We start from the raw sequence: 44,443 nt of genomic DNA, 5'->3' as shown, positions 1-44,443 counted from the left end.
TCGAGAAACATCCGCACAGCGCGTTCGCGGACTTCAGGTGAAAACTTGTTCGTCGTTTTGTTCATAGTAGCTCCATCTTCTCAGAAGTTGGAGCCTCCGGCAAAGCCGGGGCGGTTCACAACACAGCGCTATGCCCACCTCGACGATCAGTGCGTTCACGACGCGGCGGAAACCGTTGGGGCGACTGTGGTCGAGCTTCTGGGGTTTTCAGATGCAGCCTGATTCAACCTCGAAAGCATCGCGCGCCGTCACATGGTCGAAAATGCAGCCGGGTTTTGGCCTGCGGGAATATACCAGCGGTCGTCGCGTCTATATCGTGGAATGCCCGACGCCGACCGGACGCCGCACCATCACAATTGGCAATGCCAGCATCATCAGTGAAAGGGACGCCTTGGATATCGCAAGGCGTTGCATCTACTACTCGGACCCAGATGGCAATTTGGCCGACAGTCGCCTGCACGCGCGTCGCACCCCGCTGTTTCAGGACTACCTCCAAGATTATTGGCTGGTGGCGCGGCCACTATGGAAGCCGTCAACGCAGGTGACAGAAGACAGATACCGTCGCTTGTACCTGAACGACGCCTTTATAGGGATGGGCGTCGAGGAAATCACCCGTCAAGACGTTGTGCGTTGGCTGGGGGCCGCGACACGCAAGGGATCACCGGGAGCTGCCAATCGTGTCTTTCAACGTTTAAAGGCAGCGCTGTCCAAAGCCGAGGACTGGGGGCTGCGTCCACACGGAAGCAACCCTTGTCGAGGCGTCAAGATGAACCCCCGCCGTAAGGTGGGGCGTTACCTATCAAAGGCCGAGTTCAAACGTCTGGGCCAGGCGATGGAAAAGCACAGGGAGGAATACCCCATTCAGACTAAGGCGCTTCAAGTCCTCATGCTCACCGGTTGCCGACGAGAAGAGATCGTAGGGCTGACTTGGGGAGAGGTTCGCGGAGCGCGAATTCTCTTGGATGACAGCAAAACTGGTCCGCGTACAGTGCAGCTATGTTCTCAGGCCTCGGCTATTTTACGAAGTCTGAAGAGGGGGATAGCACTGACACCGGTCTTCAATCGGGGCGATGGTCGGCCAGTTCCAATGGAAACCTACTGGGACCTTGTGCGTCGCGATGCCGCGTTGGGCCGGTTTAGGCTCCATGATTTGCGACACACCTATGCCAGTCTTGCAGCAAGACACACGCTGCCACTTCCCACCATACAGTGCTTACTAGGCCACTCGAAGATGGCCAGTACTGCCCGCTACACACACTTCGACGATTTGAAACTCACCTCCATTGCGCAACAAATAAGTGACCTAATCGGCTAGCAACATGGCGTTAGTCCTCAACAATTCGCTTTATCAATTTGTCTATGGTTTCTAGTTCCGACTTTAAGAACTTTCTCACTTTCACCCTTGCTTGGCCAAGATCACGTGTGCCGAGGTGCGTCGGCAGCTGGTTCTCGGTGAAAAACAGACTGGCCTTTTTGGCCACTGCTTTTCCTTGCAGAGCTAGCGACATGTGGTCTGGGTCGGAACGTTTGAAGGCTGGGAATGGAACCTCGAGTATCTTTTTATGAACGTCACGCGCTCCAAATAATCCGCGAGTTTGAAATGCCTTTATTAATCTGTTGGGTTCAGTGGCGTTGAGAAAAGAGCATATATAGTTTGCTTCGTCTTCGTCATTGGTTCCGTAACCATAGGTCTTATGTTCAACTATGAATTCTAAGTCGAAATCATCCCTGCTAACGACGCACGCATTTGCGTCTTTCGCGGAAGAAGTATACAAAACTACATACTTGCAGCTCATGTCTTGTTGAGTTAGTTTTCCATGATAGTCCACCCACTCGGACGCAGTGATAGATTTATTTTTTTCCGTCTTGAGCTTGTTCCAAGCATCCTCAGTGCTTCGAAACCACTTTGCGGTGTCAATCTCGCCAGAAGAAAAAATGTCATCGGAGGACAACATCTCTAACTTGCGACCTTCTCCAATACGCGCAGGAAGCAATACCAGTTCGGGATTGTGGAGGTAATACGGCAGTACATTTCGCGATATTGCAGTTCGGAATAAGAAGTTAGTATCGATCCTGCCCTCAAACGGAGGTAAGTTTTTCCAAGGTGCTTTCGCATCCTTCTCCATGCTCTTCGAACTTTTTACAGTAAGTATCCTGTTTCCAATCGGTCCGGAAAAATCCTGTGTGACATCCACGAAGTAAAAATTTCTAGGTACAACTGTGGCGCCTTGTTTAAATTGCTTCTTATAATGATTTTGCTTGGCGTCCGGTTTGAGCTTGAATTCTGTGAACGCCGAAACTTGGCCTAATTTAGAATAGTGGTAAGTCCGTGGAGTAAAGCTAATTTTATCCTTCGTTTGCTCCCAGTTCAAGTTGTGAGCTTTCAGGCGTCCTTTGAATTCTTTGCCCTTGCGTCCGCTTTTCGGTAAATTGCGATCCGAGTTTGGTCGAGGTCGTTCGGTAAACAGAACGCAAGAAGGGACATTGAAAAGGGGTGAAACTCCATCCAAATCCCATAGGTCTATGATCTTCATATTGAGGGCTTTGCCGGACCGGATATTGTCATGATGATCCGCAGAGAAAAAGCTGCGAGGCAACACGAATGCCAGCTTTCCCCCGTCGAGCAGGAAATAGTTGGTACAGTGTGCCAGAAAAATAGCAGCGATCTCAAGGTGGGGCAGGTTTGCAACTTTTGAAGTGAGATTATGGTCTGCAGCGAGTTCCCGGAGTCTGTTCTGGTACTGTGAATTTCCAATGGAACTATAAGTAAACCAAGGCGGGTTTCCTACAATAAAGTCAAATTGTCTATAATAAAAACAAGGCTTGTACAAATTTTGTATTATAAATTTCCAAATGCTATCTCTGTTCTCTTCTTTGGCTGTCTTGAGTCCAATGTAGATATTGTAGAAGCTGTTGATAAGATGGCTTGGAATGTTCGGAACTTTTTTCCCAAGTGCAGACGCGAAAGCCTTCTGATCCAAAGAGGGGCTATTTTTGGTAAAGTCCGCGAGGCCCTCGGCGATATTTACGGCGGCGTCAAACGCGCCCGGATTGTTGAAAACGCTCGTATTGATGGAGTACTGAGAGCGGTCAATCCAAAGTTTAAATTCGTCCCCGAACAGGTCAAGGTTTACTGAGCCTGTCGGGGTTAAGAGCGTGTCGGCCAAAAATACATTCAATACGATGGGTCGTGTCGCGGCCTGAATTTTATCTCCCAGAGCGAGCAATACAGTAGTTTTTGCGACTAGAACCGACAGCGGGTGTATGTCGATTCCGCAAACCTGATCGGCCAGCTGGTCGGCAGAAATATCTGGATACTCTCTTTTTAACCTACCGATAGTCGCACGAAGAAACGATCCGCTGCCGCAGGATGGGTCCATTATCTTGCTTGATTTTTTCAGGTCTAGGTTTTCGACAACGCGCTCACATAGCCAGTCTGGAGTGTAGTACTCCCCAAGATGGTGACGAGTATCGCGATCAATCAATTCTTGATATACTCCTTTAAGGATGTCCTCATCGACATCCTTAAAGTCGTAGCCGTCAATTTTTGCTACAAGGGCTCTATACGCTCTCTTGAGCGGCACAAACGCGGCATCAGAGCCTATCCAGTGGAAAAAATCGTTATCTGTAAAGTTTACAACATTTTTTGTTGTAAATATCGATCCTCTAATAATCCCCTTTAGCTCAGCATCGTCGATGTGATCATCTTGGGTAATAATCTCATATGCCAGTATTTTTGCAAAAATGCTCAAATACGAATGTATGATGAATATCTGTTCTGACGCATCGAAAGAGCCATAGGCAATGCTTAAAAAGCGCTGCCATTGCTCAAACGCTACTTGTACTTCGCCAGTGTCTTTGACAGTCTGAAAATATGCGTACATTGCTCCGTACGCTTCGATAAAGGTATCAGAAGTCTGGCCGAAATCCCGCCTAATATTTTCAAGGCTAGCCTTTTGTTTTTCAGACTTAAATAAATAAGCGTCTAGAAAATAGTAAAATTCTTCCGAATTTGAGACATTCAGCTCAAATCTCTCTTTCTCTTCAAGTATTATATCGCTTGCAAATATTACTCCCTCCGATTTTAGTTTCTCGGCCGTCGATAAGTCCGGGGAGTATACAATCCAAGTGGAACAATCTGATGAGATAAGGGTATAATTGTAGACCTCGCCGCTATTCCAAATACCGGATAGGTAGTCGGCAAGCTGGTCCTTCGCATGCCTCTCCGTCAGTTTCAGATCTTTTTCAAACTCAATGATTATCCGCTGGTACTGAGTATCGGCGCGCCCCCGTTGTGACAGTTTTCCCGCCCTATGAACATTTAAAATCGCCTTTTCAGTCCCTAACGAGAACTGCCTAATGATCTCGCCGGCGTCGTCGCCGTCGAATAGCCGCGTCAGTAGGCTTGTGAGGAGTGATATTTTGGCAGATTCGTTGTTTGCCCGGCTGACGTCGTTACGAAAGCGCTGAATCTCGTGGACTAACTCAGACTTCATTAATTGTCTCGAACTGTGTTTGTGTTAGAGCCTACCATCACTATGGTATGAGGATAAGGCCGCAGGTGTGTTTTTTCAGCTTTGTCCGCAGTTATCGAATGCTAGGTAGGCCTGCACTGGCTGCGCATCGCAGTTGCGTGTTCGGCATCTGCGGCTAACACGAGAGCGAGAAGTGCGGCATTGGCGTCCCGTGTTTCCTCCACTGTCATCGCCGAGTGGGTTATCAGGTCGTCAAGGCTGTCAGAATGCGACTCGACCTGTGTCAGGCGTTCAAGCGCAATGATCCGAGCTTTGTCGAATTCGCCGAGCCTTTTCGCTAGAGCATCCAGTTTTTGTGAGATCGGGTGGCTACCCGGAACCTTAAACGCTAGAAAAATTTCGAGAACACGGCGTATTGCGTTTGGCATCATGAACCAATACTCAGAGTGGCCTTCGCCGACCGCCTCGAATTCAAGCATCTTGGAATAAAGAAAATGGTACTCGGAGTCATAGCCGCGTAATTGACTTGGCATTTCAATTATAGACGCAGTGCGGAGGCCGGATGTAGCGGGCATCCGCACGTCCATAAACAGCAGCTTAGCCTTCGCAGGTTTATCGTTCTCGGCTTTAGACCAATTGCGCCAAGCCTTTTTAAATTCGTTCATGCAGTGCGGATTGTGGGTGAGTATAAAAAGTTGTCGGACGTCCGATAGACGGTTTCGGATCAGCGCACAGGCATAATTCATCGCCTTCGTATCTAGGCTAGATATTGGGTCGTCAATTACAACGATTAGCTCTTTGAGAGACCTGCCATCCGCCTCAAGCGTAGAGAGGAAATAGCACAGTGCTATGGCGGTTTTTTCGCCTTCACTTGGTTGCCCTCGCACAAGTTTCCCATGGCGATGCAATTCGTATCCATCGGCCACGGCTACGATGGCTAATTCACCGTGCCCTAGGTAAGTTCGCATCAAGCTCGTAATTTGCTCGGCAGCCAATCCATGCGACTTCACTTTTGCGCTTAGTTCTCGAATTTTCCTTTGAGTTTCAGAATTGCTTTCGTCGATCTGGTCCAACGTCCGCTCCGCATCGCTGTGCGCAGATACCAACGCTACGTAATCAGCTTTACCTTCCGCGAGGAAATGCTTTCGGATATTCTCTCGTGCTTCCTCCTGACGCTTTGCGAAATTAGCTGTGGCTGTATTATGCTCGTCGATAAGGTTGTTCACCGCTGTTAAGGACGCGGCTAATTCTTCGAACAGTGCGGTCAACTCGGATTCGTCTGGTAGCGTGAATTCGACTGGCGACGTGGGCTGCGCTAAACGGACCTGTATGATCCGCTCAGCCTCGCGTAGATGCGTGACGGTGTTTTGGAAGTTCACCGTTAGGTCATTCAACGCTTGCACGTAACTAGCCTGCAGTGAGGGGTCTAGCTCAACGAGGGTTGGCCACTCTTTCGGGTGCGAAATTGCACCCTCAAGTATGGTTCGGACCGCTAGGTGGGCGTCGTTCAGTTGTCCCATCAGGGAAGAAATTTTCTCATCCAACGCAGCCGCCAGCGTTTCTTTGCGTGCGACGCTGAACGAGTTTCCACACAGAAGGCAGTTATCTAGCGCGTTTGAAACGTGGTAGTCATACCCCTCCTTAATCCATCGCACCATTGCCGGATGGCTTTCGAGTTCATCAAGCACCACCTGTCCAATACTGAGTTTCCCAAAAGCGCGTGCCCGTTCGATTTGGAATAGCACCTGCAATGGATCGAAAGCGAGGTTCGGTAAGGTAGGCGCTGGTGCCGTCAATCGCGCTATTTCTATCAATGCTTCAAGTTCGTCACTCCCAAGCACTGATTCAGGCCCGGTCGGTAGTTTTTCGTAGTCACTTTGCAACTGGCCAGCTTCGTAGCGCCTGTTTCCCAGATGCAGTGAGCTCGAAACGAGCTTCGCCCGCTCTGTACGATAGCTTTTAACCGCCTTTTCAGTGGTGCTGACTACCTTGGACTGGGCCTCTTTTGCAGCAGCGCCAGCGGGCACGGAGTCTATAGCGGCCTGCAACTCGCCAGCGAGATCAGCTTGTTGTTTGCTGATATAGAAAATGGAGTTGGCCCGACCTACACCCCATTGCAAGTTCCGATCTACAAAATCCACGTTGAACACGCAAATCCGGTTCTCAAGACCTCCGAGCTTCTTTGGAGAGCTGTAGGTTTGCGAGTTATCCATCTCAATCTCGAACGCGCATTGGTCTGGCAACGCCTCATTGTGCTCGCCAGCCTCTAGGCACGCAAATACCCGCGATAACGTGCTCTTTCCCGATCCATTGAAGCCGTAAACAAGATTGTAGCGTAGAAACTCCGCACCCAAATCTTTTGCTGTTTTGTCGGCTAGGATACCAACGCCCTTCAGAGTTTTAATTCGACTAATGATGGCCATGCTCACGTTTCTCTTGTCCGTGAGTTACGACGCCAATTCGCAAACCCACCCCTCGAGGTTTACGGTAACGCGCTTGGCGTGTGCGATCAACTACGTAGGGTTGCCATACGGGGTAGGCTGCTGAATGAGCGCCTAATGGAGCTGGTCCGCCGCAATTAAAAGCCTACGGCTTCGAATAAAGCCGGGCTCTAACATCTAGGTTCGCCAAGCGTTTCGCACTCAAAATGCGGCCATACTGTCGCCAGCGGGGAACAAACGGGGAATATTGACACGCTCCATCTCGTGATGCTTTTGTATTCCAGCTGGAGTGAAACTCTTGCAAATCCCTATTTCTCAAGCGTTAGAGCGGAAAAAATGACTCTGAACCGTGCCCCCAAAACAGGCTCCAAATACTCGAAAAAAGTATGTACACCTGACGCACGGTTGTGGATAAGTATTTTGCGCGAAATCAATGGCTTATGAGGGGGGTGGCGTACGACAAAGTGTCGTATCCGAATTTTCTTGCCATTTTTGGACGGATTCTATAGCCTATTCAGTACCTTAGACCGTGGCCGTTTGCTGACAATCTGTCAGCTGTCTCAAGGACGGCCCCGTCATGCCCCGGGAAAATATCAAGGAACTTCGCGTCTATATCCGCGAGGAAACCTACGCCAAGCTCGTCGCCCAGTCCGAGCAATCCGGCGTCCCTATCCGCTACCTCATCCAGAATGCCCTCGAGAAGCACACCGTCGAGGCGCGCGACTATCTTCTGCATCAGTCGGCCCGCTACGCCTATATCGGCGCATCCATGGCCCTGCAGATCGCGACCAAGCTCCTGCCCCCGGATGACCTGCGCGGCCGGCTTGATCGGATAACCGGCACCTTCACCTCGACCTTCGGATCGACGCCTGCCGTTCCCGACGAGGTGCGCGCCCGCATCGAGACGGCCCAGGACGGCTTCGTGCTCGAATTCGCCCGGCTCCTCGAAGCCTATGTCGACGCCGACGAAGCGGCTTGAGCAGGGAGGGAAGCCATTATGTCCGAACAGAAGCCCCGTCCCGAACGAACGACCGGTGCCGCCTGGTTGCGCGGCGGTCAGACCGTATCCCACACCGTCGAAATGGTCTGGGAGATTGCCAAGAAATTCCTGATCATGCTCGCCCTGTGGGGCGTGTTCTGCATCTACAGCGTCAACAAGCACGCCACGGACGACGAACAGCTGTACGGAGGACTTGCGATTGTTGCGCAGCTTTGCCGGTTCTTTGGCAGTCCATTGCCGCAACAGGTCACGGTCAAACAGCCCGACGGCACGTCGCTGGTCGTGTCCGTTTCCGATTATGAAAGCCTGCCCTATGTGGCGGGCGTTCTGGATCGGTACGGCGAGCTGATCTTCTATGCGACCCTCCTCTTCTTCGCCGGCGCGGCAGCCCTTCTGGCGCTCGCAACCATCCTCTTCATCCGTCAGGGGCAGCAGAAGCTGGAGGACAAGGAACTGCGCGGCCAGACCATCGCATCGGTCGCTTCCCTGCGTCAGCAAATCCAGAAGTTCAACGCCGATGAAATCCGTAAGCTCAATCGAAAGGCCATTGAAGCCATCGTTGGAAACCCGGCGCCGCCGATCGAAAAGCATCTGGAGACCGGGTTCAAAGCGGGCTGGCGCGACGCCCTGTATGTCCTAAAAAGCATCATCGAAAGGCCCTCGGATACGTTCGCCATCCTGCGCCGTCGTCTTCAACCGTCACGGCCATTGCTGGCACTGCCGGCGCCATCGACCGGCACCGCCCTCATCCCCTATGCCGGTGGCGCAAGTGGGGCGCTGTACGGTCAGGCGTTGCGATATTACCGGGCCATCGACCTGCCGAACTGGGTGTCTGGCACGCTGGCCAAGTCCGATGCGGATATTGTCCGCGATCTCACGGTACGTGCGCGCGCCGCCGGTCTCGCCGACATATATGAGCGGTTTAGCGACTATGAGCATCACCGTATCGTCGGTGTCGAGTTGCCGATAAACTCGCTGTATCAGCACTCCCTCGTCGTCGGTTCGCCTGGCTCTGGCAAGTCGCAGGCCATCCACGGCCTTATCGAATCCATCAACCGGCGGCGTGAATGCGCCATCATTTACGATCCGGAACTGGAATATATTCGCGCCCACTACAAGGAAGGGCGTGACGTTATCCTCAATCCGTTCGACAGCCGCACCAGCAGTTGGTCGCCCTTCAACGATCTCGCCGACTATGCCTCGTGGGAGCAGGCCGCCGCCGACCTTTTCCCGCTGTCGAAAGGCAGCCAGGACCCCTATTGGACGCTGGCGTCGCGCCAGATCTACTGCAACGCCGGCTATAAACTCGGTGTCATCAAACGCCAGCATTTCAATGAGAAGCCGACCATCGAGGAGCTGATATGGCTCATCATCGGCGACTTCGAAACCCTGCATTACTTCCTGAAGAACACCCCGGCCGAGCGTACCCTTGGGGAAAAAGAAGGCCTGCGCTCGGAGTCGCTACGCTCGGTTATCGTCAACGGCATCACCCGGATGATGCACCTGCTGAACGGCCGCGAAGACTTCTCGATTTCCGAATGGATCAACAGTCCGCAGACCCATGGCTTGCTGTTCCTGTCCCGGCCCCAGCATCTGGAAGCCTCGCTCAGCCCGCTGATTGCGCACTGGTCGTCGATTGCCATCACAACCCTGTTCACCCGCACCCCGGCGCAGTCGAAGAAGATCACCCACATCATTCTCGACGAGTTCCATTCGTTGGGTAAGGTCGAGATCCTCGCCGATGCCCCGGCGCGCCTGCGCAAGTACGGTGGATCGATGATCATGGGCATGCAGCAGGTCTCGCAGCTCGATGACATCTACGGCGACAAAAAGGCCCAGACCATCATCGGCCAGCTTGCGACCAAGCTGATCCTGCGCTGTCAGGACCCGGACACGGCGCGCTTTATGGCTGAGCAGATAGGCCAGCGGGAAGTGAGCCGGACGCAGGAAAATACCTCCTATGGTGCCCACCAGCTACGCGACGGGGTCTCGCTGAATACCAAGGAGCAGACCGAGTTCGTCTTCATGCCCGAAGAGATCATGAACTTTCCCATGTTCCAGGGTGTGCTTCGGGTCTCGAATGTTCGCGAAGGCCGACCGTTCCCGGTCGCGCCGGTCAAGTTTCGCTACCGCGACCGATCAACCGACACGGAAGGTTTCGTACCTCGCGTCGGGCCCGATCCGATCGACGAATTCATGAAGAAGGACCGGTCCAGTTCCAAGCTCTATGCGCTCCTCGACCGGATAAAGGCGGAAGGGCAGGGCGCGGACAATCGGGAGATCAGCGCGCAGGACCTGTCATCCGCCCAAAGCATATCGAACCCGGCCGCGCAATCCGTCAGTAGCGGTACGGCACATACGGACGAAGGTTTCGACGCGCAAAACCCCGAAAAACGGGCGAGCATAGCCGAAGGTCTGCTGGCGCCGGATGCCACCGAGGCCAAGCGGGAAGTGCCAGATCCGGAACTCGATACCAGACCTGCGGTCGAGGAAGGCGCACGATCGGAAGGTTCCCCTTCAGACGCCGCGGCGGCCCAGCAGAAGTCGAAGTCGGATGAGGAGGATCGCCAACGGTCCCTGTTCGATCACGACGGATATATCGGGTTGCCCTGATGTTGAAGATCACCCGTTTGAAAAGCGCTTCTCGCTCCGGCGACTATTACGGCAAGGACGATTACTACGTCACCGGTGAGGCCAACACCCCGAACCTGCGCTGGGGCGGGGAGGGGGCAACCCTCCTTGGCCTGGTCGGCGAAGCCAATAGTCTGGACTTTAAAAAGGTCCTGAAGGGCATCAACCCCGACCCCAATGGGCCGGCCCTGTCGAAGGCGGACGAAGCCTTGCGTGAACAGGCGGGCTCCTCAGGCGAGTCTGAGGCCGGAAAAACCATCCCGAAACACGCCCCCGGCTGGGACATGACGTTTTCGGCCACCAAGTCGGCCTCGATCATGGCCCTGGTTGCCGGCGATGAACGCATACAGGCGGCGTTCAATCGGTCGGTTCAGACCACAATGGACTATGCCGAAAAGCATTTTTCCATCACCCGCCAGCGAACGGAGGGTGGTGCTCCGAAGCAGATGCTCACGGGGAACTTCACCTATGCGACGACGAGCCATTCGATGTCGCGGGCGGGCGATCCGGAAATGCACAATCACGTCGTCCTGGCCAACGCGACCCGGATGGCGGACGGGACATGGCGGGCCCTTGAAACCGACCCCCTCTATAAGCACCAACAGTTCCTCGGCAATGTCCAGAAAGCCGAGTTCGCCCACGAGCTTCAGAAGCTCGGCTATAATCTGGTCCAGGGTAAGACACAGGGGACCTGGGAGATTGCGGAGTTCTCCGCGGCCCATCGCGCTGAAAATGGCAAGACGGGGATCGGTCCCGCCGACCTCCTGATCGAGACCTTCTCGAAGCGTCACGTAGAGATAATGGGGAAGATCAAGGCCGCAGAGGCCGACAAGGGCCGCGAACTGAGCAAGGGCGAGCGCCAGACCCTGATCCTGAAAGATCGGCCGCAGAAGCTTCTGACCGACCGGGAGGTGCAGCAAGCATTATGGAAGGAGGTCGCTAAGGACGCCGGCGTCGATCTCGACCAGATCGCCAGTGCGGCCAAAACGCGGGAGGTCGGGCAAGACCTGACGCCTCAGCGCAAGGGCGATATCGGTCTGGCCGGTAAGGTCATGGCCTATATCGACGAGAAGGTGTTAGGCCGAACCCGTGATCTCTCCGCCGAGGCGTCATTGGCGCTCGGTCTGCGCAGTCAGGAACGCCAGTCCACGATATTCACGCCCTATGCCGTCATCTTCGACGCCATGCTGGCCAACGGGAACCGGCACCGGATTCAGGACTATCAGGCCACAGGCTTCCTGCAGCGTCCGGAGATCGTCAAGGCGGATAAGGAAAAGCTGGCGCACATCACGACCAGACGCGCTATCGCCATGGAAGACGCCATCGTCGAGCGGGTTATCCGTTCGGAGGCCCGTTCCAAAAACTTTACGCCGGAGGCAACCGATCGCGCCATGTACGGCATCGTCGCCGAAGGCAAGGCGCTGGCCCCGAACACGCAGCAAGCCGCCGTCGTTCAGCACGTCCTGACGGATGGCGCGCGCTACTCGGTCATTCATGGGTCCGCCGGCACCGGCAAGACCACCACCTTCGATCTGGTGCGCCAGACGCTCGACAGGTTGTCCGGCGGTCAGGTCGAGATTGTCGCGCTGGCCCCCACCCACAAGGCCAAGGGCGAACTGGCAGACCGGGCCGGGATCGCGACAGATACGGTCCAGATGTTTCTGCTTCAGCAGCAGAAAGGCTCCGGTCAGATCGTGCCGTCCGGTCAAATGGCCAACCTGAAGGGTAAATGGCTTCTGGTCGACGAAGGCTCGATGCTCTCCAACGTCCAGATGGACAGGATTATCGATGTCGCGGAGCGCGCCGGCGTCGACAAGGTCATCTTTTCCTTTGACGAACGCCAGCTCGCGGCCATGGAGGCAGGCGCGCCCGCGCGCCTAGCCATGCACGCCGGGGCCTCAACCGTCTATCTCAAGGATAATATTCGTCAGGCCGATATGCCGGTCCTGCGCGCCGGCATTATGAAAATGGCCGACGGCAAGCCTTGGGAGGCGCTGCCATCGATCCGTCCCTATGTGTTGGAGACGCAGTCGAACGATGATCAGATCCTCGCGCGCGCGGCGGTGGCCAAATGGCAGGAAATGGGTCCGGACACCAAGGTCGTCGTTGGCACCAATAAGATGCGCGGGATCGCCAATGCCATGATCCGCGCCGAGCTGCAGGACATGGGCCTTGTCGGTCGCGAGGACGTGGCGCACAAAACCTACGTGTCCGAAAACCGCACTCCCGAACAGCTTGGGATGATCACCGGGTACGCTTTGGGACAGCGCATTATCTTCCATAAGGCGGATGAGGCCAACCGTATCGGGCGACACACGGTGCATAGCGTCGTCGGCATCGATATGCGAACCAACCGGCTTACGCTGGAGAGCGCAGCCTACGGCAAACGATCATACAGTCTGGCCGGTCTGACCTCAGGCCGCGACGAGCCGAACTTCGGGGTCTACCGCGAGCAAACGATCAAGCTGTCCGTGGGGGATCAGCTGGCGTGGAATATCACCGACAAGAAGGCCGGCGTCACCAACAACGACGCCTTCACCGTCGTCGCGATTAACGGCAGAAAACTCACCACCCAGAGAGAGGCCGAGATCGAGGGCGTCAAGTCGGTAAAGACCCAGGTCTTCGATCTGGAGAACGACCCGGTCGCGCGGTTCATGTCCCATGGTTATAGCCTGACGGCCAACCGGGCGCAGGGCGCATCCTTCGACAAGGTCGTGGCCGTCCTCGGCTCATACATGGGCGAGTTTGCCAACCAGGCCCGCGGCTACGTCATGGCGTCTCGACCCAAGCAGGAATTTCAGTGGGTGACGGACGATCTGAAAAGCCTGTTCCGAAGGCTGGCGGAGAATGACGGCATCAATCCCAGCGCGCTCAACCACATCGACCGCGCCATGGATCTCGCTGACCGAGCCGAGCGCGCGAAACCCCCGCCTTTGCCGGAAAAGGCCCCTGAAGTCCCGAAGCCGGAGCCTGAAAAGGCAAAGGCAGCCGAACAGGACAAGTCGGAGGTCCTAAAGCCCGGCGGACAGCACACAGCCGAAGATCAGAAATCATTGAACAAGGAGAAAGACATTGGCGAAAAGCAGATCACTCAGCACGACATCCCATTCTCGCTTTGAGCAGATTGATATGAAAACCTCTTATATATTAAGTCTTTGGAAGGGTTTTGCTTACCGAATTTTACCAGGTGGTGAGTTAGGCTGGCGCTCTATCTGGAGTGTCTCTTATGGACCTGTTTTACGCGCAGATCGGATTTGCCGAAACCTGGCTGCTGTTCTCGGCGACCATCGCCCTGATCGCGGCGGCGCATTACCGGTCGTTCAAGCAGGCTCTGGCGCTCGGCGGCTACAACTGGCGGGCCACGCCCGTTCGGAGCGCATTGACCTTCGTGGTAAAGCACGAGTTCTATTACCTCAAAAAGGTGCCGCAGCTCATTGGCAGCATTCTTCTCCTCGTCGCATTGACCGTGCTGTAGGCGAATTGGGCTGCGCTCACCGGGTGGACGCCCGATGACTGCGCAGTATCTCCTCTGTGGTGGCCGCCATCCGGATACGGATGACGAGGCGTTTCAGTCCCTGCTTGCCGATCACTACCACAATCGAAAAACCGAACAGCCGCGCTGTCTGTGTCAGGACCCCGGCGTTCCGCTCTACATCGCAAAAGTCGGAGATCGCTATCTCCTGAAGCGCTGGCCCAACAGCGGCGCCGAGCATCGCTACGTTTGCGAAAAATATGAGCCACCCCTGGAGGCCAGCGGCATCGGCTCGCTGATGGGCGGCGCGATCAAGGAGGAACCCCTGACCGGCATGACCTCGCTGGCGGTCGATTTTTCGCTCAAGAAGATCAAACGCGCCGAGACCGCAGCCAGCGCGCCTGAGCCTGTCGATGCCGGCGCTGACGACGACAAGACGTCGCCCGGTTCTGAGTCCCGGAAGCTTACCCTGAAATCCATCCTGCACTATCTCTGGGACAAGTCTGAGTTCTGCCGGTGGACGCCGAATATGCAGGATCGGCGGAACTGGGCGGTGATTTCGGCGCACCTGTCGCAGACCGCACAGACCTTACAAGTCAAACAGCTCGCGCTGCCACAGCTTCTTTACATTCCCCCGGTGTGGAACCAGATCGATGGTGAACGGCAGAGTGCCCGCCGGCAGTCGTTCTTTGCCGGGTTCCAGACCCGGAGTGGGCCAAAGCGGCTCGCAATGGTCCTTGGCGAGGTCAAGTCCATTGAGCCGAGCCAATACGGGCACCGCCTTGTACTCAAAAGCATGGGCGATACCCGAATTTATCTGAGCGGCTCGAAGCACGCCGAACTGCAGAAACGCTTCGGCTTCGAAGTGTCGTCGTGGCGCCAGCATGGTGATCCGACCGACAACGGGAAACCGCATCACCTCATGGTCCTGTTCACGGCTTCGGTGACAGAAACGGGGGCGCTTCAGGTCGAGGATCTGACTATGATGATCGTCAACCCACACTGGCTCCCGTATTTTTCGCTGCATGACGGGCTGGTCATTTCAACTTCGGTCGCGATGAAGCGTCGGTTCCTGAAGCCTATGACTTATAATCTGGGGAAGGGGCGGACGTTGCCATCGGTCATCCTCGTGGATACGCGGCCGCTTCAGGTCAATCTGTTCATCAAGACGCCTGTCGATACCGAAATCCTGTGTCGGTGCCGGGAGGAACTGATCGCGGCGTCCAGGGGCCACTCCCTGGTCTGGGCGACTGATGGAGGTGAAAACGTGTACGATGTGATTGATAAGCTGGGGAGGGCTTAGGGTCGCGTCCGATCCCGAAATCTTGACTTTTTGAGCGATCTGTGAAATAAAGTCTTGGTCGGCAAGGTTCGGGGAATCTGCGACGCCCTCCTTACAATCCTATACACGAGAACGAATTCTAATGGATCGTGACCTGTTGCGCTTGCTTGCGCCCAACCCAAACGCCCGCGTCTGCACATTGGCCTACGCTATCATGCACATCATTTCCCCGAGCGAGGCGATCGGCCGTCTGGCTCGGGGTGAACGTGTCGAATATTTCGGCGTGATCATCCGCTGATCAGGCCGGAATTTTCTGAAGATCACCAGAAAATTCCCTGATGATTTTCGGGAGGTTGCCGTAGGCTTTTTACGTCACCGCCTAACGTGGAAATAGGGCATGACGGACCTTTCTCGACCGCCGCCGGGGCCCGGTCGGGAAAGGTCTACCTCCCCCTGTAGTCACTGCCGTTTCACGGTGCTACGCTTCGCCAAGAGGTAAGGAGGGAAAGCTCATGTGCGGACGTTACAAAGGCCCTGACACATGGGCTGAGCTTCATCAGGTGTTGGGCAGCTTCACGCATCAGCCCGATATTTTCGACGCCGCGCCCTACGAGATCAGACCTACGAACAAAGTGCCCATCTGCATCCGGAACCATCAGGGTCAGTTTGAGTGGGTTAAGGCCCGCTGGAGCCTCATCCCGCACTGGCACCATGGCGCAATCAAGGACTGGAAGGCGACTTCGTTCAATGCGAAAGTCGAGGAGGCCCCAACTAAGCCGAGTTGGCGCGACCCGTGGAAGAAGCGGCATTGCATCATTCCGGCATCCTGCTTTTGGGAATGGTCAGGCTGTTAATTTGCACTGAGAAGTGACCCATTTGGCAGGATAATTTTCACTGAGATTTGACCCATGTTGAACTTCCCCTCGTTGTTGAACAGCGAGGGCTCAAGGAGTGATAGACATGGAGTTATTGAGCGTCATTCGACGCTGGGCTTTCCGGGATCTGTTGCCGGTCCGGGAGATATGCCGTCGGACAGGGTTGTCGCGAAACACAATCCGTAAATACCTTCGATCAGGGGATGTCGAGCCTAAATTCAAGGTTCCAGAGCGCCCCAGTAAGCTCGACGCGTTTGCTGACAAGCTGGCGCATTGGCTTCGCATAGAGGCGGGTAAATCACGTAAGCAGAAGCGCACAACCAAGCAGCTTTATGGTGACCTGACAGCCCTTGGCTATGACGGTTCCTATGACCGCGTTTCCGCCTTCGTTCGTGACTGGAAAGCGAACCGCCTTCGCGAACAGCAGACAAGTGGCCGGGGAACGTTTGTGCCGTTGGTCTTTGCAGCCGGTGAGGCCTTTCAGTTCGACTGGAGCGAGGACTGGGCGGTTCTTGGCGGTGAGAAGACCAAGCTTCAGGTGGCGCATATTAAACTATCGCATAGTCGGGCCTTCATTGTTCGAGCTTATCTACTGCAAACGCATGAGATGCTGTTCGACGCGCACCTCCACGCCTTTCGTGTTCTGGGCGGCGTGCCGCAGCGAGGCATCTATGATAACATGAAAACGGCCGTTGATAAGGTCGGCAAGGGTAAGGCGCGCGACGTCAATATGCGTTTCCAGGCCATGGTCAGCCATTATCTTTTTGACGCTGAGTTCTGCAATCCGGCGTCAGGTTGGGAAAAGGGACAGGTCGAGAAGAACGTACAGGACGCGCGCCATCGCCTGTGGGTTCCGATGCCAGCCTTCGCCGACCTGGCCGCATTGAACCTGTGGCTGGAAGAGCGTTGCCTGGCTTACTGGCGGGAGGTTCCCCACGGGGATCTTCCCGGTACGATCGCCGACGTGTGGGCCGAAGAGCTGGCTTACCTCATGGTGCCTGCACGTCCCTTCGACGGCTTTATCGAGCATACAAAGCGCGTATCACCCACCTGCCTGATCCACCTGGAGCGCAATCGTTACAGCGTGCCGGCCTCCTTCGCCAACCGGCCTGTCAGTGTGCGGGTTTACCCGGAACGTATCGTGGTGGCAGCCGAAGGCCAGATACTATGTGAGCATGAGCGCATTATCGAACGTTCGCACAGCGCTCCGGGCAAGACGGTCTACGATTGGCGCCATTACCTTGCCGTCATCCAGCGCAAACCGGGGGCTCTACGCAATGGCGCACCGTTCGTTGATCTCCCGGAGGCCTTCCGGCGCCTGCAGGCAAACCTTCTAAGGCATCCTGGCGGCGACCGGGAAATGGTCGAAATACTCGCGCTGGTCCTTCAACACGACGAAGAGGTCGTGCTCCAGGCCGTCGACCTCGCACTGGAGGCGGGCGTGCCAACCAAAACGCATGTCCTGAACCTCTTGCATCGCCTGATCGACGGCACCACGCCGCCCGACACCATTGATGCGCCGCAAGCTCTGAGGCTGATGCAGGAGCCGCTGGCCAATGTCGAACGGTACGATGCCCTGCGCAGGGAGGCCCGTCATGCGTCATGATCCGGCCAGTGCGGCCATCGTCATTATGCTCAGATCGCTGAAAATGTATGGGATGGCCCAGGCGGTCAGCGACCTTATGGAGCAAGGCTCGCCCGCATTCGAAGCGGCAATGCCAGTGCTGTCGCAACTTCTGAAGGCCGAGACCGCCGAACGCGAGGTCCGATCTATCTCCTACCAGATCAAATCCGCGCGCTTCCCAGCTTACAAGGACTTATCCGCCTTCACGTTCGACTCTAGCGAGGTTAATGAGGCCCTGGTGAGACAGTTGCATCTGTGCGAGTTCCTCGCCAGCGCTCAAAACGTAGTCCTCATTGGTGGCCCAGGCACCGGCAAGACCCATGTGGCGACAGCTCTGGGTGTGCAGGCCGTAGAACATCACCGCAAAAAGGTTCGCTTCTTCTCGACCATTGAACTGGTCAACCTGCTCGAACAGGAAAAGGCACAGGGTAAGGTGGGCCAAATGGCGGATCGCTTGCTCAAGCTCGACATGGTCATACTCGACGAGCTTGGCTACCTGCCGTTCAGTTCGTTCGGCGGAGCCTTGCTGTTCCACCTGCTCAGCAAGCTTTACGAACGGACTTCTGTTGTCATCACGACAAACCTCAGCTTCAGCGAATGGGCGGGTGTCTTCGGTGATGCCAAGATGACCACGGCCTTGCTCGATCGGCTCACCCATCACTGCCATATCTTAGAAACCGGCAACGACAGCTTCCGCTTCAAAGCCAGCTCCGCCACGGCAAAACTGAAGAAGGAGAAGCCTGTGACTTGACCACACCACAAACCGCATCATTATACCAACTAGGCGGGTCACTTCTCGGTGCAAATACCGGGTCACTTCTCAGTGCAAATTAACAGCCGGAAGGTCACTTGGCAAACCGCATCGATGCAAGTGTGGCAGCGCCTACACCTCACAATTCACAAACCTGGATTCCGATTGCCATAAGACCCTCACAGTTCAAGATGCCGTCGTCTTTCAATGGCTGCTGTTTCTATCCGGCGCAAAACATCCTTTAGTAATGCCGTTTCAGTCTCGGTCAGTCCTTCGAGAACCTGACGCTCGAACTCCCCAGCGGAAGGTGCCACATCGTTAAACAGCCGTTGCCCTTCCGGCGTGAGAATTAGATGGTGAGAGCGACCATCGTGTTCATGCGGTGATCGGGTGACCAGCCTTCGTTTGGCGAGACTGTGCGCTGCGCGTGAGACCGTCACCTTGTCCATTCCCGTACGTTGAACCATTTCACGTTGCGTTGAGGGGCCATCCTCATTCAGAACCCAGATGAGACGCCATTCGGGGATCGCCAATGCGTAAAGGCTGTCATATGCAGATGAAATCAGCGTCGATACCGCGTTGGAAGCGACGGAGAGACGAAACGGAAGATAATTATCCAGCGACAGGCTATTGTTAGGCATCTTCAACTGTGTCTTCGCTATTTGTAAATTTGACAGAGAGTATCGACGACCTTTTTGGCGGCCGGGTCGCCGATCGAATAATAGATAGTCTGTCCGTCCCGACGCGTCTCGACCAACTCTTCCGCCCGCATCTTCGCTAGATGTTGCGACGTTGACGACACAGTCTGGCCAAGCGTTTCGGCGAGGTCAGTGACATTGGCTTCGCCCTCGAACAGCCGGCACAGGATCATCAGCCTATGTTCGCTGGCGAGCAATTTGAGCATTCGCGTTGCACGCCGCACATTGGGTTTGAGCGCCTGTATATCCTGTGTGGTGACCATTTTACTTAACTCGTTTTACGGCGTCGTCTTTAAAAACGACATAGATCGCGGGAATTACTAACACAGTCAGTAACGTAGAGGACAGCAGGCCAAACAGCAAGGAAATGGCCAGCCCCTGAAAGATCGGATCGAACAGGATGACGCTGGCCCCGATCATGGCCGCAAGGGCCGTCAAAAGGATCGGTTTGAAGCGCGTCGCGCCAGCCTCCAGAAGCACTTCGCGCAAGGGGCGAGGTTGACCATCCGCACCGAACTCGGCATGGCGGATAAAATCGACCAGCAGGATCGAATTGCGGACGATGATTCCGGCCAGTGCGATAAAGCCGATCATCGATGTGGCTGAGAACGGCGCGCCGAACAGCATGTGCCCGATGACGATGCCGATCAGGGTCAGCGGCACTGGCGTCAGTATGACCAGCGGCAGTCGGAAGTTTTTGAACTGCGCCACCACCAGAATATAGATGCCCAGAAGCGCCACCCCAAAGGCTGCCCCCATGTCGCGGAAGGTGACCCAGGTGATCTCCCATTCGCCGTCCCACAAGAGCGTCGGGCGGGTTTCGTCTTCGGGCTGACCGTTCAGGCGGATCACCGGCTTAGGCAGGTTACCCCAATCGGCGGCATTAATCGCATCATCGACCGCGCCGAGACCATAGATGGGCGCTTCATACCGTCCGGCCAGTTCAGCCATGATCATGTCGGCATCGCGCCCGTCACGGCGGAAGTAGGCGGTCGAGCCCTGTCCGCGTTCAAAGGCTGCGATCTCGTTCAGTGCGACCAGTCGTCCGCCAGAGGTGGCGACGGGCATGGACGCAAGAGTTTCGCTAATATAGCGTGCGTTCTGAGGCAGGCGCAGGGCTATTTCGAGCGGTTCGCGGCCTTCGCCGCTGCGCCCGGCCTGCTGCGCATAGCCGAGAACCTGCCCGTTCATCAGCGTGTTGACCGAGGCATAGAGTTCGCCTTCCGACACGCTGAGGCTTTCCATACGTGTGCGATCAGGCACGACGTTCAGCGTCGGGCGCGGCAGACCATAGGAATCGTCCACATCGACGATAAATTCGATGTCCTTAAAGATGGCCTTGACCTTCTCGGCAACGGCGCGGCGCGTGGCGGCATCCGGTCCATAGATTTCAGCCAAAAGGGTGGCCATGACCGGCGGTCCCGGCGGCGCTTCGACCACCTTCAATACACCCCCTGCGGGCAGGGCCACCGTTTTCAGTCTCTGGCGCAGGTCCAGCGCAATGGCATGGCTGGCGCGCGAGCGCTCGCCCTTGGGGGCCAGCAGCACATTGAGGTCGCCCTGTTCGGGACGGCTGCGCAGATAGTAGTGACGCACCAGCCCGTTGAAGTTGAACGGTGTGGCGGTCCCGGCATAGGCGTCTATGGCCTCGACCTCTTTCAAGCCGGCGGTAACCCGCGCGGCCTCGGCCAGCACGCGCTGTGTCATCTCCAGCGACGTGCCTTCGGGCAGGTCGGCGATCACCTGAAGCTCCGATTTATTGTCGAACGGCAGCAGCTTGACCGTCACCACCTTGAAGGCGAACAGGCTCATGGAGACGAGCGTGGCCGCGCCGATGACCAGCAGAAATGCCCAGGCCGTCTTTTTCGTGGCGATAACCTTCGACGCCACACGGCGATAGAGGAGGCCGATAAAGCCTTCGTGGTCGTGTGATTGGCCGTCGCTCAGCGATTTGCGCGCAAAGCGGATCATCAGCCACGGCGCGAGGATCACGGCAACAAAAAACGAAAAGACCATGGCCGCCGAGGCATTGACCGGGATAGGGGCCATATAGGGCCCCATAAGACCGGAGACGAACAGCATGGGCAGCAACGCCGCCACCACGGTCAGGGTGGCGACAATGGTGGGGTTACCGACTTCGGCCACAGCTTCTATGGTGGCCTGCGCGCGGCTTCGGCCATCTTTCATACCCCAGTGCCGCGCGATGTTTTCGATCATCACGATGGCATCATCGACCAGAATGCCAATGGAGAAGATCAGGGCGAACAGGCTGACGCGGTTGATGGTGAAGCCCATCAGGTTCGAGGCGAACAGCGTCAAAAGGATGGTGGTCGGGATGACCACGGCGGTGACCGCGGCTTCGCGCCAGCCGATGGCAAAGCCGATCAGCACCACGATAGAAGCGGTGGCCAGCCCCAGATGGAACAGCAACTCATTGGCCTTTTCATTGGCCGTTTCGCCGTAGTCGCGCGTAATCGACACCTCAACCCCAGACGGGATCAACGAGCCTTTGAGCCCCTCAAGCCGTTTGTGAATGGCCTCAGAGACGATAACCGCATTCGCCCCCTGACGCTTGGCGATGGCCAATGAGACGGCGGGCGCGGACTCAATCCCCTGAGCCGTCTGGCGATAGCGGGTCACGCGCGCCTGATCTTCCCGTGGGGCCTGCACGATAGTGGTGACGTCGCGAACCAAAACCGGCTGACCGCTGACCGAGGTCACGGTGATCTGCCCCACATCGAAGACGGTGTTGAGCGAGCGCCCGGCCTTAAGGTCAAGCGTCTGGCCTCCGTCGCGCACCACACCGGCGGGCAGGGTTTGGTTGGCCGCCGAAATCGCCTGGGTTAGCGCCGTCAGGGACACGCCGTGCAGGCTCATGCGCGCCGGGTCCGGCTCGATGCGTATTTCTTCCGGGCGGCCGCCGGTGATGAAGGTCAGGCCGACATTGTCCACCTTGGCCATCTCGCTGCGCAGTTTGAGCGCCAGTCCGTACAGCGCCACGTCGTCGATGCGCGCTCCGGCACCGGCCGTGGGCGACAGGGTGATGATCATTGACGGCACGTCATTGATGCCGCGCGTCGAAATGAGCGGTTCGGGGATGCCCTTTGGCATCTTGTCGGCATTGGCCCGCAGCTTTTCATGGATGCGCACGGCGGCGGAATCGGGGTCGGTCCCCACCTTGAAGCGCGCCGTCACCATCACGGCATCGTCTTCGATAAAGCTATAGACGTGATCGACGCCGTTGATGCTTTTGACAATGGTTTCAAGCGGCCTTGCGATCAGTTCCTTGGCGTCATTGACTTTAAGCCCGGCTGCCGCGACCTGAATATCGACCATGGGAACCGAAATCTGCGGCTCCTCCTCACGCGGGATGGACATAACCGCCATCAGGCCGACAAACACGGCCACCAGCAGGGCCAGAGGCGTGAGGGGTGAGTTCAGCGTGGCCTTAGTCAGGCGGCCCGACAGTCCTAATTTGGCGTCGTTCATTTCACCGCTCCATAGGGAGCCAGTCTGTCTCCATCCTTGAGCCCGCTGAGGATTTCGACCTGTCCCCCCGAAAGAGGCGCGGTCTGCACTGGAATTTCGCTGAAGGTGCGGTCAGGTGCGATCAGACGCACATAGTCGAGGCCGTAGCGCGTGGCCACATAGGCGGTCGGCACCTGAATCCCCTGACGTTTACCGAGGCTGAGCGAGGTGATGACGCGCTCACCCACCAGAACCTGCTCCAGTCCGGAGGGCGTGACATCGGCGACCACCTGACCGTTTTCCACAGACGGATAGATCTGGCTGATTGTCCCTGTAGCGGTAACGCCATTGGCATCCAGGTCTACTAACTGTCCGACCCGAAGCGCGCGCGCCTGCTGTTCCGGTAACTGAAGGCGGACGACGCGCGGGCCGGCCGTGACGGTTGCCACGGACTGCCCGGCCATGACGACGGCACCGGCCGGAACGTCGGCCTTTACGACGACGCCTGAAGCCGGCGCACGAATGACGCCTTGTCCGGCCAGTTCGCCCGCAGCCGCCCTTTGGGCCTGCGCCGCCTTCCAGACGGACTCCGCTTGCTCCAGCCGCGCCTTCGTATAGATACCCTTGTCATAGAGCGTCTTGATACGTTTGTAGTCGGCCTCAGCCTGTGTAGCTGTGGCGGCGTAGGCGCTGGCTTCAAAATTTAGCCGCTGATCTTTCACTACGCCGATAATCTGCCCCTTTGAAACCGTGTCACCTTCGCGGACATTCAGCGTAACCAGTACGCCGGGGATGCGGGCCACAGCCTCGCCCATGTCGCGGGTGGTTACGATACCGGACATGCGTTTGATATCATCGATCTCCGCCGTGCTAACGTTAATGAGATCACCGATTACCTTTTGGGCGGTGGCGGTCTTATCTGGCAGCGATGTGTGCTCATCGGAACAGGCCGAGAGTCCTGAGACGGCGATCACCGTCAAGGCGGATGCGATAAACAGACGTACAGTTGCGCGAGGCATAACTATTACCTTTCTCAGCGAACCGTCGGCAGGCCTGCGGCCTTCCAGGCATTGAGGCCACCCTGCAAGTGGTGATCAACCTCCAGACCAAATCCACGACAGCTACTAACGCCTTGAGCCGAGCGTCCACCGGCCAGACATTGCAAAACCAGTGTGCGGCCATTCGCCTCAGGCAAAGCCTCCGGGGCGAGACGCGACAGCGGGATATTGATCGCGCCCTTGATATGTTCGGCCGCAAATTCAGACGGTTCGCGCACATCTACGAGGGTGATTGTCCCCTTTTTAAGGCCGTCAGACACCGCCTGCGGGGTAAAATTCACAATCGGGTTGTTGGCTTTGAAAAGTCCGAACATCGTGGCCTCCAAATGAGGGGTTGAATTTCTATAATTTCGTATTTAAGATATTATGCAATTAAAGGCAAGATCATGGCGCGCTAAAAATCAATACCTCGCAGGGAGGGGCGGCGCCTTGGTCGGGAGACGTTGAGATGACTAAACCACACATCGTGATTTTAGGGGCCGGTCTTGGTGGGACTATCGCTGCATTCGAGATCAAGGACGCTGTAGGCGACAAGGCCGATGTGAGCGTTGTTAATAGAGGCGATCGGTTTCATTTCGTGCCCTCCAATCCGTGGGTCGCCGTGAAATGGCGGACCCGCGACGCTATCGAAGTCGATTTGAAGCCGGTGTTCAAACGTAAGGGCGTTGCCTTCTATCCGATGGGTGCCAAGTCGATCGCGCCCCATGAGAATAAAGTTACCCTGACCAGTGGATTGGACCTGGCTTACGATTATCTGGTTATAGCCACCGGTCCAGAGTTGGCCTTCGACGAGATCGAGGGCTTCGGTCCGGAGCATTTCACACAGTCGGTTTGTCACGTCGATCATGCCTTGGCGGCATCAGATGTGTTTGAGGCTTTTGCCAAGGACTCGAAGCCCATAGTGGTCGGAGCGGTGCAGGGGGCCTCGTGTTTTGGTCCCGCCTATGAGTTTGCCCTCATCCTCGATACAGAACTGCGCAAACGCAAGTTGCGCGACAAGGTACCAATGACATTTGTGACCTCCGAGCCCTATGTCGGGCATCTGGGGCTGGATGGTGTGGGTGACACCAAGGGCTTGCTGGAAAGTGAACTGCGCCAGCGTCACATCAAATGGATCACCAATGCCAAGGTCGAAAAGGTCGAGGCCGGGTTGATGCACGTCGACGAGGTCAATGAAGACGGTTCGACAAAGGCGCATTACGAGTTGCCCTTTGGCTTTTCGATGATGCTTCCGGCCTTCCGGGGCGTTGAAGCCGTACGCGGGCATGAGGGTCTGACCAATCCGCGCGGGTTTATCCTCGTGGACAAGCATCAGCGCAATCCGACCTATCCCAATATCTTCGCACTCGGCGTCTGCGTCGCCATTGCGCCCACGGGTAAGACCCCGGTGCCTGTCGGCGTACCCAAGACCGGTTTTATGATCGAGTCCATGGTCACGGCCATCGCGCACAACTTCAAGTTGATACTGGCAGGTAAGGCCCCGACGCACGAAGCGACCTGGAACGCCATCTGTCTGGCGGACTTCGGCGATGGTGGCGTTGCCTTTTTTGCGCAGCCGCAGATTCCACCGCGCAACATCAACTGGTCGGCGTCGGGCAAGTGGGTCCATCTGGCCAAGGTCGGTTTCGAGAAATACTTCATTGGCAAGGTGAAGTCCGGAAAGTCCGAACCGTTTTACGAAAAGCTCGCGCTCGACCTTATCGGTGCGCACAAGATCAAATAAACCAAGGAGATATCCCTATGTCAGTAGATCGTATGGTCATGGCCTTCGCAGGCGTCGTCGTGCTTATCAGTGTTGCTCTTAGCCATTTTGTAAATCCAGCCTGGATATGGTTGACTGTGTTTGTCGGTGCGAACCTCATTCAGGCCAGCATCACGGGGTTTTGTCCGGCAGCGATGATTTTCAAGGCATTGGGCGCAAAGTCAGGAGCGGCTTTTAAATGAGCAAGTCCTACCCTGAAATTACAGCGCGCCTTTCGGCCAATCTGAAGACACTGCGCAAAGACATACCGGAGACGATGGCGGGTTTTTCTGCGCTAGCCAAATCGGCAACGGCCGATGGGGCGCTAGACAAAAAAACAAAGGAACTGATTGCTCTGGCCATTGGTGTTGCCACCCGTTGCGATGGCTGCATCGGGTTTCACACCGAAGCATTGGCCCGACTGGGCGCCACCAAGGCGGAAGTCGAGGAAACCCTCGGCATGGCCATCTACATGGGCGGCGGTCCGTCACTCATGTACGCCGCCGACGCGGTTATGGCGTTTGAACAGTTTTCGGATACAAAGTAATGCATAGGTGTTTGCATCCGGTAAGATCTCTGCTGATGGCCGGTCTATCGTTCACGGCACTGATAGGGATGGCCCTGCCGGCCGTTGCGGAATCGCTGGCTGAGGCTGTTACCATGGCCTATGCCAACAATCCGACGCTGCAACGCGCCCGCGCTCAACAGCGTAGCACGGATGAAACCTATGTGCAGGCGCGTGCCGACCTTGGCCCGACACTCGATGCCGGGGCCAGTGTCGACTATACCGATGTTTCCGCCTTTGGTTCACCCAAGTCAAATACGGCGCTGAACCTGTCCGCCAGTCAGACCCTGTTCGCGTCGGGCGGCCTGTCGTCAGGCGTGAAGGCCGCCGAGGCTGACGTGCTGGCCGGTCGAGAGGACCTGCGTGCTGTTGAGACTCAGGTCCTCGGTGACGTTATCAGCATCTATACCGCTGTGCGCCGCGACCAGGAGGCCCTGCGCATCGGCGAAGAAAACTATACCGTCCTCAAGCGTCAGCTTGACGAAACCAAGGCGCGCTTCGACGTCGGCGAACTGACCCGCACCGACGTGGCGCAGTCCGAAGCGCGTCTGGCGGCCTCTTCAGCGTCTCTGGCGCAGGCGCAGGCGCAGCTTGACGTCAGCCGCGCGCAGTACGTGGCCGTCGTCGGTCAGACGCCCACCGCGCTCGACCCGGTTCCGGGCCTGCCCAACCTGCCCGAGACGTTTGATGCCGCGCTGGACCGCGCCGAGGCGAATAACCCACAACTGAACGCTGCCAAATGGGCAGAGGCCGCCGCACGGGCGCGCGTAGCGCAGGCAAAGGCCGGGCTGGGGCCGCGCGTCACTCTGGGTGCGGGATACAGCACCAGCGCGCCGACGGGTGATTTCAAAAACCTCGACAGCCGCGATGCCGCGACCGCCACCGTGCGCTTCACCATGCCGCTGTTCAGCGCCGGCTATAATTCGTCGCGCGTGCGTCAGGCCACCGAAGGTCATAACGCCCAGAAGATAACGGTCGAACTGGCCCGCCGCGGCGTGGTGCAGGACGTATCGACGGCGTGGGCCAATATGATCGCCGCTCGCTCGGCTACGCTCGCTAACAGGGAACAGGTCCGTGCCGCGTCGGTCGCCGCCGAGGGCGTCGAGTATGAACAACAGGTCGGTCTGCGCACCAATATCGAGGTGCTGAACGCCGTGCAGGAATTGCGCCGCGCGCAACTGGACCTCATCAATGCCCAGCGTGCCGAATATGTCGCGGCGTCGCAGGTTCTGGCGGTGATGGGCGACCTCAATGCCACGACCCTTACGCCGGGTGTCGCGGCCTATGATCCGGCCAAGAATTTCGACTCGGTTAAACGCAAGGGTTTCACCCCGTTCGAGCCGGTGATTCGTGTCCTCGATGGCGCGGCCTCTGATGAGTAAGCGCGATTTGAAAGAGGGTAATTGCAGGGGGGCGGCAGACTTGTCCGTCATCGACCCAAGCAATGTACGGCAGCCTGACACTCCAAAAATAGAAAAAATTTCCAAAGCTATGAAGGTATTGGCCAGCCCAGCCCGTTTAACAATGCTCTACGCCATAGTTCACTCACCCAGAACGGTCGGCGAGTTGACGGTCATCACAGGCCTATCTCAATCGGCTTTGTCTCAGCATCTCGCCCAATTCAGGGAGGCCGGAATTGTTTCGACACGCAAGGAAGGCCAGCATATCTGGTATACCCTGGATGATGTTGAGATATATGGGCTCTTAAGCGTTCTGCTGGCGATTTACAGGTAGTGGCACCTCTCGAAACAGCCTGAAGTGGCGGCTCGATACACAATCGAATACAACGAACCCATCATTAATCTCCGCTTAATTCCCCTTGTGCTTGTAAGGTTATATCAAGCCTTGGGGACCGACATGCGCACTCTATTTTCTCAGTCCGTGAAAAGAACCTGTATTGAGCCGGAAAGGCCCGATTATGTTGACGCCACTCTTTTAGCCGTTGCCCTTCAGGCATTGCAGGCTGGCACCGCCTTGCCAGACCTGGAGTCCTTTCCTCCCATCGTCGTAAAGGCATTGACCGCCCTTGCTGACAGTTTGCAAAAGCACAATGAGACGCTGTTGATTCAGGCTGTTGAGCAGTCACAGCAAGCGTCAAACGCCATGGCAGCCACGGCTCATATCACCGCCGAGGTAAAGACCGCACGAATCCAGGCTCAGCATATGTCCGATGCGGTCACAGAGCTCAATCAATCCGTAACTCAAATTTCGGACACAGCCCGCGCTGGGCCTCTGAACATTAAAGGGGCACCGGATTACGGCAGGGTCGCAGTGATGAACGGCCTCGTCTGAAACCTCTCCGTCACATTTATGGTCGACACCCAGAAACACCCTTGACCCTCTAGTAGCTACAGACTGTATGGACCGGCACGTATTCATTTGCCGAGGTTGATCGTGCGTAATTTCAAACCATTTCTCGCCCAAAGCACGGCTCTTGCCGCGCTCGCTGTACTCTCAGTTGCCGCGACACCATCGGCGTTCGCTCAGAACCATGACGAACACAAGTCGCATGAGGAGGAAGAGGTTCAGGAAGTTATCATTCAGGCGACCCGCGCCAGCCGTAAGCTTCAAGATGAGCCTATCCGCGTGGAGGTGATGAGCCGCGAAGAGATCGTAGAAAAGATCGCGATGATGCCCGGCAACATCGCGATGTTGGTTAGCGAAACCCCCGGCATCCGTGTTCAGGTGACGTCGCCGTCGTTGGGGGCATCCAATATCCGAATGCAGGGCATGAAGGGGCGCTACACCCTCTTGTTGACCGACGGACTGCCACTCTACGGTGGCCAGTCCCTGGGCCTGTTGCAGACGCCACCCACCGATCTGGGGCAGGTCGAAGTCATTAAGGGCTCGGCCTCAGCGCTCTACGGCGGGTCGGCCCTGGCGGGCGTAATCAATCTGGTGTCGCGTCGCCCTAGCCCTGAACTTGAATCCGAGCTTCTGTTCAATGTCACCAGCCGAGGCGGTCAGGACCTGACGGCCTATAGCTCCGCCCCAATCAGCGAGCGCCTGAGTTATTCGATCACGGGCGGGTATCACCGGCAGGATCAGAACGATATCGACGGTGACGGCTGGATCGATATGGCAGGGTACGAGCGCTGGACTTTGCGTCCGCGTCTGTTCTGGTATGGGGACAATGGCGCCAAGGCCTTGCTGACGCTGGGCGCTATGACCGAACAGCGCGATGGCGGGACCGTTTCGGGCCGCACCGTTGCGGACGGCACCACTTTCCGCGAGGCACAAGACAGCCGTCGTCTGGACGCTGGCCTGACCGCGCAAGCCCCGGTCGAAGGCGTCGGCACGCTGCATGTTCGCGCCTCGACGCTCAGCCAACGCCACAATCATCGTTTTGGTGAGGTCACGGACCGCGACAATCATAATACGACATTTTTCGAGACCTCCCTTACCGGCGAAAAAGGCGGCACGTCATGGGTTGCTGGTGTCGCCTGGCAGGGCGACCGCTATCGTTCGAAGCGCTACAGCGGATTCAACTACGATTACACCGTGCCGGGGGTTTTCGGTCAGGTGGAACAGAAGATGGGCGATTTGACCCTTGCTGGAAGCGCGCGTCTGGATGATCACAGCGAATATGGTTCGCAATTCAGCCCACGCGTCTCGATGCTCTACCGTCCCGGTAACTGGACGGTGCGCGCTTCGGTCGGACGCGGCTATTATGCACCGACGCCGTTTGTGGAGGAGATAGAAGCCGCCGGTCTGGCGCGTCTGTCACCGCTCGGACGTCTGGAGGCCGAGGAAGCGCAGACGGCCTCTGTTGATCTGACCTACACGGCAGGACCGCTGGAGGCGAACATGACGCTCTTCGGGTCGGACATCGACAATGCCGTCCAGCTTCAGGAGACCAGCGACACCAGCGTGCGGCTGATAAACGCGATCGGTGTCACCCGCACGCGTGGTTCGGAACTGCGCCTGCGCTACCGACATGAGGCCTTCTCGCTGACCGGCAGCTACGTCATCGTCGATGCGACTGAGACTGATCCAGCCACCGGCCTGCGCCGCGACATGCCGGATACCCCGAAGCATACGGGCGGTCTGGTTGCCATGTGGGAGGAGCACGGCAAGGGCCGGATAGGTCTTGAAGCCTATTACACAGGCCGCCAGATCCTGGAAGACAATCCCTATCGCACCGAAAGCAAGCCCTACTGGGAACTGGGTGCCATGGGAGAGGTCAAGCTCGGTAAGGTCAGCCTGTTCCTGAACCTGGAAAACCTGCTCAATGTCCGCCAGACGAAGCACGATCCGCTGGTGCGACCACGCCGTGCCCCTGATGGCCGCTGGACCGTCGATGCCTGGCAACCGACCGAGGGATTTACCGCCAATGCCGGGCTTCGGGTCCGCTTCTGATTTCAAGCAGAAAGTCTATTGAGGAAACGTGCGCCGGTGACTAAGCACCTTTTGTCTTTGAAGCTTACCGGCTCCTGAAGCCCAGAAGGCGCAAGGCGTTCAGCGTCACAAGCACGGTCGCACCGGTGTCGGCGAGGATCGCCATCCACAGGGTCGTCGCCCCAGTCAGTGTAGTGACGAGGAAGATCGCCTTCAGACCGAGAGCCAGGGCGATGTTCTGCCAGATGTTTCCCAGCGTTGCCCTCGACAGGGCGATGAGTTGGGGAACGCCCGAGACGCGATCCTTCAGCAGTGCGGCGTCGGCGGTTTCCAGCGCCACATCGGTGCCGCCGCCCATGGCGATGCCGACCGAGGCGGCAGCGAGGGCGGGGGCGTCGTTGATCCCGTCACCGACCATGGCAATCGGGCTATCCTTGGCGATCTGCGCAATACGGGCGAGTTTGGCCTCCGGTAGCAGTTCGGCCTCCGCCTCAACGCCGACCTGTGCGGCGATGGCAGCAGCCGTTCGGCGATTGTCGCCGGTCAGCATCAGCGCGTTTATGCCGCGTGCTTTCAGGGCCGCTACGGCGGACTTCGCATCCTCGCGCAATTCATCGCGTATAGCGATCAAGCCTTCGGCGACCTTGCCGCCGAGGACAACCACGACCGTCTTGCCTTCCTCCTCAAGGGCGTTGATCCTGGCCGTCGTCTCGTCTGATAGCGCCGCCTTGCTGGCTGCGAAGGATGGGGAGCCGACCGAGACAAAGCCTGACTTCAATCGCGCCGTCACGGCCTTTCCCGGCACGGCGGTCGAGCCGCCGAAGGCGGCGGGAATGTCCAACGCGCGTGTGCGGGCGGCGTCAACAATGGCCTTGCCCAGCGGATGGCTGGTATTGGCTTCGACGGCAGCGGCGCGCGCCAGCAGGTCGTCTTCATTCCCCGTAAGAGCAATGACGTCGGTCGCTTGCGGCTTGCCGCGCGTTAGCGTGCCGGTCTTGTCGAAAGCGACCGTCTTGATCTTGCCGAGCGTTTCCAGTGCCGCGCCGCCCTTGATCAGCAGACCTTGCCGCGCCCCGGCGGCCAGACCCGAGGCAATCGCTGTCGGGGTTGAGATGACCAGCGCGCAGGGACACGCAATGAGCAAGGTCGCCAGTCCGCGATAAATCCACGTCGTCCAGTCCTGAGCAAAGAGCACGGGCGGAATGACGATGATCAGGGCTGCCACCAGCATCGCAGCCGGCGTATACCACAGGCTGAACCTGTCGATGAAGCGTGCCGTGGGCGCCTTGCTCTCCTGCGCCTCTTCAACGAGGTGGATGATCCGGGCAATGGTGTTGTCGGCGGCCTTATGCGTGATACGCACCCGAAGAACCCCATTGGCGTTGATACTGCCGGCAAACACGTCCGAGCCCGACCCCTTGAACACGGGCACAGACTCGCCGGTCACGGGCGACTCGTCGACCTCGCTTTCGCCTTCAACCACCTCTCCGTCGGAGGGGATACGATCGCCGGGCCGGACGATGGCAATATCGCCGATTTCCAAAGCTTCCGCCTGGATCTCTTCGACGCCGCTATCGCGTTCCACACGGGCTGTACGGGGAACCAATCCGATCAGGGCCTCGATACCCGCGCGAGCACGCCCCGCGGCAACGGTTTCAAGAACCTCACCGACGGCAAACAGGAAGACGACCGTCAGGGCCTCTTCGCCTTCACCGATAAACACGGCGCCGATGGCTGCCACCGACATCAGGGTTTCGATGGAGAAGGGTGAGCCTGCCAGCGCGCCCGAAACCGCACGGCGTGCGAACGGAAACACGCTGATCAGGGCGGCGATGGAGGTGATGTAAAGCGCATAGGCGGGGAGCAGGCGTTCCAATCCCAGTCCGACAGCCAGCATAAGACCCGTCATCAACACCAGCTTACCCTTACCGGTTTTCCACCAGGGCTCGGCGGTCTTAGCGATTGGAAGCGCGCGCGTCTTTTCGGCCAGTGCGGACGGTGCATATCCCAGGCTGCGAATCTGGTCTTCGAGCTTTGCGGCGGGGGTCAGGTCCTCATCCAGATTGAGAACCAGCGTTTCGTTCTGGTAGGACACCGCGACATCGCTGGCACCCGGCAGTCGATTGACGGCCGTTTCGATTTTGAGCGCGCACGCGCCGCAGTCCATGCCTTCGACGCGTAGACGAATGGGGGAGGGAGACGCCATTTCAAGACCTCGACGGACGGAACAGGCTCGCATATATACACCCTATAGTCGCTATAGGGTCAAGCCATGAGTTCCACACATTTGTCGATCGGTGATCTCTCACGCGCCACGGGCACCAAGGTCGAAACCATCCGCTTTTATGAAAAAAATGGCTTGCTCCCGCAACCCGGTCGAACCGAAGGCAATTACCGGGCTTACGAGCCGGCGCATCTGAACCGGCTGAGCTTCATTCGGCGGGCGCGCGATTTGGGGTTTTCGCTCGACCAGGTGCGTGCGTTATTGACGCTCTCTGACGACCGGTCGCAATCGTGCGCGGCCGTCGATGTAATTGCGCGTGCGCATCGGGACGAGGTGGAGCGAAAGATCAAAGACCTTCAGTCGCTGAAGGTCGTGCTCGATCAGGTGATTGAAAGCTGCCACTGCAATATCGTGGCCGACTGCGCCATCATCGAGTCGCTGGCACCCACACCAGAAGCCTCATAACGAAGCGATTGCCCAAAGGCCAAAGCCCCTATACACTCTACTTCATGCGCCGCCATCTTCGCTTTAACGCTGTCTCGATGATCATGGGCCTGATGGCCATGATCCTGTGTGTCAGCACGCCAGCGGCCGCCGAGACGATGATGACCCATTCGGCGATGGGGGCCGTTTACGCGAACGACATGCCGGATATGCCCTGCTGTCCTGAAAAGGCGCCCGCCGTCTATAAGACCTGCGGTCTTCAGTGCCCGGTCATCGCACCGTCCTCCTATGACTTCGCGATGGTTATGAAGACGGATGTCCTGACCTTTACCATCAAGCCTGCCCACTATGACGGGATTACCTTCGGCCCGCGGGCGCCGCCTCCGCGCTGATCCTCCGACAGATAAGACACCTTACATTCAATCTATCTAACGGAGTTATCCGATGAAACGTATCATCGTCACATCTGCTTTTGTTGCCCTGTTCGCCGCCGGTGCCGCCTATGCAGCCGCCCCGGAAGCGGTCAAGGACGCCGTCAAATCCTGTTGCGAAGCCATGGAAAAGTGCTGTTGCTGCGATAAGGACAAGGCGGATCAGCCGGATGTCCATAAGGACCACAAGCACTAGGGCCCGGTTCCTCGATTAGAGGGGTGGCCGCAGTGAGTCCATTGCGGCCACCTTACACTAAATGCCTTAAAATATAATTTAATTACAATGAGTTATAAATTTTCGCATAAGTAAACTTATGGGAAATTGCGTTATATTCCGCTTTGAACCCAGCTTAGAAATAGCCCGTAAGCTGAACATAGCTGAAGGCGGTATCGCCCTGACGGGCGCCGTTGGGCGCATTGCGACCGACCTCGCTATCGAGCAGCAAGGATAACCCGACTTCGCCCAGCAGATGCTTCGGCTTGAACCAGTATCGCACGCGGCTGTCGACGGCGTGGCCGATGAACGAACCCGAACGGCCCTGCGGATCACGAACGCCGGCGACTACCCAGCTATCGGTATCAGACGCCAGATAGGCCGCTTTATAGGCCACACGCGCGTCGGTGCGCGCATTCGGCTTCACTTCGATCCTGAACCCCGGCGCGTTTATATTGGCGGGTGTCAACGGCCCGTGGATGCCGGTATTGCCGAGGTCGGTGCGCCGGGAGCCGAACAGGCGCTCGTATTGATCGTAGCGACCGTCGGTCGGGTTCTTATCGCCGCTGGCGTAGTCGTAGTCCAGCACCAGGCGCGGCTGCCATTTCAGGTCGAGCGTGCGGCCCAGGTGGGCGTGCAGCGTCCATGCGCGCACCTTCAGATCGCGCAGGTCGCTAGCATTGCTGGTATTGCGGCGGGTGCCGTATCGCCACGCGCCTTCAACATCCAGGTCCCACTGGCCGGTTTTGGGGGCGCGGGACACGCGGAAGCCCGGCGTCGTGTAGTGCCGGTTCGGCGTCGGATTGTCCTTGGCATCCCGCTCATCGAGCCCATAAACAAAAAGTTCCGCCGTCAGGCCGGGTGCCAGCGCTGTGAAGCTATCGGGACGGATGTAATGCAGTCCCCAAAGCTTGCGGTTCGTGGCCTCTTCGTCACCGGATATGTCGTTATTGCTGAGCGCCGTCCGGTCCGCTGGCAGGCGCGTGACCGGCACGACGTAGAGCACGTGCCACTGCGCCCCGCTCGGCGTGCGCGATCGGACATGGACGCCGGTATAGTTATAGATGACATTGGCGAACTCGACCCGCTCCACTTGGCGACGGCTGCCGATGTCGAGCGTCATCCGCCCCATTTGGACAGACGTTGTGGTCTGACCGGGCAGTTCCTTGACCTCCACCTCGGCATAGGCCTGAAGCAGATCGACGGGATTGATCCAGCTTGTCGAATAGGCCGTGCCGGCGTCACCGAGATAGCTACGCGAGTCCTGCATTTCGGCCGCGAAGGTCCAGGCCCCGCGTTTGGCTTCGGCCTTGATCAGGGTGCGAAACGCCAGAAGCTGATCGCCGCCCTTGCCACCCGCGCGAAACTGCCCCGACAGCGTCTCGTACCGGCCTCGCGCTTCGCCCGACACCTTCACCCGCCAGCGGTCATCGACCGGGGTCTCGGCCCACGCCCCGGTCGGCGCCAGAAAAAAGCCCGCCATGATGGACGCGCAGCATCGGGCCTTCGGCCCCGTCAGTGATCGGAACAGACGCATGAAACCCCCAGAATATGTAAGTGGTGGCCCGCCTACAGGTAGGCCGGGACGCTGAGTGAAAAACAGGATGCACTGGACGGGCAAAGCCCGGCGAACTCGGCACTGGACTGGATGTCGTCGGGCGCATCGGCCCTGAGCCTCGGTGTCCAACCCGTCCGCGCGAAAAAAGGCGCCGCCGTGTCGGTCAGAAGCCAAAGTTCCGTCAGACCGGCGCGATCGGCTTGCGCGACAGCAAAGTCGATGAGCCGAACGCCATGACCCTTGCCGCGCTGGGTTTGCGGGACGACCAGCGAGCGCAACAGTCCGGCCTTGCCGTAAGCCTCTATTCCGACGAAGCCGCGAACTTCACCGCCAGCGCTATGACGCCAGAACGTCTGTTGGGCTGTGCCCAGGTCCGTGGTCGGCAATCCGGCAGCGGCCAGCGCTTCGACCAGATCACCGTCGCGCGGATCGATCTGCGTGAACACGCCCGCCTCGTCTGTCGGCATCAACTGGCCAATCTCGTCGAGCGCCGTCCTGATGGCGCCTCGGTCGGACACCAGCCGATCGAGCGGCAGCGCCAGAAAGGCTTCGATGCGGGCCCGCAGGATCGTATAGGCCTTGCGGAAGGCGGCATTAATCTGTGCGTCTGTGCCGGTGACATGGGCCGGGTCTTCGACGCCCCAATGGGTACGCAAGACATTGCCGATATAGGCCGGGCATTCCTCCCCGGCGGCGCTGCCGCAGACGGTGATGACGATGTCCGGCACCTCCGGCAGGTCTTCCCACGACTTGCTGGAGGCGCTGTCCGTCGAGATGCCTTCGCTCTCCAGCAGTGCGAGTGACCTCGGATGGACATAGCCCGTCGGGCGGCTCCCGGCGCTCATGGCACGCCAGCCACTCGGCGCGAGATGGTTGAAGGTGAACTCACCGAGGATCGAGCGGCAGGAGTTACCCGTACAGAGAAAAAGAACCTTCATGTCGGCGGCCTTAGATAGAGCGGAGATTGACGCGCTTCGACAATTCTTCGGCGGTCTCCTTACGCTCGGAATAGCGGTCAACGAGGTAGTCGGCGCGTTCGCGGGTCAGGAGGGTAAACTTCATCAACTCTTCCATGACATCGACGATGCGGTCGTAATAGGAGGACGGCTTCATCCGATCGTGTTCGTCGAACTCGGTGAAGGCCTTGGCCACGGACGACTGATTGGGGATGGTGATACAGCGCATCCAGCGGCCCAGCACGCGTAGCTGGTTGACGGCATTGAACGATTGTGAGCCACCGGAGACCTGCATGACCGCCAGAGTTTTTCCTTGGGTCGGTCGAACCGATCCCAGCGCCAGCGGTATCCAGTCGATCTGCGATTTCATGACGCCGGTCATCGCGCCGTGGCGCTCAGGCGAGCACCAGACCATGCCTTCCGCCCATTGCACCAGCTCGCGCAGTTCCTGCACCTTGGGATGGCTGACATCAGCGTCGTCCGGCAGCGGCAGGCCCGACGGGTTGAAGGTGCGCGTCTCCGCCCCGAAGCGGTTGAGGATGCGCGCGGCTTCTTCGGAGACCAGACGGCTGAACGAGCGCGGCCGAACCGATCCATAGAGCAGCAGAATGCGCGGTGCGTGGTTCATAGGCTCGGGCGCGAGCAGCTTGGTCTCGTCTATCGCCTGAAAGCTCTCGGCGTCCATGTTCGGCATCCCCGGCAAACCGACGCGCTTACCGGCGCTGTCGATCATCTCCGTTCCGTCTTCCTTGAGGAACGGCCCCTTGGGCCAGGTGTCCAACAGATCCAGCACGACCTCCGACGGGCGGCACAGCTTGGTGCCCTTATCGGTGATGACGATGGGCCGGTTGACAAGGACCGGATGCACCAGCATCTGCTCTAAGATCACGTCGGCAGTCACGCCCGGATCGAGCAAGCCTAGTTCCTTGGCCGGCGACTTGGTCTCCCGCAGCGCCTGCCTCGGTGTCAGGCCCGCATAGGCCAGCAGATTGCGCAGTTCGTCGGGGTTCCAACCCACCTTCAGATATTCGATGATCTCGGGCGCGTAGCCCGCGGCCTGGATTATGGCCAGGACGTTGCGCGAGGTGCCGCAGTCCGGGTTGTGATAGATGACGGGCTGCATCTTAGACCTCGTACGTTTGTTTGTTGGCGACCTTTACCAGCCACAGCATGACCGGCACCTCGACCAGAACACCGACGACGGTGGCGAGCGCCGCGCCGGAGTGAAGACCGAACAGGCTGATAGCGACGGCGACGGCCAGCTCGAAGAAGTTGGAGCCACCGATCAGGGCGGCGGGTGCGGAGATGTTGTGCGGGATTTTGACCTTGCACATCCATTTGAAGGTCAGGAAGAACATCAGGATGCTTTGCAGAAGGATCGGCACGGCGATCATCAGGATCACCAGCGGCTTTTCCAGCAGGACCTGAGCCTGAAAGCCGAACAACAGAACGACGGTCGCCAGCAGGCCGATGATCGACCACGGCTTCAGGGCATCGAGCAGGCCATCAACCTTGGCGGCGGGCAGCGCCTTGCGGGTTAGGTAGCCCGCAACGATAGGAATGACGACATAGAGCACGACCGACAGGATCAGGGTGTCCCACGGGACCACGACATCAGTTACGCCGAGCAGCAGGGCAACGATGGGGGCGTAGGCCACGATCATCACGAGATCATTCAGCGAGACCTGCACCAGCGTATAGTTGGCGTCGCCCTTGACCAGGCGGCTCCACACAAAGACCATCGCGGTACAGGGTGCGGCGCCGAGCAGGATAAGACCGGCGATATAGGATTTGGCATCTTCCGCTGGAATAAAACCCGCGAAAACATACTGGAGAAACACGACACCCAGGGCTGCCATGCTGAAGGGCTTTATGAACCAGTTGATGAAAAAGGTGATGATCAGGCCCTTCGGCTTCTTGCGGACCTCGCCTATGGTCGAAAAGTCGATACTGATCATCATGGGGAAGATCATCACCCAGATCAGCACGGCCACGACCAGATTGACGTGGGCGTATTCGAGGTGGGCGACCGTTTGAAACACGGGCGGGGACAGGTGGCCCAACAGCACACCGGCGAGGATCGATAAACCGACCCAGACTGAAAGATAGCGCTCGAATTTACCCATGGGACTCTCGGCTGTAGACGCAAGGGCGCAATCACGCCGACGGACAGCGCGTTGATCAGGCCCGACCTATTTGAACTACACGCCTAACAGGCGCAGACGATTTTCTGGATCAGCGGCTCGCATAGCTCCTTGCGGCCGCCGCAGCAGTCTTCCAGCAGGAACGACAACAGCCCTTGCAGACCATCATAGTCCGCGAAGTAGCGGATCGACCGCCCTTCCCTCTCGCTTCTCAGCAGACCCGATTGCTGCAAGACTGAAAGGTTGGCTGACATGGTGTTTTGCTTCACGCCCAAACGCTCGCCGATATCTCCCGCTGGCAGGCCTTCCGGTCCCACCTGAACGAGTAAGCGAAGAACGTCGAGCCGGGTTTCCTGGCTCAGGGCGGCGAATGCCTGTGTTGCTGCCTTTTTATCCATATATCAGGCTATAATGATATATTGATGCAATGTCAAGCGTGCAAAGATGAACCTCTGCTGCCGAGGTTCCGACAATGCCCAGAAAATCCATCCTCACGGCCAGAGAGCGTGCGGGTTTGCTTTCGCACCCCACCGACGAGCCCTTACTGATCGAGCACTGGACGCTCCATCCGGAAGACCTCATCCTGGTTAATACACGACGAAAAGCCGAGACCCGCTTTGCGCTGGCTCTGCAACTCTGCTCCCTGCGTTACCCTGGCCGCCTGATCGCTGCCGGCGACACCATCCCGGCGGGGGCCGTGCAGTTCCTTGCCGAGCAATTAGCGACCCGTCCGGACGTACTGCTGGATGCCTGTAAGCGGGCGGCAACGCGCTCCGAACATCTGGATGTCCTGAGGCGAGCTTACGGCTTTCAGGAAATGACCCAGCCTCATCGAGCCGAATTACTGAACTGGGTGCGCGGCATGGCGATCGCCTCACCCAAGGCCCGCCCGCTGGTATTCTCACTGGCGGAGGAGATGCGACGGCGCCGGATCATCATTCCAGGCGTTACCGTATTGGAACGGTTGGTGGCGCAAGCCCTTCATCAGGCGGAGAGCCACCTTTACGAGGGCGTCCACGGGTCGCTGACAGACCTCGCCCTAGGTGCACTCGATGCGTTGGTCTCGGATAAGTCGGTACATGGGCGTCAGCACCAGATCTCATGGCTGCGCGAACCGCCGGGACCGCAAGGCAGCCGGGCCATGATCGCGATCATTCAGCGTCTGGATCTTATTCGGGAAATCGACATCCCCCCAAAGACCCCGGAACTGATCGGTATGGAGCGCCGGATCAATCTGGCGGCTGAAGGCAAACGCCTGACGGCGCAGAACTACAGGCAGATGAATGCGCCACGACGCTACACCACATTGGCGGCCACCGTGTTTGAGCTGGGTCTGGACCTGACCGATCAGGCGATCAACATGTTCGAGGCTCTGATCGCCCGCTCTGTCCGCCGGGCCCACCGCCGGCGCGAGGAACGCGCCCAAGAAGAGGCGCTGAATAGCCAGGACGCTATGGCCTTCCTGCGCGATCTGGCGGTCGTTCTTGTCGACGCTCATGACACTGAGCGGCCGCTTGATACCGCCATCACCACGTTCACCACCTGGGATGAGATCCGCAGGATCGTCGGCAGCATCAAACCTTCACGCCGGTTTTCTGCCGAGAACAACCTGCTCGTTGAGCTACGCGCCGAATATGCGGCTGTACGGCGCTATGCGTCGCCGTTTCTGGCGGCCTTCGAGTTCAAGGCGTCGGCCGGGTATCAGGGCTTGGTAGAGGCGCTCCTTGAATTGAGCCAGCGGTGGCACCGCCGTCCAGGCCGAATGACCGAAGCGGATTGGGTTGCGCGGTTCCTCCCGTTTGTACCCTCGCGAGCCCGTCAGCAAATCATGACGGTCGACGGCGGCTTCGATCACAAGATGATGGAAATCCATTTTCTGCTGGAGCTGAAGGCGCGCCTCGCGTCGGGCGACGTGACGGTTGTCGGCTCACGGGCCTATCAGACAATTGAAACCTACCTGCTTCCACGCGGCCAGTTCGAGTTGATTCAGACGTCCGGCACGCTGCCCATCGCTGTAAACCCGGATTTCTGGGACTATATCGCCAGGCGCAAGGCTGAACTTGAGACGGCCTTTCAGGCAGCAGCAAAGCATCTGGCGGATAATCGGGGCGATACCCGCATCGGCGCGAAAGGCCTTCGCGTGCCAGCTGTCTTCACTGAGGAAAGTGAGCAAGCGGTGGCCTTTGCCGGTCTATTATCACGTCATATGCCGACGGTCCGGTTGACGGATCTTCTGATGGACGTCGATCGGATGACGGGGTTTACGGAAACGTTCGAGCATCTCCAGACGGGGCGCCCTTGTGCGGACAAGCGCGCCCTGTTCACAGCGCTTATCGCTGAAGCGACCAACCTCGGCCTTAGCAAGATGGCTCAGGCCAGCCCCGGTCGCACGCGCCGACAGTTACAGCAAACAGCTATCTGGCACTTCCGGGAGGACACTTTCGCGTTGGCGCTGGCGAAGCTGATCGAGGCCCAGCATAAGGACGCGTTCGCTACGGTTTTCGGCTCACCCACGATTTCGTCCTCTGACGGGCAGCATATCTTTTTGGGCGCGGCCGCCGAGAACGCTGGCGAAGTGAATGCCCATTACGGCCGAGATCCGATCATCAAACTCTACACGGCGATCAGCGGCCGCTATGCGCCCTATCACACCCGCGTCATGGCCGCGACCGCGAGCGAGGCGCTGCATGTGCTTGATGCCCTTCTCGAAACGCCTACGGGGCAGGCCGTCACGCGCCACCATGTCGACGGTGGCGGGGTCAACGATCTCGTCTTCGCGACCTGCCACCTTTTAGGCTATGCCTTCAACCCGCGTATTCCGAACCTGGATGGACGTTGTCTCTACGGCTTTCGGCCGGCGAAAGACTATGGCGTTCTTTACGATGTGATGGGAGATCGTCTCGATGCCAGCCAGATCGCCCCTTACTGGGACGACATCCTGCATATGATGACGTCGTTGCGCACGAGGACGGTATCGTCGTCTCTTCTGTTGAAACGACTGAGTTCCGCCCCAAAGCGGCAAGGCCTGAGCAATGCGTTGCGGTTGTTGGGCCGGATCGAGCGCACTCTATTCACCCTGCAGTGGATCAACGACAAGGACCTCCGCAAACAAACGACTGCAGAATTGAACAAGGGTGAGGCCCGCAACGCCCTCGTCAGGGCCGTCAACCTTCATCGCCTTGGCCGGTTCCGCGATCGTAGCCAGGAGAACTTGTCTATCCGGGCCTCGGCGCTGAACCTCGTGGTGACGGCCATCATCTACTGGAACAGTGTTCACATGGGCCGGGCCGTCGCTGCGCTGCGCGAACGTGGGCAGCAGATTCCCGATGAATGGCTGTCGACACTCTCGCCTCTCGGTTGGGAGCACATCAACCTCACAGGCGACTATATCTGGGAGGACGAACCTGCGCTCGATGACGATGGCTTCAGGCCCATTCCCTTCCTACCGTAATCCTGTGCCCCTTCAATGTTCAGGGGCCCGCTGTGGCGGAGTTGATGGAGCAATCGCTGTTAGCCATGAGAGAAGGCGCGCAAGCGACGCGTGACACGGGTGCAGCGTGTGACCGCATAGGCAGCGCATTCGACGACATGCGCAGCGCAGCAGAGCGGCTTGTTGATACTGCCGCAGAAATTTCTACCTTTGTAGCGGCGATTGACGCTTTGGCCCAGCAAACGAACCTATTGGCTCTGAACGCGACGATTGAAGCGGCGCGTGCGGGCGAGGCCGGCCGCGGGTTTTCGGTCGTCGCTACCGAGGTTAAAGCCCTGTCCACGCAGACACGCAAAGTGACGGACGATATCCGTCAGCACATTTCCGGTTTGCAGGCTCACGTCACGGCACTCGTAGAGACCGCCAATGGCGTAGGTGCGCGGCTCGACGATAGTCGAAACGCCACTGAAAGGGCAAACCGTCATATTCAGGATGTCGAGGGCGCCGTTGAGCGAAATACCGCCTCTATGGACATGATCGCGGGGTTAATTGCGGGACAGAAAGACGCGACGGTCAAGCTTGAGGAAGGCATTGCCTCAACCTTAACTCACGTTTCAGCCAGTGAAATCTTTGCAAACGAGGTTGTCGGTGCCGTTTCGGCGACGGACTCCGTCGTCAAAGCTCAATTCGCCTCTCTTGAAGCGTTTGAAATCAAAAACTACGTTTTGCACAGAGCCAAATCGGACCACACGCTTTGGAAAAAGCGATTAGCGGGAATGATGGCCGGCCTTGAGGGGCTGCGTGTCGATGAGCTTGTCGATCACCATAGTTGTCGGCTCGGGAAATGGTACGATCATGTGGCCGATCCTGTCTTGAGAAACCACCCGGACTTCAGGGCGCTTGTGAAGCCCCATGAAGAGGTGCACGTGCGAGGCCGTGAGGCAGCGAAGCGCTATGCCGATGGCGATTTGGTCGCAGCACGCGCGGCCTTTGAGGCTATGAATGTAGCGTCAACTGAGGTCCTGATGCGACTTGACCGGCTGATCGCGGCGTTTCAATAGCCAATCTTGACGGCATTACACATATCATTTAATCATGATATATGGATAAGAATAAGGCCCTCGAAGCGCTGGCGGCCCTCAGTCAGGAAACCCGTCTCGACGTCTTTCGCCTGCTCGTGCGGGTGGGGGCCGAGGGTTTGCCTGCGGGTGAGATCGGGGAGCGTTTGGGTGTCAAACAGAACACCATGTCCGCCAATCTGTCCGTGCTGGCACACGCGGGGCTGGTTCGTACCGAGCGGGAAGGCCGGAGTATCCGCTACTTCGCCGACTTTGACGGTATGCGGGGTTTTATGGGCTACCTGCTGGAAAACTGCTGTGGTGGTGATCCTGCCCAGTGCCAGCCCGTCCTCGCCAAGCTGAGTTGCTGTTAAGCTATGGTAACCACCTTGCGCAAACTCGCCGCCGAGGCGCTGGGGACCGCGATGCTTCTGGCGATCGTCGTCGGCTCCGGCATAATGGGCGAGACCCTCTCCAACGGAAACTCCGCTGTCGCCTTACTCGGCAATACACTGGCGACCGGTGCCGGGCTTATCGTTCTGATCACTATTCTTGGGCCGGTATCGGGGGCACACTTCAACCCCGTCGTCACCCTGACCTTCGCCGTGCGCCGCGAGATCGGCGCGACGCTGGCTCTCGGATACATTGCGGCCCAATTCGTCGGCGGCGTAGTGGGCGTCCTTGTCGCTCATGGGATGTTCGGGGAGGTCCTGCTTCAGGTTTCCACCAGGCTGAGGGACGGGTCGGCTTTGGCGATGTCGGAGGTGGTTGCGACCTTTGGTCTGGTGGGTACCATCCTGGCCTGTCTGCGCTTTCGTTCGGCCTCTACACCGGTCGTGGTCGGCCTCTACATCACCTCGGCCTACTGGTTCACCGCGTCGACGTCATTCGCTAATCCGGCGGTGACGGTTGCCCGTTCATTGTCCAATACGTTTGCGGGCATCGCCCCATCGTCGGTGCCGGTATTTATTCTGGCACAGTGCGCCGGTGCCGCCGCCGCAGTCGTCGTGTTCGGCTGGATGCTGCACACGCCTACCACGCCGTTTCCCGTTCCAGTTGAGGCTGATCTATGAGCATCACCATCTACCATAACCCGGCCTGCGGCACCTCCCGGAACGTGCTGGCCGTTATAGAGGCCGCCGGTTACACGCCAAACGTCGTGGATTATCTCAAAGTCGGCTGGAAGGCGGAGACGTTGCTGGGTTTGTTCTTTGCGGCCGGACTTACGCCAAGACAGGCGCTGCGTGAAACCAAGTCTCCGGCTAGGGAGATGGGTCTGCTGGACGAGGGCGTCAGTAATGAACGCATTCTGGCTGCCATGCTCGCAGAACCCATTCTGGTAAACCGACCGTTCGTAGTGACGGCAAAGGGTACGAAGCTTTGCCGTCCGTCAGAAACAGTACTCGATGTGCTTGAGACCTGGCCGGCCGGTCCGTTCCAAAAGGAAGACGGTGAGCTGATGATTGATGTGGAAGGCCATCGATCCTCCGTGACTTAAAATTCCAACCGATTGCAACAACTGCATAATAATTTCCCATAAGGTTTCTTATGCGCCGTGCGCATTC

39 protein-coding genes and 1 pseudogene are annotated in these 44,443 nt (G+C 57.9%); 26 read left to right on the top strand and 14 right to left on the bottom strand.

The annotated features are described in order from the left end of the window. The coding region (locus tag PQU92_RS14655) for a hypothetical protein (RefSeq protein ID WP_272748990.1) at nucleotides 1-222 on the top strand (222 nt) is incomplete at its 5' end. Beyond that, on the top strand, nucleotides 212-1,315 hold the full coding sequence (locus tag PQU92_RS14650) for a tyrosine-type recombinase/integrase (RefSeq protein WP_272748989.1): 1,104 nt from the start codon (nucleotides 212-214) through the stop codon (nucleotides 1,313-1,315). The genes PQU92_RS14655 and PQU92_RS14650, both read left to right, overlap by 11 nt. A 10-nt stretch (nucleotides 1,316-1,325) precedes the next feature. On the opposite strand, the gene PQU92_RS14645 is transcribed toward PQU92_RS14650, so the two are convergent. Both PQU92_RS14645 and PQU92_RS14640 read right to left on the bottom strand, forming a co-directional pair. Further along, entirely contained in the window at nucleotides 1,326-4,496 is a 3,171-nt protein-coding gene (locus PQU92_RS14645; RefSeq protein ID WP_272748988.1) for an N-6 DNA methylase, read from the bottom strand. A gap of 101 nt (nucleotides 4,497-4,597) precedes the next feature. Then, nucleotides 4,598-6,898 carry an AAA family ATPase gene (locus PQU92_RS14640; RefSeq protein ID WP_272748987.1) on the bottom strand — a complete coding sequence of 767 codons (2,301 nt, stop codon included), beginning with the start codon at nucleotides 6,896-6,898 and terminating at the stop codon, nucleotides 4,598-4,600. A 595-nt stretch (nucleotides 6,899-7,493) separates the two neighbouring features. On the opposite strand from PQU92_RS14640, the gene PQU92_RS14635 reads away from it, so the two are divergent. The 9 genes from PQU92_RS14635 to istB all read left to right on the top strand — a co-directional run bounded on the left by PQU92_RS14635 (nucleotide 7,494) and on the right by istB (nucleotide 18,551). After that, nucleotides 7,494-7,895, top strand: a complete 402-nt coding sequence (locus PQU92_RS14635; RefSeq protein ID WP_272748986.1) for a hypothetical protein — start codon at nucleotides 7,494-7,496, stop codon at nucleotides 7,893-7,895. 18 nt (nucleotides 7,896-7,913) lie between these two features. Then, nucleotides 7,914-10,529 (top strand): type IV secretion system DNA-binding domain-containing protein, encoded by a 2,616-nt coding sequence (locus PQU92_RS14630; RefSeq protein ID WP_272748985.1) that lies wholly within the window; start codon nucleotides 7,914-7,916, stop codon nucleotides 10,527-10,529. Further along, nucleotides 10,529-13,666: a MobF family relaxase gene (mobF, locus tag PQU92_RS14625; protein WP_272748984.1), complete on the top strand. Its 3,138-nt coding sequence runs from the start codon at nucleotides 10,529-10,531 to the stop codon at nucleotides 13,664-13,666. The genes PQU92_RS14630 and mobF overlap by 1 nt, the downstream gene beginning before the upstream one ends. Before the next feature lie 107 nt (nucleotides 13,667-13,773). Further along, entirely contained in the window at nucleotides 13,774-14,022 is a 249-nt protein-coding gene (locus tag PQU92_RS14620) for a hypothetical protein (protein ID WP_272748983.1), read from the top strand. Between the two features lie 34 nt (nucleotides 14,023-14,056). Further along, complete coding sequence (locus PQU92_RS14615; RefSeq protein ID WP_272748982.1) at nucleotides 14,057-15,322, top strand: DUF1173 family protein; 1,266 nt, start codon at nucleotides 14,057-14,059, stop codon at nucleotides 15,320-15,322. 121 nt (nucleotides 15,323-15,443) lie between these two features. Beyond that, entirely contained in the window at nucleotides 15,444-15,599 is a 156-nt protein-coding gene (locus tag PQU92_RS14610) for a hypothetical protein (RefSeq protein ID WP_272748981.1), read from the top strand. A gap of 214 nt (nucleotides 15,600-15,813) precedes the next feature. Further along, entirely contained in the window at nucleotides 15,814-16,155 is a 342-nt protein-coding gene (locus PQU92_RS14605) for an SOS response-associated peptidase family protein (protein WP_272748980.1), read from the top strand. A gap of 106 nt (nucleotides 16,156-16,261) precedes the next feature. Then, the gene (gene istA / locus PQU92_RS14600; protein ID WP_272748979.1) at nucleotides 16,262-17,782 is read left to right on the top strand and encodes an IS21 family transposase; all 1,521 of its coding nucleotides are present in this window, start codon (nucleotides 16,262-16,264) and stop codon (nucleotides 17,780-17,782) included. Then, nucleotides 17,772-18,551, top strand: coding sequence for an IS21-like element helper ATPase IstB (gene istB, locus PQU92_RS14595; RefSeq protein WP_272748978.1), 780 nt, complete (start codon nucleotides 17,772-17,774; stop codon nucleotides 18,549-18,551). The genes istA and istB overlap by 11 nt, the downstream gene beginning before the upstream one ends. Before the next feature lie 179 nt (nucleotides 18,552-18,730). On the opposite strand, the gene PQU92_RS14590 is transcribed toward istB, so the two are convergent. The 5 genes from PQU92_RS14590 to PQU92_RS14570 are packed head-to-tail and all read right to left on the bottom strand — an operon-like array spanning nucleotide 18,731 to nucleotide 24,089. Continuing rightward, entirely contained in the window at nucleotides 18,731-19,192 is a 462-nt protein-coding gene (locus PQU92_RS14590) for a MarR family winged helix-turn-helix transcriptional regulator (RefSeq protein ID WP_272748977.1), read from the bottom strand. Nucleotides 19,193-19,209: 17 nt separating this feature from the next. Then, on the bottom strand, nucleotides 19,210-19,512 hold the full coding sequence (locus tag PQU92_RS14585; protein WP_272748976.1) for an ArsR/SmtB family transcription factor: 303 nt from the start codon (nucleotides 19,510-19,512) through the stop codon (nucleotides 19,210-19,212). A 1-nt stretch (nucleotide 19,513) separates the two neighbouring features. Next, nucleotides 19,514-22,738 (bottom strand): efflux RND transporter permease subunit, encoded by a 3,225-nt coding sequence (locus PQU92_RS14580; RefSeq protein ID WP_272748975.1) that lies wholly within the window; start codon nucleotides 22,736-22,738, stop codon nucleotides 19,514-19,516. Further along, on the bottom strand, nucleotides 22,735-23,736 hold the full coding sequence (locus PQU92_RS14575) for an efflux RND transporter periplasmic adaptor subunit (protein ID WP_272748974.1): 1,002 nt from the start codon (nucleotides 23,734-23,736) through the stop codon (nucleotides 22,735-22,737). The genes PQU92_RS14580 and PQU92_RS14575 overlap by 4 nt, the downstream gene beginning before the upstream one ends. Before the next feature lie 14 nt (nucleotides 23,737-23,750). Further along, the gene (locus PQU92_RS14570; protein ID WP_272748973.1) at nucleotides 23,751-24,089 is read right to left on the bottom strand and encodes a rhodanese-like domain-containing protein; all 339 of its coding nucleotides are present in this window, start codon (nucleotides 24,087-24,089) and stop codon (nucleotides 23,751-23,753) included. A 134-nt stretch (nucleotides 24,090-24,223) separates the two neighbouring features. On the opposite strand from PQU92_RS14570, the gene PQU92_RS14565 reads away from it, so the two are divergent. The 7 genes from PQU92_RS14565 to PQU92_RS14535 all read left to right on the top strand — a co-directional run bounded on the left by PQU92_RS14565 (nucleotide 24,224) and on the right by PQU92_RS14535 (nucleotide 30,440). Further along, nucleotides 24,224-25,498, top strand: a complete 1,275-nt coding sequence (locus PQU92_RS14565) for an NAD(P)/FAD-dependent oxidoreductase (RefSeq protein WP_272748972.1) — start codon at nucleotides 24,224-24,226, stop codon at nucleotides 25,496-25,498. Between the two features lie 17 nt (nucleotides 25,499-25,515). Then, a complete protein-coding gene (locus tag PQU92_RS14560) occupies nucleotides 25,516-25,719 on the top strand; it encodes a YgaP family membrane protein (protein ID WP_272748971.1) in 204 nt (67 codons plus the stop codon). Next, the gene (locus PQU92_RS14555) at nucleotides 25,716-26,063 is read left to right on the top strand and encodes a carboxymuconolactone decarboxylase family protein (protein WP_272748970.1); all 348 of its coding nucleotides are present in this window, start codon (nucleotides 25,716-25,718) and stop codon (nucleotides 26,061-26,063) included. The genes PQU92_RS14560 and PQU92_RS14555 overlap by 4 nt, the downstream gene beginning before the upstream one ends. A gap of 35 nt (nucleotides 26,064-26,098) precedes the next feature. Beyond that, nucleotides 26,099-27,463 carry a TolC family outer membrane protein gene (locus PQU92_RS14550; protein WP_272748969.1) on the top strand — a complete coding sequence of 455 codons (1,365 nt, stop codon included), beginning with the start codon at nucleotides 26,099-26,101 and terminating at the stop codon, nucleotides 27,461-27,463. After that, entirely contained in the window at nucleotides 27,456-27,815 is a 360-nt protein-coding gene (locus PQU92_RS14545; RefSeq protein WP_272748968.1) for an ArsR/SmtB family transcription factor, read from the top strand. Before PQU92_RS14550 ends, PQU92_RS14545 begins: the two co-directional genes overlap by 8 nt. 123 nt (nucleotides 27,816-27,938) lie before the next feature. Continuing rightward, nucleotides 27,939-28,373, top strand: a complete 435-nt coding sequence (locus tag PQU92_RS14540) for a hypothetical protein (protein WP_272748967.1) — start codon at nucleotides 27,939-27,941, stop codon at nucleotides 28,371-28,373. A 102-nt stretch (nucleotides 28,374-28,475) separates the two neighbouring features. Further along, complete coding sequence (locus tag PQU92_RS14535) at nucleotides 28,476-30,440, top strand: TonB-dependent receptor plug domain-containing protein (protein WP_272748966.1); 1,965 nt, start codon at nucleotides 28,476-28,478, stop codon at nucleotides 30,438-30,440. Nucleotides 30,441-30,504: 64 nt separating this feature from the next. Here PQU92_RS14535 and PQU92_RS14530 read toward each other — a convergent pair whose 3' ends face one another. Then, complete coding sequence (locus PQU92_RS14530; protein ID WP_272748965.1) at nucleotides 30,505-32,625, bottom strand: heavy metal translocating P-type ATPase; 2,121 nt, start codon at nucleotides 32,623-32,625, stop codon at nucleotides 30,505-30,507. A 66-nt stretch (nucleotides 32,626-32,691) separates the two neighbouring features. Here PQU92_RS14530 and PQU92_RS14525 point away from each other — a divergent pair, with 66 nt between their 5' ends. The 3 genes from PQU92_RS14525 to PQU92_RS14515 are packed head-to-tail and all read left to right on the top strand — an operon-like array spanning nucleotide 32,692 to nucleotide 33,714. Next, nucleotides 32,692-33,108, top strand: a complete 417-nt coding sequence (locus tag PQU92_RS14525) for a MerR family transcriptional regulator (protein WP_272748964.1) — start codon at nucleotides 32,692-32,694, stop codon at nucleotides 33,106-33,108. Between the two features lie 44 nt (nucleotides 33,109-33,152). After that, entirely contained in the window at nucleotides 33,153-33,479 is a 327-nt protein-coding gene (locus PQU92_RS14520) for a hypothetical protein (protein WP_272748963.1), read from the top strand. 52 nt (nucleotides 33,480-33,531) lie between these two features. Then, nucleotides 33,532-33,714: a hypothetical protein gene (locus PQU92_RS14515; RefSeq protein WP_272748962.1), complete on the top strand. Its 183-nt coding sequence runs from the start codon at nucleotides 33,532-33,534 to the stop codon at nucleotides 33,712-33,714. A gap of 154 nt (nucleotides 33,715-33,868) precedes the next feature. On the opposite strand, the gene PQU92_RS14510 is transcribed toward PQU92_RS14515, so the two are convergent. The 6 genes and pseudogenes from PQU92_RS14510 to PQU92_RS14485 all read right to left on the bottom strand — a co-directional run bounded on the left by PQU92_RS14510 (nucleotide 33,869) and on the right by PQU92_RS14485 (nucleotide 38,788). Then, a complete protein-coding gene (locus PQU92_RS14510; RefSeq protein WP_272748961.1) occupies nucleotides 33,869-35,269 on the bottom strand; it encodes an alginate export family protein in 1,401 nt (466 codons plus the stop codon). Nucleotides 35,270-35,301: 32 nt separating this feature from the next. After that, the gene (gene arsN2, locus PQU92_RS14505) at nucleotides 35,302-36,228 is read right to left on the bottom strand and encodes an arsenic resistance N-acetyltransferase ArsN2 (protein ID WP_272748960.1); all 927 of its coding nucleotides are present in this window, start codon (nucleotides 36,226-36,228) and stop codon (nucleotides 35,302-35,304) included. Between the two features lie 10 nt (nucleotides 36,229-36,238). Then, on the bottom strand, nucleotides 36,239-36,931 hold the full coding sequence (gene arsH / locus PQU92_RS14500) for an arsenical resistance protein ArsH (RefSeq protein ID WP_438263830.1): 693 nt from the start codon (nucleotides 36,929-36,931) through the stop codon (nucleotides 36,239-36,241). Nucleotides 36,932-37,036: 105 nt separating this feature from the next. Next, nucleotides 37,037-37,369, bottom strand: a pseudogene (arsC, locus tag PQU92_RS14495) (arsenate reductase (glutaredoxin)); the annotation flags it as partial. A 1-nt stretch (nucleotide 37,370) separates the two neighbouring features. Next, nucleotides 37,371-38,372, bottom strand: coding sequence for an ACR3 family arsenite efflux transporter (gene arsB / locus PQU92_RS14490; protein ID WP_272748959.1), 1,002 nt, complete (start codon nucleotides 38,370-38,372; stop codon nucleotides 37,371-37,373). Nucleotides 38,373-38,455: 83 nt separating this feature from the next. Then, nucleotides 38,456-38,788 (bottom strand): ArsR/SmtB family transcription factor, encoded by a 333-nt coding sequence (locus tag PQU92_RS14485; RefSeq protein ID WP_023462689.1) that lies wholly within the window; start codon nucleotides 38,786-38,788, stop codon nucleotides 38,456-38,458. A gap of 74 nt (nucleotides 38,789-38,862) precedes the next feature. On the opposite strand from PQU92_RS14485, the gene PQU92_RS14480 reads away from it, so the two are divergent. Genes PQU92_RS14480 through arsC (PQU92_RS14455) form a run of 5 tightly spaced genes read left to right on the top strand, consistent with a single transcriptional unit; the run spans nucleotide 38,863 to nucleotide 44,376 of the window. Beyond that, on the top strand, nucleotides 38,863-41,841 hold the full coding sequence (locus PQU92_RS14480; protein ID WP_272748958.1) for a Tn3 family transposase: 2,979 nt from the start codon (nucleotides 38,863-38,865) through the stop codon (nucleotides 41,839-41,841). A 32-nt stretch (nucleotides 41,842-41,873) separates the two neighbouring features. Continuing rightward, nucleotides 41,874-42,881, top strand: a complete 1,008-nt coding sequence (locus tag PQU92_RS18935) for a methyl-accepting chemotaxis protein (RefSeq protein WP_368407115.1) — start codon at nucleotides 41,874-41,876, stop codon at nucleotides 42,879-42,881. Nucleotides 42,882-42,922: 41 nt separating this feature from the next. Then, nucleotides 42,923-43,252 carry an ArsR/SmtB family transcription factor gene (locus PQU92_RS14465; RefSeq protein ID WP_272748957.1) on the top strand — a complete coding sequence of 110 codons (330 nt, stop codon included), beginning with the start codon at nucleotides 42,923-42,925 and terminating at the stop codon, nucleotides 43,250-43,252. 3 nt (nucleotides 43,253-43,255) lie between these two features. Further along, nucleotides 43,256-43,951, top strand: a complete 696-nt coding sequence (locus PQU92_RS14460; RefSeq protein ID WP_272748956.1) for an aquaporin — start codon at nucleotides 43,256-43,258, stop codon at nucleotides 43,949-43,951. Beyond that, nucleotides 43,948-44,376 carry an arsenate reductase (glutaredoxin) gene (gene arsC / locus PQU92_RS14455; protein WP_272748955.1) on the top strand — a complete coding sequence of 143 codons (429 nt, stop codon included), beginning with the start codon at nucleotides 43,948-43,950 and terminating at the stop codon, nucleotides 44,374-44,376. The genes PQU92_RS14460 and arsC (PQU92_RS14455) overlap by 4 nt, the downstream gene beginning before the upstream one ends. The last annotated feature ends 67 nt before the right edge of the window (nucleotides 44,377-44,443 follow it).

The organism is Asticcacaulis aquaticus (genome assembly GCF_028550415.1).
Taxonomy (GTDB): domain Bacteria; phylum Pseudomonadota; class Alphaproteobacteria; order Caulobacterales; family Caulobacteraceae; genus Asticcacaulis; species Asticcacaulis aquaticus.
Note: the sequence above shows the minus strand (reverse complement) of the source record. Positions and strands in the feature narration are given on the sequence as shown.

Excerpts from the sequence above, each read along its gene's own strand:
- PQU92_RS14645 (WP_272748988.1), bottom strand. The coding sequence starts at position 4,496 with ATGAAGTCTGAGTTAGTCCACGAGATTCAGCGCTTTCGTAACGACGTC.
- arsN2 (WP_272748960.1), bottom strand. The coding sequence starts at position 36,228 with ATGAAGGTTCTTTTTCTCTGTACGGGTAACTCCTGCCGCTCGATCCTC.
- PQU92_RS14635 (WP_272748986.1), top strand. The coding sequence starts at position 7,494 with ATGCCCCGGGAAAATATCAAGGAACTTCGCGTCTATATCCGCGAGGAA.
- mobF (WP_272748984.1), top strand. The coding sequence starts at position 10,529 with ATGTTGAAGATCACCCGTTTGAAAAGCGCTTCTCGCTCCGGCGACTAT.
- istB (WP_272748978.1), top strand. The coding sequence starts at position 17,772 with ATGCGTCATGATCCGGCCAGTGCGGCCATCGTCATTATGCTCAGATCG.
- PQU92_RS14620 (WP_272748983.1), top strand. The coding sequence starts at position 13,774 with ATGGACCTGTTTTACGCGCAGATCGGATTTGCCGAAACCTGGCTGCTG.
- PQU92_RS14590 (WP_272748977.1), bottom strand. The coding sequence starts at position 19,192 with ATGCCTAACAATAGCCTGTCGCTGGATAATTATCTTCCGTTTCGTCTC.
- PQU92_RS14485 (WP_023462689.1), bottom strand. The coding sequence starts at position 38,788 with ATGGATAAAAAGGCAGCAACACAGGCATTCGCCGCCCTGAGCCAGGAA.
- PQU92_RS14570 (WP_272748973.1), bottom strand. The coding sequence starts at position 24,089 with ATGTTCGGACTTTTCAAAGCCAACAACCCGATTGTGAATTTTACCCCG.
- PQU92_RS14630 (WP_272748985.1), top strand. The coding sequence starts at position 7,914 with ATGTCCGAACAGAAGCCCCGTCCCGAACGAACGACCGGTGCCGCCTGG.
- PQU92_RS14530 (WP_272748965.1), bottom strand. The coding sequence starts at position 32,625 with ATGGCGTCTCCCTCCCCCATTCGTCTACGCGTCGAAGGCATGGACTGC.
- PQU92_RS14640 (WP_272748987.1), bottom strand. The coding sequence starts at position 6,898 with ATGGCCATCATTAGTCGAATTAAAACTCTGAAGGGCGTTGGTATCCTA.
- PQU92_RS14545 (WP_272748968.1), top strand. The coding sequence starts at position 27,456 with ATGAGTAAGCGCGATTTGAAAGAGGGTAATTGCAGGGGGGCGGCAGAC.
- PQU92_RS14615 (WP_272748982.1), top strand. The coding sequence starts at position 14,057 with ATGACTGCGCAGTATCTCCTCTGTGGTGGCCGCCATCCGGATACGGAT.
- PQU92_RS14555 (WP_272748970.1), top strand. The coding sequence starts at position 25,716 with ATGAGCAAGTCCTACCCTGAAATTACAGCGCGCCTTTCGGCCAATCTG.
- PQU92_RS14550 (WP_272748969.1), top strand. The coding sequence starts at position 26,099 with ATGGCCGGTCTATCGTTCACGGCACTGATAGGGATGGCCCTGCCGGCC.
- arsB (WP_272748959.1), bottom strand. The coding sequence starts at position 38,372 with ATGGGTAAATTCGAGCGCTATCTTTCAGTCTGGGTCGGTTTATCGATC.
- istA (WP_272748979.1), top strand. The coding sequence starts at position 16,262 with ATGGAGTTATTGAGCGTCATTCGACGCTGGGCTTTCCGGGATCTGTTG.
- PQU92_RS14585 (WP_272748976.1), bottom strand. The coding sequence starts at position 19,512 with ATGGTCACCACACAGGATATACAGGCGCTCAAACCCAATGTGCGGCGT.
- arsC (WP_272748955.1), top strand. The coding sequence starts at position 43,948 with ATGAGCATCACCATCTACCATAACCCGGCCTGCGGCACCTCCCGGAAC.
- PQU92_RS14575 (WP_272748974.1), bottom strand. The coding sequence starts at position 23,736 with ATGCCTCGCGCAACTGTACGTCTGTTTATCGCATCCGCCTTGACGGTG.
- PQU92_RS14460 (WP_272748956.1), top strand. The coding sequence starts at position 43,256 with ATGGTAACCACCTTGCGCAAACTCGCCGCCGAGGCGCTGGGGACCGCG.
- PQU92_RS14565 (WP_272748972.1), top strand. The coding sequence starts at position 24,224 with ATGACTAAACCACACATCGTGATTTTAGGGGCCGGTCTTGGTGGGACT.
- PQU92_RS14515 (WP_272748962.1), top strand. The coding sequence starts at position 33,532 with ATGAAACGTATCATCGTCACATCTGCTTTTGTTGCCCTGTTCGCCGCC.
- PQU92_RS14580 (WP_272748975.1), bottom strand. The coding sequence starts at position 22,738 with ATGAACGACGCCAAATTAGGACTGTCGGGCCGCCTGACTAAGGCCACG.
- arsH (WP_438263830.1), bottom strand. The coding sequence starts at position 36,931 with ATGGACGCCGAGAGCTTTCAGGCGATAGACGAGACCAAGCTGCTCGCG.
- PQU92_RS14560 (WP_272748971.1), top strand. The coding sequence starts at position 25,516 with ATGTCAGTAGATCGTATGGTCATGGCCTTCGCAGGCGTCGTCGTGCTT.
- PQU92_RS14605 (WP_272748980.1), top strand. The coding sequence starts at position 15,814 with ATGTGCGGACGTTACAAAGGCCCTGACACATGGGCTGAGCTTCATCAG.
- PQU92_RS14650 (WP_272748989.1), top strand. The coding sequence starts at position 212 with ATGCAGCCTGATTCAACCTCGAAAGCATCGCGCGCCGTCACATGGTCG.
- PQU92_RS14540 (WP_272748967.1), top strand. The coding sequence starts at position 27,939 with ATGCGCACTCTATTTTCTCAGTCCGTGAAAAGAACCTGTATTGAGCCG.
- PQU92_RS14480 (WP_272748958.1), top strand. The coding sequence starts at position 38,863 with ATGCCCAGAAAATCCATCCTCACGGCCAGAGAGCGTGCGGGTTTGCTT.
- PQU92_RS14520 (WP_272748963.1), top strand. The coding sequence starts at position 33,153 with ATGCGCCGCCATCTTCGCTTTAACGCTGTCTCGATGATCATGGGCCTG.
- PQU92_RS14525 (WP_272748964.1), top strand. The coding sequence starts at position 32,692 with ATGAGTTCCACACATTTGTCGATCGGTGATCTCTCACGCGCCACGGGC.
- PQU92_RS14610 (WP_272748981.1), top strand. The coding sequence starts at position 15,444 with ATGGATCGTGACCTGTTGCGCTTGCTTGCGCCCAACCCAAACGCCCGC.
- PQU92_RS14465 (WP_272748957.1), top strand. The coding sequence starts at position 42,923 with ATGGATAAGAATAAGGCCCTCGAAGCGCTGGCGGCCCTCAGTCAGGAA.
- PQU92_RS14510 (WP_272748961.1), bottom strand. The coding sequence starts at position 35,269 with ATGCGTCTGTTCCGATCACTGACGGGGCCGAAGGCCCGATGCTGCGCG.